Here is a 56,834-nt window from a genome sequence, read left to right on the forward strand (position 1 = left end):
CACCTCGCCGGTGACGGCGTCCGCCCGCAGCTCCGTGCCCGGCAGGTACAGGGTGTCGGCCTGCGGGGTGGAGTGGACGAGCCGCTTGCCGTCGGCGCTGTAGACGAACGAGGTGTCCCCGCCCGCGGTGGAGACCGAGTCCAGCTTGCCCTCGGCGTTCCAGGTCAGCTCCTGGAGCTCGCCGNCCAGATCGCGCTCGGTGGTGTTGCCGGCCGCGTCGTAGGCGAAGGTCGAGAGCGTGTCGCCCTGGGCGGTGCTCTGCACCACGCTCTGGACGGTGTTGGGCTGGTCCTCCCCCTCGGCGGGGTAGGTGTAGTCGCGCACCACGTCGCTGCCGGTACCGGTGGTGTCGTGGTGGGTCTCGGTGAGGCGGTTGCCGGCCGCGTCGTAGGTGTAGGAGTGCCAGTAGGGCTCCGGTCCGCCCACGTCCTGGCTGGTGGGCGCACTCTCGCAGTCGGCCGGGTCACTGCCCGACAGCGTCCACGCCTGGGTGGACGGAACCCTGGCAGGAAGCGATCCTGTCGGGGGTTAGAGAGCAGACCGATGCGGCCGACCTCTCCGTCGGGTGGAGTGGGGGCCACTGGCGAGAAAGCAGGTGCCAAACCCCGCCTCGGGGAGCCTCGTCCACCGGGAACGGCTCACGCGCCGTCGGGTCGCCGCTCCGCGTTCGGGGGAGCGGCTGCACCGGGTTTCGGACGTCGGTCCCTGGACAGCAGGACGGACAGCCCCGCCCACGCCAGGTCGGCCACGGTCATCGCCAGCCGGGAGGCCGCCGCCACCACCAGGGCCGCCCCCGTGTCCACGACCGGGGCGAGCGCCACCACCAGCACCGCCTCCCGTACCCCCAGGCCGGCGGGCGCGAACACCACCAGCAGTCCCAGCGTCCAGGCCAGCGCGTAGGCGCCGACCGCCGGGCCGAGTGAGGGCAGGGCGTCACCGCCCACCGCCCGCACCAGCACCCACACGTGCGTGCCCAGCAGCAGCCAGGCCGCCACGGTCCAGGCGACGGCCGCCGCCATCGAGCGCCCCGGCAGGTCGAGCGGCCCCGCCCCGGCCACCTCGCGGAACCGGGCGAAGGGGCGCGCGGCCAACCGGAGGCCCCACCCCGCCACGCGCGGGTGCAGCACGCCCAGCGCCACCGGCGCCAGGGCCAGCGCCCACCACCAACGGCGGGCCGCCTCCGCCGACGCCAGCGGCAGGGCGAGGGCCGCCACACACAGGCCGACGGCCACCGTCACCGCCACGGCGAGCACGGTCGCGGTCGCCCCGCGCACCCGGGGCACGTTCCAGTCCCGCGCGAGCTCCACCTGGGCGAGGAACGCCCACACCGAACCGGGCAGGTACTTGCCGAGCTGGCCGACGAACATCACCCGCGCCGCCGCGCCGCGCGGCAGCGGCGAACCCAGCCCGGCCAGCAGCGTGCGCCAGGCCAGCATCTGGCAGACCAGGCCGGCCATCCCGGCGGCCACCGACACCGGCAGTGTCCACAGGGGCAGATCGGCGACCGCCTCCCGCGTCTGCTCCCAGTGCGCGTGCACGGCCAGGACCGCACAGGCCAGGAGCAGCAGGAACAGCCCCAGCCGCACCCACGGGTTGCGGCGCAGTCGGCTCAGCACCCGTCCCCTCCTCTTGCCGGTGTCACCCGATGATCCCAGACCGGGCCCGGCCCGCCGCGTCCGGGAACCCGACACCTGTCGCGATGCCCGGGACAGCGCGGCGACCGCGTCGTAGGGTTCGCCCATGAGTGGTGCGAAGCAAGGCCCCCGCCCGTCACCGACCGTCCCCGCCCCCTCCGCGATGCGCCGCGCCCTGGCCCGCGCACGCGACGGCAAGACCCTCGACCCCGACGAGGCCGAGGTCCTCCTCCACGCCCGCGGTGAGGACCTGGACACCCTCCTCGACCACGCGGGGCGTGTCCGCGACGCCGGTCTGGAGGCCGCCGGGCGGCCGGGCACCGTCACCTACAGCCGCAAGGTCTTCGTGCCGCTGACCCGGCTGTGCCGGGACCGGTGCCACTACTGCACGTTCGCGACGGTACCCGGCCGCCTGGAGTCGCCCTTCCTCTCGCCCGACGAGGTCCTGGAGACCGCCCGTCAGGGAGCCGCCCTGGGCTGCAAGGAGGCCCTGTTCACGCTCGGCGACCGCCCCGAGGACCGGTGGACGGCCGCCGCCGAGTGGCTGCACGCCCACGGCTACGACGACACTCTCTCCTACGTGCGCGCCATGGCGGTCCTGGTCCTGGAGGAGACCGGCCTGCTCCCGCACCTCAACCCGGGCGTGCTCACCTGGTCCGACCTCCAACGGCTCAAACCCGTCGCGCCGTCGATGGGCATGATGCTGGAGACCACCTCCACCCGCCTGTTCACCGAACCGGGGCAGGCCCACTACGGCAGCCCGGACAAGGACCCGGTCGTGCGGCTGCGCGTGCTGGAGGACGCGGGCCGCTCCAGCGTGCCGTTCACCACCGGAATGCTTCTGGGGATCGGGGAGAGCCACCGCGAGCGCGCCGAGACGGTCTTCGCGATCCGTGCCGCCGCCCGGCGCCACGGCGGCGTCCAGGAGGTCATCGTCCAGAACTTCCGCGCCAAGCCCGGCACGGCGATGATGCACCGCCCCGACGCCGAACGCGAGGAGATGGCCGCCGCCGTGGCCGTCACCCGGCTGGTCATGGGGCCGAAGGCGCACGTCCAGGCGCCGCCCAACCTCATCGGCGCCGAGCACGGGGGCGTGGACGAGTACGCGCTCATGCTCCGCGCGGGCATCGACGACTGGGGCGGGGTCTCCCCGCTCACCCCCGACCACGTCAACCCGGAGCGGCCCTGGCCGCAGATCGACGACCTCGCCGCGCGCACCGCCGAGTCCGGGTTCACGCTCCGGGAGCGGCTCACCGTCTACCCGGAGTACGTGCGCGCGGGCGAGCCGTGGCTGGACCCGCGGATCGCCGGGCACGTGGCCGCGCTCGCCGACCCGGAGACCGGGCTGGCGGCCGAGGGCGCGTCCGTGGCGGGCCGCCCCTGGCAGGAGCCGGAGGCCGTGCTGGTCGCCTCGGGCCGCACCGACCTGCACACCGGGATCGACGGGCGGGGGCGCACCGGCGACCGCCGCGGCGACTTCGACTCGGTGTACGGGGACTGGGACGCGCTGGCGGAGGGCGTGGACCGCGAGGGCGCCGTCCCCCGCAGGTTCGACCCCGACATAGCCGCCGCGCTGCGCGCCGCCGAGGCCGACCCGGCCGGGATCTCCGACACCGAGGCGCTCGCCCTGCTGCACGCCGACGGCCCCGAACTGGAGGCGCTGGCCGGCCTGGCCGACCGGGTGCGCCGCGACACGGTCGGCGACGAGGTCACCTACGTGGTGACCAGGAACATCAACTTCACCAACGTCTGCTACACCGGCTGCCGGTTCTGCGCCTTCGCCCAGCGCCGCACGGACGCCGACGCCTACACGCTCTCCCTGGAGCAGGTCGCCGACCGCGCGGAGGAGGCGTGGGGGGCCGGGGCCACCGAGGTGTGCATGCAGGGCGGCATCCACCCGGACCTGCCCGGCGACGCCTACTTCGATCTGGCCGCGGCCGTGCGCGAGCGGGTCCCGGAGATGCACGTCCACGCCTTCAGCCCGATGGAGGTGGTCAACGGGGCCTCCCGCAGCGGCCTGCCGGTGCGGGAGTGGCTGGTGCGGGCGCGTGAGGCGGGGCTCGGCTCGGTCCCGGGGACGGCCGCGGAGATCCTCGACGACGAGGTCCGCTGGATCCTCACCAAGGGGAAGCTGCCCGCGGACGCGTGGGTGGAGGTGATCACGGCCGCGCACGACCTGGGGATCCCCACCACGTCCACGATGATGTACGGCCACGTGGACGCGCCCCGCCACTGGGTGGCCCACATCAGGCTGCTGCGCTCGCTCCAGGAGCGGTCGGTGGAGCGGGGCGGCGGGCCCGGGTTCACGGAGTTCGTGCCGCTGCCGTTCGTGCACACCAACGCGCCGCTGTACCTGGCGGGGCTGGCGCGGACGGGGCCCACGGTGCGGGAGAACCGGGCGGTGCACGCGCTGGCCCGGCTGCTGCTGCACGGGGCGGTCGACAACATCCAGTGCTCGTGGGTCAAGCTCGCCGAGGACACCTGCCGGACCCTGCTGCGGGGCGGCGTCAACGACGTGGGCGGCACCCTGATGGAGGAGACGATCAGCCGCATGGCGGGGTCGGGGCAGGGGTCCTACAAGACGATCGGCGACATCCGCGCCCTCGTGGAACCGACGGGGCGTCCGCTGCGCCAGCGCACCACGCTCTACGGGGAGGTGACCGAGGAGCGGCGCCGGGCGGCCGAGGCCAGCGGCGGTGTCGCCGACAGCGTCCGCCGCCGGGCCCTGCCGCTGGTGTGAGGTGTCGTGCGGTTTCCCTGGACAGGCGGGTATGCGCGGAGTATGACGAATAAGCGCGTCACCATCAGCGTCCCGGAGGAGATCGTGGCCAAGGCCCAGCGCGCCGTCGATTCCGGCCAGGCCGGTTCCGTCTCCGCGTACTTCACCGAACTCGCGGAGACCGCCCCCGACTGGGCGGATGCAGAACAATTGGCCGCTGAGATTCTGGAGGAATCGGGCGGAACGACCGCTGAGGACGAGGAGTGGGTGGAAAGCGTGCTCGGCGGGGCGAGGCGCTCTGTAGAGTCCGCTGGATGAATACGGATGTCGTCGTCTTCGACACGGGAGCATTGACCGCGCTCGAACGTCGACAGGCCAGGATGTGGAGACTGGTCCAGCGCGTGGTCAGAGAGCGCCTCAGGATCATCGTCCCGGCCGGTGTGTTGGCCCAGGCTTGGAGAGGCGACGCGCGCCAACACGCCATCTCCCGTCTGATCAAGGGGCGCACCACCTTGATCGATCCCCTGAACAAGGAGACGGCCAGGCAGGTGGGTGTCCTTTTGGGCAGGTCTGGAGGCAGCGATGTCGTGGACGGTCACGTCGCGCTTCTCGGAGCCAAGTTCCGGGCGCCGGTCCTCCCCTCCGACCCCGACGACATCGGCAAGATCGACCCCGCTCTCACGATCGTGTGCGTCTGAGCGGGCCGCCGCGCGAGTCGGGGAAACGCGGCGGCCCGCCGGGATGAGGCGGGACCCTGCTCGCGGTCCCGCCCCGGGTCAGCAGGTGCCGAGGGTCTCCCAGACGCCCCATTGGCCGGTGGTGCCGGGCTCCTCGCCCCGGGTCCACCACTTGGCGCGGTACTCCGCGCCCTCGTGGGAGACGGTGTCGCCGCCGGTGTAGACGGTGGTGGACGACCAGGCCGGGGAGGCGCAGTCGGCGGGCGGGCCGGTGGGCTCCTGCGTCGGCTCTCCGGTCGGTCCGTCGGTGGGCGGGTCGGTCGGGCCGGAGCCCAGGCGGGCGGAGAGGGCGTCCGCGAACGCGTAGCCGTTGGTCGCGTCCCAGTTCACCGACCACGTCATGACCCCGCCGATCGGGCCGTAGGGGGTTTCGGGGGTGAAACTCCCGCAGTTGGTGCCGGCCTCCAGGCAGTCGAGGGCGGCGACGATCTCGCTCGGCGGCATGTACCCGCCGCCCGCGGCCGAGGGGACGGCGGGCAGGCCTAGGCCGACCTGGCCCGGGGACAGGCCCATCTCTAGCTGGATGCAGGCCAGCGCGGCGACGAAGTCGGGCGTGCCCTGAGCGTAGACCTGGTCGTCGCACCCCAGCATGGTGCCGGAGTTGTAGTACTGCATGTTGACGATGGTGAGGATGTCGCCGATGTTGGACGCCAGTTCGTAGTACGGCGCGGTCTCGTACTGGAAGTCGATGGTCTGCGGCGCCATCGTGATGATCAGGTCCGGTCCGGCGTCGGCGCTGAGGTCGCGCAGGGCCGCTTCCATGTACTGGGCGTCGATGCCGTGTTCGAGGTCGATGTCGATCCCGTCGAACCCGTACTCCAGCATGAGCGCGTGGGCGGTGTCGGCGAAGTTCCGGGCCTGGGCGGCGTTGGCGACGCTCACGTGCCCGAGTTCGCCGCCCACGGAGAGGACCACCTTGCGGCCCTCGGCCTGGATCGCGGCGACGTCGGAGCGGAAGCCCTCCTCGGTGTAGCCGTCCAGTTCGCCGACGGCGAGGTCGAACGTGATGCCGCCGTCGAGCGTGGGGTGGTTGTCGGCGAAGGCGACGGCGACGAGGTTGTACTCCGAGGGGACGTCGGCGAGCGTCAGGACGGTCGATCCGTTGTCGAAGTTGTGCCAGTAGCCGGTGAGCCACTGTTCGCTGTGCTCCTCGGCGGCCAAGGCGAGCGGCGCCGTGGCCGTGACCAGGGCGGTGGCGAGGGCGGCGGCTCCGGCGGCCAGGGCGGTCCTGGCGCGGGAGGCCCCTGTCCCGTGGCGGTTTCTCTTGCGGACGAGGCCGAGCATGGGGGTGCTCCTTTCCGTCGAGCGTGGGCAGGGGTTGTGGGACCCCTAATAGTTAAGAAACCTTAAAATTTCCGGCCCCCCGCGTCAACGGAAACAGTAAAGAAAGTTTGCTGTTCTATCGGGTACCTGGTTCCACGCGAAGGGCCGACGCGCCCCAGCGCGTCGGCCCTTCGCGTGGAGAGCGCGGGGTCAGCGCACCGCGATGAAGTCCTCCGGGTCCCGGGGCAGCCGGTCCCGGGGCGGCTCCGCCGCGTGCCCCACGGCCACCGCGCCCATCGGCTCCCAGTTCCCGGGGACCTCCAGCACCTCGCGCACCACGTCCGGGCAGAACAGGGTCGAGGAGATCCACGCCGAACCCAGGCCCTCCACGGCCAGGCCCACCAGCAGGCTCTGCACCCCGGCACCCATCGCCACCAGGAACATCGATCGCTCGGCGTCGGCCCGGCGCGCGTCGGGGTAGGGGTGCGCCCCGTCGGCCACCAGGAACGGCACCACCAGGCAGGGGGCGCCGCGCAGCACGTCGCCGCGCCTGGTCCGCCTCGCGACCTGCTCCTCGGAGAAGCCGTCGCCGCGAAGGTCGGCCACCCACGCCTGGAGCATGGCGTCCAGCAGCCTCTTGCGGGTGTGGGCCGACTCCACCAGCACGTACCGCCACGGCGTGGTGTGGTGGGGCGCGGGCGCCGTCACCGCGGTGCCCACCGCCCGCCGGACGGCGGCCGGGTCCACCGGGTCGCCGGTGAAGGAGCGCACCGTGCGCCGGGCCGGGACCACGTCGCGCGAGCCGTACCGGAACAGGTCGTCGTCGGCGGGGCGCACCAGGGCGGCCGCGCCGGGGCCGTCCTCGGCGGTGACCAGGCGGCCCAGACCGCTGACCACCGCCACCGGGACGCCGTCGGTCTTGCCCTTGACCAGTTCGCCCGCGCCCGCCACCTCGTCGGCCAGCGCGTTCACGGTCGCCGCCATGGGCGTGCCGTGGCTGTCGGGGGTGCCGCGCAGGTCCTGGAGGGGCGGCAGCCCGGCCAGGCCGAGGGCGACATCGGTCTGGCCCACCCGCCAGGGGCGGCCGAAGGTGTCGGAGACAACCACGGCCACGTTCACCCCCAGCCGTGCCCGCAGCGCCGCCCTCAGACAGCGGGCGGAGGCGTCGGGGTCCTCCGGCAGCAGGAGCACCGTCCCGGGCTCGACGTTGGAGGCGTCCACCCCGGCCGCCGCCATCACCATGCCGCGGCGGTCCTGCACGATCCGGGTCCGGCCCGCCCGCGCCACCGTCCGCACGGCCTCGGCGTCGACCGCCTCCTCCCGGTCCATCCGGCGGTCGCGCCCCTCGGCCTTGCTGACGACCTTGGAGGTGACGACCAGCACGTCGCCGTCGGCCAGCGGGGTACCGGAGGCCTCCGCGGCGTCGGCGATCAGGGCGGCCAGGTCGTCGCCGGGGCGCACCTCGGGGATCCCGGCCAGCCCGCGGATCCCGATCCCGGGGGTCATCCCTTCGCCTCCGACAGTTCGACGGCCAGGTCCACGGCGGCGCGGGCGAGCGCCTCGGTCGCGGCGGGGCCGTTCATGTACAGCGGGCGTGAGCGCACCTCGATCCCCGCAGCCCTCGTCCCCGCGTCGGCCTCGTCGACCAGCCAGCCGTCCAGCAGGTCCGCCCCCAGGTGCTCGGCGACGGCGCCAGCGTCGGTCTCCACACCGAGGGCGGCCAGGCAGGCGTCGGCCATCCCGCGGACGGGCGCGCCGCCGATGATCGGGGAGACGCCCACCACGGTCTTGGCGGCCATGGCGTCGCGGATGCCGGGCACGCCCAGGACGGAGCCGACGCTGACCACCGGGTTGGAGGGCGGCAGGATCACGGCGTCCGCCTCGGCGATGGCCTTCAGCACACCGGGTGCGGGGGCGGACGACTCCGCGCCCACGGAGACGATCTGTTGCGCGGGCAGGGCGGCCCGGTGCCGGATCCACCACTCCTGGAAGTGGAGGGCGCGGGGCCCCTCGCCCTCGTCGACCACCACGTGCGTCTCGACCTGGTCGTCGGTCATGGGGATCAGGCGCACGCCCGGCTTCCAGCGGTCGCACAGCGCCTCGGTGACGGCGGAGAGGGGATACCCCGTGGCGAGCATCTGCGCTCGGACGATATGGGTGGCTGTGTCCCGGTCGCCCAGACCGAACCAGGTCGGCCGCATCCCGTAGGCGGCGAGCTCCTCCTTGACGGTGAAGGACTCGTCGGCTCTGCCCCAGCCCCGTTCCTCGTCGATGCCCCCGCCCAGGGTGTACATCACCGTGTCCAGGTCCGGACAGATCCTGAGTCCGAACAGGGTGATGTCGTCGCCGGTGTTGCCGATGACGGTGATGGCGCTGTCCGTGCTGTGCTCTCCGGTGGTGGGGGAGCCGGTTCCGAGGGCGGCCTTGAGGCCGCGCAGGAAGCGTGCTCCGCCGATACCGCCGGCCGGTACGACTATCCGCATGCGTCCAAGTCTGGCAGGCTGGAGGCATGTATGCGTCGTGTGCCCCGCTGATGGGCGGTCCCGGTACCACGTGACCGGACCCGCGTCTGAGAGTCTGAGAACTCCAGGGCCGTGACCACCGTCCCACCAGTGGGCCGCCCTCCGACACCTCCCTGTTCGTCCGGGGCGCAACCGATGCACCAGACAGCCTGACCATATGCCAAGCTTCCCCCGACGCGACGGCGAGGAAGCAGCGGAGGGGAACCTCTCTTGAACAACGAAACACTCGAACGCCTGCGCCCGCTGGGGGTCTGGGTTCTGCTCGGTGCCGCGGGCGCGTCCCAACTCGCAGGGCTGATCCGCCTGATCATCGGGATGAGCGAGGGCAGCTTCTCCGGCGGGGTGGGCGGCGCGAGCGGCCACTTCTTCGGCCTGTGGACGACGGCCCTGATCGCGGGCGCGGTCGCGCTGGCGCTGAGCAGTGAGCGCACCCGGCCCGCGGCCCGGCCCGTGGTGATCACCGCCATGGTCATGGCGGGCATCGGCCTCGTCTTCGCCGCGATCCACCTGATCACTGGGTTCGTCGGCGTCTACAACCCCGCGTACGGGTTCGCGAACCTCTTCTCGACCCTGGCGAGCGGTGCTGTGCTGGGCGTGGTCGGGTTCGGGCTGCTCAAGGTCTTCAAGGACCCGGCTCTGGTGCCGCAGGCGCCGGCGCAGCCCCAGTACAGCCAGGGCTTCCCGCAGGCGGCCGGCCAGCAGCAGGCCCATGCCTATGACCCTCAGCAGGCCTACCAGCAGCAGGTCTACGGTCAGCAGCAGGCGTACCAGGACCCGGCACAGGCCGCCTCCGGCCAGCAGCAGGCCTACGACCCCTCCGCGCAGCAGGCGTACGGCCAGCAGCAGGCCTACCAGGACCCGGCACAGGCCGCCTCCGGCCAGCAGCAGGCCTATGCCTATGACCCTCAGCAGGCCTACCAGCAGCAGGTCTACGGTCAGCAGCAGGCGTACCAGGACCCGGCACAGGCCGCCTCCGGCCAGCAGCAGGCCTACGACCCCTCCGCGCAGCAGGCGTACGGCCAGCAGCAGGCGTACTCGTACGGGACCGGGGCCCAGCAGGGGTACGGCCAGCAGTACGGCCAGGGCGCGGCACAGCAGGGCGGTTACGGGCAGGGCTACGACGCCTCGCAGTACGCACCGCAGGGCTACGACCCGCAGCAGTCGTCCGCGGAGCAGGCCCAGCAGCCGACCACCGGGGAGCAGGCGGCGCAGGAGGCCATCCAGTACGGCTGGTACCAGGGCTCCGGCTCCGGGGAGAACGCGGGCACCGATGCCTCCGGGCAGGGCGGCACCACCTACGGGGACCAGTACGACCCGAATACGGGTTACGGTACGGACCAGCACAACCAGGGTGGTTCCGGCGGCCAGCAGGGCTGGTACGGCGGGGAGGAGCGGCGCTGAAGCGCGTTGCACACCACCGTTACCCCGCCGCCCTCGTGGGCCGCGCGAATTGCGCGGAATTCACAGAACGGACACAGCAGGGCTGCCACCAGCGGTTCCGTGCATGATATTCAGTGGATTGCCACGTGGGGTGCTTGACTCTTAGCGAGGTGCCCTCGTGTAATTCGAGGGTGGGATTCCACCCGGCTCGGGGGACGAAAAGGGCCGGGACATCTATGGGGGGCAACAGGAGGTGCGCATGAGCGAGGTCATCCCGCTGGCGCACGGCTCGGACGAGGAGCTGGGCTGGCAGGAACGCGCCCTGTGTGCGCAGACCGACCCGGAGGCGTTCTTCCCGGAGAAGGGCGGTTCGACCCGGGAGGCGAAGAAGGTCTGCCAGTCGTGTGAGGTGCGCGCGGAGTGCCTGGAGTACGCGCTGGAACACGACGAGCGCTTCGGCATCTGGGGAGGACTCTCCGAGCGCGAGCGCCGGAGGCTGAAGAAAGCCGCCGGAGGGGATTTCGATTTCCTCTCGGAGGTGCTCTAGGGCGCACGTGTGAGGCGCGCTCGGACCACAGGTCCGGGTGCGCCTTTTCTGTGCTTCGTGTTACCCGGAGGCGCACATATGAATCATCCTGTATATGAATACTGTCTCTAATAGGGGGATATGAGTGGGTCCACGGATCCCGGCGAGGAGCTCCGCAACGACCCACGGTGGCGTATCGTGATGTCCCGCGCCATGCCCTGAGGCGCGCCGTGGACGCCGGGCGCACCGGTGCCCTCCGCGCCGCGGCCCGGGGCCTGCCCCCGCTCTCCCGGAAGAGAACCCCCACAGCCGTGCTTGCCCAGGAATCCGCCCGACACATCGTCACCGCGGTCATCGTCAGCCATGACGGAGCCCGCTGGCTGCCGGAGACGCTGGCGGCCCTCAAAGGCCAGTCACGGCCCGTCCAGAGGGTCGTGGCCGCCGACACCGGCAGCACCGACGAGAGCACCGAACTCCTCGCCGGGTACCTACCCGCCGACGCCGTCGTCGACCTGCCCGCCGGCACCGGCTACGGCGACGCCGTCCGCGGCGCGCTGGAACTGCGGCGCTCCACCTCGGCCGTCCACGGCTTCGACGACGCCGCCACCGAGTGGATCTGGCTCCTCCACGACGACCTCACCCCGGAGCGCGACACCCTCGAACGCCTCCTGAAGGCAGCCGAGCGGGACCCGCGTGCCGCCGTGCTCGGCCCCAAGCTCCGCGACTGGTTCGACCGCCGCCGCCTGATCGAGGTCGGCGTCACCATCGACGGTGCGGGCCGCCGTGAGACCGGACTCGAACAGCGCGAGTTCGACCACGGGCAGCACGACGGCGACCGCCGCGTGCTCGCCGTGTCCAGCGCGGGCATGCTCGTCCGGCGCGACGTGTGGGACCGGCTCGGCGGGTTCGACCCGGCGCTCCCCCTCTTCCGCGACGACATCGACTTCTGCTGGCGCGTGGGCGGCGTCGGCCTGCACACCCGCGTCGTCACGGACGCGGTGGCCTACCACGCCGAGGCATCGGCCCGCCGGCGGCGCACCATCACCGCCACCCGCAACCACCCGCGCAGGATCGACCGCAGGCACGCCGTGTTCGTCCTCCTGGCCAACCTGCCCACCGGGGGCATGGTGGCGGCCCTGGCGCGCAACTCGGCCGCGTCCCTGCTGCGCGTGGTGGTGTCCCTGTTCATGAAGCAGCCCGCGGACGCCCTGGACGAGGCCGCGGCCATCACCCTCGTGTACCTGCGCCCCTTCCGGCTGATCCGCGCGCGGTTCCGGCGCCGCCGCGACCGCAAGCGCACCTACAGCGCGATCCGGCCCTACCTCGCTCGCGGGATCTTCCTCCGCAAGGCCACGGACGCCATCGGCGGCTTCCTCGCCGGGGAACCGGTCATGGACACCCCCGCGCGCCACCAGGCGGCCTCCGGCACCGATGAGGAGGACGAGGCGCTCACCGACTGGACCGGCCTCGTGCGCCGCACCCTGCGCAGGCCCGGCGTGCTGCTGGTGCTCTCCCTGACCGCCCTCGCCCTGGTCGCCGAGCGCTCCCTGCTCTTCGGCGACCTCCTCGCGGGCGGGGCCCTTCCGCCCGTCTCGGGCACCGCGTGGGACCTGTGGGACCTGTACCTGTCGACAGCCCCGGACAGCGGACTCGGCTCGGACGGGCCCGCGCCCCCCTACACCGGGTTCCTCGCCCTGCTGTCCACCCTCACCCTGGGCCAGCCCTGGATCGCGGTCGGCCTGGTCCTGCTGGGCTGCGTGCCACTGTCCGGCCTCACCTCCTACCTGCTCGCCTGCCAGGTCCTGGGCTTTCGGCCCGCACGGGTGTGGGTGGCGGCCACCTACGCACTGCTGCCCGTGGCCACCGGGGCCGTCTCCCAGGGCCGGGTGGGTACGGCCCTGGTCCACGTGCTGCTGCCGGTGGCGGCGCTGCTGCTCATGCGCGTGGTGTCCATGCCGCCACGACCGGCGCGCCGGTCCGCGTGGGGGCTCGGCCTGGTCCTGACTGCGGCCACCGCCTTCGTCCCGATCGCCTGGCTGCTGGCCCTGACCGCCGCCGCCCTGGTCGGGGCCGCCTTCGGGCACATGGGGCGCCGCCTGTACACCGACCTCGCGATCGGGCTCGCCGTCCCCCTGGTGCTGCTCCTGCCGTGGACGCTGCGCCTGCTGGCCCACCCCACGCTCTGGCTGCTGGAGGCCGGGCTGCACCGTCCCGGACTCTCCGACCCCGCCGCCACCGCACGGCAGCTGGTCCTGTTCTCCCCGGGCGGGCCGGGCAGCCCCCCGTACTGGGTCACGGCCGGTCTCCTCGCCGCCGCCCTGTGCGCCCTGCTGCTCCTGCGCAACCGGCTGCTCGTCGCCGCGGGCTGGGCGCTGGCCCTGTTCGGCCTGGTCCTGGCCGTCCTCACCAGCCGCCTGGTCGTCGAACCGTACTTCGGCGGGCCCCCGGCACCCGTCTGGCCCGGGACGGCGCTGTCCTTCGCCGCACTGATGGTGCTCCTGTGCGCGGCGACCGCCGTGCGCTCGTTCGTGCGCATGGCGGCCAAGGGATGGCTCCGGCGGATCTGCGCGGTGGCGGTGGCCCTGCTCGCCGTCACCACCCCGCTCTCCGCCGCCGCCCTCTGGGCCTGGGAGGGGGCGGACGGTCCCCTCACCACTCGCGACTCCTCCGTGATCCCCGGTGCCCTGGCCGCCGTCCGCAGCGACGGCACCCGGCCGAGCACCCTTGTCATCACCCCCGGCCCGGACGGGGGTGTCGACTACGTCGTGGCCCGCGGGCGCGAGCCGCGGCTGGGAGAGGAACGCCTCGTCCCCGCCGAGGCGACGCGGCAGGCCATGGACCGGGTCGTCGCCGAGATGGCGGGCGGCCGCGGCGACGCCAACCCGCAGGTCTTGGCCGACTTCGGCATCCGGTACGTGCTCTACCCCCGTCCGGAGACGGGTGGCCCGCACGACGCCTCCCTGGCCACCACACTGGACGGCACCCCCGGGCTGATGCGCGAGGCCCTGTCGGACCGCTACGGGCTCTGGCGCGTGGACGGCTCCAGCGGGCGCCTGCGCGTGGTCGAGGAGGGGGGCGGGGCCGAGGCACTGGCCCTCTCCGGCGACGGGGAGCTCGCCGCCCGGCTGCCCGAGGGCGGCACCGGCCGGGTGCTCGCCCTCGCCGAGTCGGCCGACGGGGGCTGGCGGGCCGCCCTCGACGGCGTGGAACTGGCCCCGGCCGCTACGGAGCACGGCACGCAGGCATGGGATCTGCCCCCCGGCGGCGGCACGCTGCGCGTGTGGCACGCCGACCGCGTCCACACCGTGTGGACGGTCGCCCAGGGCGTCCTGCTGCTCGTGGTCGCGGTGCTCGCCGCCCCCGCGGTGCGGACCGAGGAGGAGACCCGGCTGATCGAGTCCGCCGAGGTACCCAGCCCGCGCGTGCCGCAGTGGAAGTTCCTCCCGCGCGCACCGGGGCGCCGGGCCAGGCGGGGACCCAGGAAGCGAGGCCGCCGCAGGGCGGGGCGCGCCGCCGCGGGGGAGGGGCCGGCCGACCCCCCCGACCCTGGCGCGGGCGAAGAGGGAGAACAGCCGTGAGACTGATCATGGAGAGTCGGTTCGCGCTGCTCGGGGCGGTCTCACTGGCCCTGGCCCTGCTGTGGGGCCTGGCGTTCGCGAGCCGCTCGGTGGGTATCGGGGTCGGCGTCTCCGAACCCGGGACCTTCCGTCCCGAACGCGCGACCCGGGTGTGCCCCGCCCCGCACGAGACGGCCGGGCACGGTGCCGAGAGCACCGTCGCGGCGTTCACCCCCAGGGTGGGCCGCGACGACACCGGCCGGCTGTGGGCCGTGCCGGTCCCGGACGGCGGCGACGCCTCCGCTCTCGGGGAGGAGCGGACCGAACCGGGCGGCGTCTGGCGCGCCGACACCGGGCAGGCCCTCCGGCCCACCGCGCTGCGGGCCGAGGGCGCCCTGGCCGCCGGACTGGACTCCGCGCAGACCACCGTGTCCGACACGGGTCTGACGGAGGTCCGCTGCGAGGAGCCCTCGACCGATCTGTGGTTCGCCCTGCCGGGCGGCACCGACCCCGAGGCCGTGGAGGTCGCGTCCCTGACCGCCCACCTGGCCAACCCCACGGAGACACGGACCACCGTGAGCGTGGACCTCTACACCCAGAACGGCCCGGCCTACTCCGCCGAGAGCCGCGGGGTCCCCCTCCCCGCCGGTGCGTCGACCGAACTGGACCTGACCGGACTGGTCCAGGAGACGGCCGCCCTCGGGGTGCACGTGCGCACCAGCACCGGCCGTGTGGCCGCGTCCCTGCTCGCCGAGCACTCCTCCGGTGCCACCGGCTGGGTCCCGCCCACCCGTGCGCCCGCGGACGAGCACGTGATCCCCGGGGTGCCGGGGGGCGACGGCTCGCGCCGCCTGCTCGTGGCCGCGCCCGGGGACGAACCCGTCGAGGCCAGGGTCCGCCTGATCCCGGAGGGGGCGGACGGCGAGGGCGAACCGCTGGTCGTGCACGTGCCCCCGGCCGCGTCCGCCTGGCTCACCCTGGAGTCGGGGCTGCGCGGCCGGGCCGGGACGGTCGTGGTGGAGGCCGACGCCCCCGTGGTCGCCGGAGTCCACACCGAGTACACCGAGTACGCCGAGGACGGGTCGGCGACGGTCCTGGACACCGCCTACGCGGCCGCCGTGGAGCCGCTGAGCGCCCCGCTGGACACCACCGCGGTCCTCCCCGAGGTCCCCGACGGCGTGGCGGCAGAGGTGGCCATGGCGGCTCTGGACGGTGAGGCACACGTGGTGGTGACCCCGATCGGAGCCGACGGGACACAGGGCGACGCGGTGCGAGTGGACCTGGCCCCGGGCACCACACGGGTGTTCGGCAGCGGGGCCGGGGGCTGGACGGCTCCCGCGGCGGCCGGAGGCTACGCGCTGCGGCTGGAACTCCTGGAGGGCTCCGGTCCGGTGTACGCCGCACGGCGGCTCAGTACGCCGGAGGGCTGGAGCGTGCTGCCGGTCCACCCGGCGCCCGTGGAGGTGGAGCTGCCGGTCGTCCGCGACACCATGGTGGGCGTGGTGCCCTGAGGCGGCCTACTCCGGGTCGACGGACTCCGGTTCCACGCCCAGCAGGTTGGCCACTTCCTCCACGACCGCCTCGTGCACCAGGAGCGCCATCTCCTCGGGGTCCTTCGTCCGGATCTCCACCGGTCGGCGGTACACCACGATGCGGGGCTTGCCCGCGGGGTCGGTCTCCAGGCGGGAGAAGGGGATCGTCTCGGTCATGGGGACGCCTGCAGGGATCGGGGGGACGTCCTCGACGAGGAAGTCCACGTTCGCCAGCTCGCGCGCCCACAGCCGCTCCAGGCGTTCGACGGCGTCCAGTACAAGGTCGTCGAACGCCTGTGCTCGGCTGCGGAACACCGGCAGGTCGGAGGGCACCAGAGGACCGCGGACACCTCGGCCGCGGCGGTCCCGGCGCCGCACTCGGTCTGGTTGGCCACTGGAAAGGCGCACTCGTCGCACACTTCGAGACTAAGCCATCGGAGGCCTCCGGCGTAGTCCGGATGCGGGGGGAAACAGGAGTTCGCACGGAACCGGTAGGCCCCGCCTCCTTTCGGGACGAATCCCACCGTTCCTACGGCGCGTGCTGGCGTGTCCCTCCCCGAGGGCATACAGTCGAACGCTGTGAGCCATGTTCGCCGCTGCTCCCGTACCGCGTGCAGGCAGCCCGCCGTCTTCACGCTCACGTACGTGTACGCCGATTCCACCGCCGTCCTGGGACCTCTCGCCGCCTACGTGGAGCCGCACTGCTACGACCTGTGCGCCGTCCACGCCGACCGCCTGACCGCTCCCCGGGGCTGGGAGGTCGTACGGCTGCCCGTGGAGACCGCCGGGGGCGGTCCCGGCAGCGACGACCTGGAGGCCCTGGCCGACGCCGTGCGCGAGGCGGCCCGTCCGCCCTCGGGCGCCCGTCCCTCCGACGCCGTCGGCGAGGGCACCGAGACCCTGCGCCGCGGCCACCTGCGCGTGGTCCGCTCCGACCCCGGCACGGGCGACCGGGGCCCGCGCCGCCGGAACTGAGCCCGCCGTCCACAGCCGCGGCGGCGCCTCTGGGGCCGTCCGCCGCGCCTTGCTAGTTTTGTACCGCGCGGAAAGCCCCGCGTCACCGAACCAGGTGCAGGACCCGACGGGCCGGAGAAGACGTGGCTGATCTCGGAAGCATCTTCAAGGCATACGATGTACGCGGTGTGATACCGGACACCCTCAACGCGGACGTCGCCCGCGCGATCGGGGCGGCCTTCGCCCGGGTGGTCGGCGGAGCGGCCGTCGTGGTCGCACACGACATGCGCCCCTCCTCACCGGAACTCACCGCGGCCTTCGCCGAGGGGGTCACCTCGCAGGGAGTCGACGTGGTGCACGCGGGTCTGGGCTCCACCGACCTGCTGTACTACGGTTCGGGCCACCTGGACCTGCCCGGTGCCATGTTCACCGCCAGCCACAACCCGGCCCAGTACAACGGCATCAAGATGTGCCGGGCCGGCGCTGCGCCCATCAGCGGCGAGACCGGGCTGGACGAGATCCGCCGCCTGGCCGAGGAGGGTGTTCCCGCCTTCGACGGACCCGCGGGCACCGTCACCGAGCGCGACCTGCTGCCGGGCTACGCCGAGCACCTGCGCGGCCTCGTCGACCTGTCGGGCATCCGCCCCCTGAAGGTCGCCGTGGACGCGGGCAACGGCATGGGCGGCCACACCGTCCCCGCCGTCCTGGGGCAGGGGCTGCCGCTGGACCTCCTCCCCCTCTACTTCGAACTGGACGGGACCTTCCCCAATCACCCCGCCAACCCGCTCGACCCGGACAATCTGGTCGACCTCCAGGCGAAGGTGCGCGAGTCCGGAGCCGACCTCGGTCTGGCCTTCGACGGCGACGCCGACCGCTGCTTCGTCGTCGACGAGCACGGCGAGGCCGTCCCCCCGTCGGCCGTCACCGCGCTGGTCGCCGCCCAGGAGTTGAAGCGTGAGCCCGGGGCCACGGTCATCCACAACCTCATCACCTCCGCGGCCGTCCCCGAGATCGTGCGCGAGAGGGGCGGGGTCCCCGTGCGCACCCGGGTCGGCCACTCCTTCGTCAAGGCCACCATGGCCGAGACCGGAGCGATCTTCGGCGGTGAGCACTCCGCCCACTACTACTTCCGCGACTTCTGGCGGGCCGACACCGGCATGCTCGCGGCCATGCACGTCCTGCGTGTCCTGGGTGCCCAGGAGCGGCCCCTCTCGGAGATCACCGCGGAGTACTCGCGCTACGCGGCCTCGGGCGAGATCAACTCCACCGTCACCGACACCGGAGCGCGGATGGCACAGGTGCGCGAGGCCTTCGCCGGCGGGGACGGCGTCACCGTCGACGAACTCGACGGGCTGAGCGTCACCCTGCCCGACGGGTCCTGGTTCAACCTGCGCGCCTCCAACACCGAGCCGCTGCTGCGGCTCAACGTGGAGGCGCCCGACGACGTCACCGTCGCCACACTGCGCGACAAGGTCCTGGGCATCGTCCGCGCCTGACCCGTGGTGCGGGCCCGGGACGCGTGCTCCGGGCCCGCACCTCCGGTAGCTTCGACAGCACCACCGGCCGCGGAACGGTCCACGGCATCGGCGACACCCGCGTCCGCTCCGGAGCGGACGGCCGCGGCCACACCATACAGAAGGAGGAGGGCGTGCCCTCCCGGTCCTGCGGGACCGGGCCCGCACGTCCGGCACACCGATGAGCACGACGATCGACGGATGGCTGCTGGACATCCTGGTCTGCCCGCAGAGCCAGGCCCCGCTGCGCCACGACCCCGAGACCGACGAACTGGTCTGCGACGAGAGCGGTCTGGCCTACCCCATCAGAGACGGCATCCCGGTGCTGCTCGTCGACGAGGCCCGCAGGATCGACTGAGGCCGGAAGGGAACGCTTGGGCCGTCGCGGCGGTCACAACAGTGACGGCGCAGCGGACCCGGTGCCGCCGGGTGTGCATCCACGGTCACGTGTGCCCGCTAACCCGTACCCTGTTGCTGCGCGCACCGCTCATCACGAATGCCCTGGAGGACACCGATGTCCGGTCCTGAACCGCTACAGGCGAGCGACCCCGCGGAGTTCGGCGGGTACCGAGTGACCGGACGCCTGGGCAGGGGAGGCCAGGGCATCGTCTACCTCGCCGAGGACACCGCAGGCGACCCTGTGGCCGTCAAGGTCCTCAACGACCAGTGGTCCGCCGACAGCGACCTGCGCAAGCGTTTCGCCAAGGAGGTCCGCGCCGCTCAGAAGGTCGCCTCGTTCTGCACGGCGGCGATCCTCGACGCCCAGCTCGACGACGACCCGCCCTACGTGGTCAGTGAGTTCGTGCCCGGCAAGGACCTCCAGGACACGGTGGCCAAGGGCGCGCCGCTCAAGGGGTCCAAGCTCCAGCGGCTGGCGGTGTCCACGGCCACCGCCCTGGTGGCCATCCACAAGGCGGGGATCGTCCACCGCGACTTCAAGCCCGGCAACGTCCTGCTCGGTCCGGACGGACCGCGGGTCATCGACTTCGGTATCGCCCGCATGGACGACGGCACCGCCACCATGACCAACTCGATCGTCGGAACGCCCTCGTACATGGCACCCGAACAGATCGAGGGCCGCGGGGTCACCGACAAGTGCGACATCTTCGCTTGGGGCTGCGTCATCGCCTTCGCCGCCACCGGCAACGCCCCGTTCGGCTCCGACACCGTGCCCGCGGTGGTGCACCGCGTGGTCAGTGCACCGCCCGCCCTGGACGGTATGGACGAGACCCTGCGCCCCGTCGTCGAGGCCTGTCTGGACAAGAACCCCGACCGCCGCCCCAACGCGCAGAGCCTGCTCATGCGCCTGCTCGGCCACGAGAGCGCCGACGACGCGGCCGCCTCCACCGACGAGGCCTTCCGCCGGGGCGAGCAGATCGCCCAGACGGGCCTCCTGCCCGCCGGCGCGCAGGTTCCGCCCGCGGTGCAGCGGTCGCCGCGTACCGGCCCCCAGCAGGGTTTCGGAGGCTATCCGCCGCACGTGTCCGATCCCGGACACGGCCCCACGTCCTCCGAGCCGCGGCCGGGCACCGCGGGCCACCCCGTGAACTCCAACCCGCGTCCCGCGTTCGGCGGCCACCCCGGCACCTCCAACCCCCGGCACGGGATGCCGGGGATGTACCCGAACCCCGGGCCGCCCCACCCCCAGCGGCGGCCCGTGCCGCCCGGCACACCGATGGCCGGAGGCGCCAGCCCCAACCAGGCCTATGCGTCTCCCGGCCGCCCCGGCCCGATGCCGCGCCCGGCGCAGCCGCCCTCGCCGCTCCAGCAGAGCTGGGTGATCCCGGCCGTCCTGATCACCATCGTCATCCTGGTCCTGCTGCTGGTGCTGATCGCGGTCAGCCAATAGCCCGCCACGGACGCCTGAGGGCGCAGCCCCCTGCCCGGCCGTGTGCGGGGAACCGGTCTTCACACCCGGGTCAGGGCGTTCATGGAACGGGAGACCGCCTCGTCCACGAGGTCGCGGATCTCCGGCCAGCGCTCGTCGACGGAGTCGGTGGGGATCACCGTCACGCTGTCGGCCCGGGACATGTCCAGGGTGTCCCTGACACCCTCGGGCGTGGTGAGCCTGCCGTCGGCGGTGACCGCCAGCACCCCGGTCTCGGGGCGTCCGACCTCCTGGACCACCACGAACAGGGTCAGGGAGGCGTCGCCCGCCACCAGCTCCAGTGAGGTCCACCAGTGCGCGGCGCCCGGGGTGAGGACCGTGCGCGAGGCGGGCGCGCTGCCCGGGTCCTGCCTCGGGGCGTCGCCGGAGCCCCCAGAACGCACCGTCGTGCCCGCCCGCGGGTCCATGGCCCGCAGCATGAGGTCCAACGCCTCCCCCCGCGAACGAACGTAGGCCTCGATCCGTCGACACGTCACCGAGGCCAGCGGCGGTCGGCTCCCACGGGGCTCGGGGACCTCCGCGGGCACCCAGCACAGCTCGTCGCGCAGCGTGCCGGTGGCCAGGCGGGCGACGTGGTGGACCAGCCCGGCGAGCCGTTCGCCGGGCTCCCGGACGGTGACCGGGGGCCGCAGGGCCAGCGGGTCGGGCAGGAGCGGCGGGTAGCAGGCGCGTTGGAGCACGGCCGAGGCGAGCATCCAGGGCAGCACCCACGGAAGGCCGTCGTCGGGGCTTGTGCCTGTGGCGCCGAGGAGGTCGGCGCACCCGGCGAGGACGTGGGCGGCGCGCACCACGGGGTGGGCGGGCAGTTCCGCGGCCTCCGCCAGGTTCCGCGACTCGTTCCAGTCCAGTCGGCGCTCCGGAACCCGGCAGGCCCGGTCGGTCGGCAAGGCGGCAGCGAGGGCCGACAGCTGCATGACGTAGTCCGCGCAGACGGGCTGTCCCGCCATCCCCTCCCTGGAGACGGAGAGCACCGCCTCCACCAGGCCGGGGCCGCCGCCCAGCTCACGGACGCGCCGGTGCACCAGCTCCTGCCGTGCGGCCGCGCGGGCCTCCCGGGGCCGCCCGTCGCGTTGGCCCGCCCAGATGGTCCGGAGCCGGTCGACGTCCGTGAGTTCGTCACGGACGCGGGCGGGAAGAGGATGTGAGGCAGCGTCGCTGCGCAGGGTGTCCACGTTGTGATGCGTAGCCGGTGGACCGAACGGTGAAACCTCTCGGGACGGCCGTTACCGGACGCGTGCGCGGGACAACCCCCGGTGGATGTGCGCGTCACTCACGAGCCGTTCCTGCGGAGCAGGCGCATCGCCTTCTGCTTGTCGAAGTCCATCGCGCGGGCCGGAGCCTGGGCGAGGCGGCCGAGGCGTTCCCCGTGCGCGCGCACCCGCGCCAGGACCTCGGGTTCGGCCAGGACGCGCAGCGCGAACGCCAGGGCGGCGGGAGGGATGTCGAACTCGCGCTCCATCCGCAGCCCCACCGCTATGGTGTGCAGGTCCTCCTCGGTGAAGCGACGGTGTCGGTGGCCGCGTCCCGTGGGCTGTTCCTGGGTGCGGGGCAGCAGGCCCAGCGCCTCCCGGTAGCGGAGCATGCGCGCCGTGGTGCCGACCCGCTCGGCCGCCGCGGAGATCGGGACGGCGCCAGTTGTCCGGGAGGGTGCGGGCGGGGTGTCGTCGAGGGCGGCCATGGAGCGAGCCTAACGAACTTCTTCGGAGGCCAGGGAAAATCTGCCGATGCAATGTCAATTTTTCCTCTCCGCTGGTGGAACAGCTCTACAATCAGGGTCGCCACCACGATCAGAGTTGAGGAATCCATGGCTTTCGACTTCAAGGTCGCCGATCTTTCTTCGGCCGCGTTCGGCCGCGATGAGATCCGGCTCGCTGAGCACGAGATGCCCGGTCTCATGGCCACGCGGGCCGAGTACGGTGACAGCAAGCCCCTGCGCGGTGCCCGCATCATGGGCTCCCTGCACATGACCGTGCAGACCGCCGTGCTCATCGAGACCCTGGTCGCCCTGGGCGCCGAGGTGCGCTGGGTGAGCTGCAACATCTTCTCCACCCAGGACCACGCCGCGGCGGCCGTCGTGGTGGGCCCCGACGGCACCCCCGAGGATCCCCGGGGCGTCCCGGTGTTCGCCTGGAAGGGCGAGACACTGGAGGAGTACTGGTGGTGCACCGAGCAGGCGCTCACCTGGCCGGGAGCCGAGGGCCCCAACATGATCCTCGACGACGGCGGCGACGCCACCATGCTCGTCCACAAGGGCGCCGAGTACGAGAAGGCCGGGGCGGTCCCCGACCCCTCCACCGCCGACAGCGAGGAGTTCGCGGTCGTCCTCACCCTGCTCCAGCGGAGCCTGGCCGAGGACCCGCAGAAGTGGACGAGGATCGCCGAGGGCATCCAGGGCGTCACCGAGGAGACCACCACCGGCGTGCTCCGCCTGTACGAGATGCAGCGTGAGGGTGTCCTCGCCTTCCCGGCGATCAACGTCAACGACTCCGTCACCAAGAGCAAGTTCGACAACAAGTACGGCATCCGCCACTCGCTGCCCGACGGCATCATGCGCGCCACCGACGTCCTCATCGGCGGCAAGGTCGCCGTGGTGTGCGGCTACGGCGACGTCGGCAAGGGCTCCGCCGAGGCGCTGCGCGGCCAGGGCGCGCGGGTCGTCGTCACCGAGATCGACCCGATCAACGCCCTCCAGGCGGCGATGGACGGTTTCCAGGTCACCACCCTGGAGGACGTCCTGGAGACCGGTGACATCTTCATCACCACCACCGGCAACTTCAACGTGATCATGGCCGACCAGATCATGCGGATGAAGCACCAGGCGATCGTCGGCAACGTCGGCCACTTCGACAACGAGATCGACATGGCCGGGCTCGCGAAGGTCCCCGGCATCGCCAAGAAGGAGATCAAGCCGCAGGTCCACGAGTGGACCCGCCCCGACGGCCGGTCCGTCCTCGTGCTCTCCGAGGGCCGTCTGCTCAACCTGGGCAACGCCACCGGCCACCCCAGCTTCGTGATGTCCAACAGCTTCACCAACCAGGTCATCGCGCAGATCGAGCTGTTCACCAAGCCCGACGAGTACCCGACGGACGTGTACACGCTGCCGAAGATTCTCGACGAGAAGGTGGCCCGACTGCACCTGGACGCGCTCGGTGTCAAGCTGACCCGGCTCACCAAGGAGCAGGCCGCCTACATCGGCGTGGACGTCGAGGGCCCCTACAAGTCCGGCCACTATCGGTACTAGGCCATGTCCGCACCCTCACACGAGGTCGCGGACCTCGGCCTCTCCGGGGCCGGGGTCCGCCGGATCGCCTGGGCCGAGCGGTCGATGCCCGTGCTGGGCAAGGTACGCGAGCGCTTCGAGCGCGAGCGGCCCCTGGCGGGCCTGCGCGTCGCCGCGTGCCTGCACGTGACGGCGGAGACCGCCAACCTGCTGCGGGCCCTCAGGGCGGGCGGAGCCGATGTCTGGCTGGCCGCCTCCAACCCGGTCTCCACCCAGGACGACACGGCCGCCGCGCTGGTGAGCGAGTACGGCGTGGCGGTGCACGCCTGGGCGGGCATGGATCCGGCCGCCTACGACCGCAACCTCGTCGCCGTCCTGGAGTCCCGGCCGCACCTGCTGCTCGATGACGGCTGCGACCTGGTCAACACGGTGCACGCCGACCGGCCCGACCTCATGGAGGGTGTGCTGGGCGGTTGCGAGCAGACCACCACCGGGGTGATCCGGCTCCGCCGGATGAGCGCCGAGGGGCAGTTGCGGCTGCCGATGGTGGCGGTCAACGACACCGCCACCAAGCGCATGTTCGACAACCGCTACGGCACCGGGCAGTCCACGATCGACGGGATCCTGCGGGCCACCAACGCGATGCTGGCGGGGCGGACCGTGGTCGTGGCCGGGTTCGGCTACTGCGGGCGCGGCCTGGCCGAGCGGGCGCGCGGCATGGGTGCCCGGGTCGTGGTCACCGAGGTCGACCCGGTCAAGGCGCTGGACGCGGTCATGCAGGGGTACACGGTCACCACCATGGCCGAGGCGGCCCGGCTCGGCGACGTGTTCGTGACAGTGACCGGCAACCGGGACGTGGTCCGCGGCGAGCACCTGGACCGGATGCGCGACGGCGCGATCCTCGCCAACTCGGGCCACTTCGACCTGGAGATCGACCTGGTGGCGCTGGAGAGCAGGGCGGTCGAGGTCAACCGGGGCGTGCGTGAGCAGGCCGACGAGTACGTGTTCGCCGACGGTCGGCGCGTGCTGCTGCTCTCGGAGGGGCGCCTGGTGAACCTGGGGGCCGCGGAGGGCCACCCGGCGGCGGTGATGGACATGTCGTTCGCGGTGCAGGCGCTGACCACCGCCTGGCTCGCCCGCCACCACACCGAACTGGGGCCCGGGGTGGTGGAGGTGCCGGAGGAGACCGATATCGAGGTGGCCCGGCTCGAACTCGCGGAGCTCGGCGTGGCCATCGACGCGCTCACCGAGGAGCAGGCGGGCTACCTGAGCTCCTGGCGTCCCTGAGGCCCCGGCCGGGGGTCAGCGGGGGAAGGGGCCGCCGGGGCGCATCTGTGCCTCGTGTCGGCGGCGGCGCTCGGCCAGCACGGCGGCCAGGTACTCCGGTGGGGCCGTGCCGGGCGGCGGGGGCGGACTGGTCTGCGCGGCCACTTCGGAGGCGAGCCGGACGCCCATGTCGTGCCGTGCCCGTTCGGTCAGCTCCCAGAACCGCAGGACGTACTGGCGCGCGGCCGCGGCGGTCTCGGGGGAGAGCCCGGACAGCTCGGTGGCGGCCGCCCAGTCGGCGAGGTGGCGCGGCATCGGTACGAACTCGTCCCGGCGGCCCCCCGCGCGTTCGGAGACCACCAGGGTGCCGCCCACGAAGTCGCCCACGCGGCGGCCGTCGCGGTTGATCATCGAGGTGAACAGCGCGACCACACCGCCGGTCACCCAGATCTCCAGTGAGGCGGCGAGCGCACGGGCCAGGGCCTGGCGGAAGCGGACCGGCGACCCGTCCGTGCCCACCACACGCAGCCCCAGCGCCATTTTGCCCAGGGACCGCCCGCGCGAGAGCGACTCGAAGGCGGTCGGGTACCCGATGATGATGAGGACCGTCCCCGCGAGGGCGATCGCGGCGGTGGCGGCCGGATCCACGCCGTCGGCGATCCACGCCGTGAGTATGCCGAGCAGGAGCAGCATGACCACTTGGAGTGGGATGTCGATGAGGGCGGCCGCCGCCCGGGAGGCGAAACCGGCCGGACGCAGGTCGAGGACCACCGCGTCCCCCGTCACCAGGGGCGACGCCTCGTAGAAGCCCCCAGGGGCCTGTGTACCGGGATGGGACACCTGCACACGCTCCCTCGTGGAAGGTACGAACCGTACGTGTTGCACACTACCGCTGACCGTCGGGAACACTCCCGGCGGCCGTGGCGTCGACGACCGGACGCAGTAGGGTCTCATGCGTGGATATCGACGTGTTCGCACAGGCACACGCCCAGGAGTGGGACCGGCTGGACCGTCTGGTGCGCGGACGCCGGCACCTGGAGGGCGAGGAGATCGACGAGCTGGTCGAGCTGTACCAGCGGGTCTCCACCCACCTGTCGGTGGTGCGCTCCTCCGGCCAGGACCCCGCCCTGGTGGGGCGCCTGTCGGCGCTGGTCGCACGTGCGCGGTCGGCCGTGACCGGTGCGCACACCTCGGCCTGGCGGGACTTGGCGGGGTTCTTCACCCGGGTGTTCCCCGCGGTGCTGTACCGGATGCGCTGGTGGTGGATCGGGGTGACCGCCGGGATGCTCCTGCTGGCCTCGGCGACGGCGGCGTGGATCGTCGGCGACCCGCAGGTCCTGCACTCGCTGGGCACCCCGGAGTCGATGTCGCGGTACGTCGAGCACGACTTCGGCAACTACTACGTGGAGAATCCGTCGGGGTCGTTCGCCGCCCAGGTGTGGACCAACAACGCGTGGATCGCGGCGCAGGCGATCGTGGGCGGTGCCTTCTTCGGCCTGTACACACTGTGGGTGCTGGTGAGCAACGCGGTCGCGATCGGTCAGGTGGCGGGGCTGATGCTCGCGCACGGCCGGGGGCCGGAGTTCTTCGGGCTGATCCTGCCGCACGGCCTGCTGGAGCTCACGGCGGTGTTCGTTGCCGGAGGCGTGGGGCTCAAGCTCGGGTGGACGATCATCTCCCCCGGGGACCGGACACGGCTGCGGGCGCTCGGAGAGGAGGGCCGCGCGGCGGTCGCGGTGGTGCTGGGGCTGGTGGTGGTGCTGTTCCTGTCCGGGCTCATCGAGGGGTTCGTGACGGGGTACGTGCACACCACGTGGCTGCGCATCGGGATCGGCGCGGTCGCCGAGATCCTGTTCCTGGCGTATGTGTTCACCCTCGGCCGCAGGGCGCACCGTGAGGGCGAGACAGGCGACCTGAAGGACGCCCCGCAGGCCGTCCCCGTGGCGTAGGGCGGGTGGGGCGCGGAGGCTTGTGGCGCCATCGACCATATGGACGAGGACACCCTCCACTGGTTCAAGAGCAGCTACAGCGGTATCAGCACCGGCTGCGTGGAGGTCGCTCTTCTCGGCAGTGCAGGTCGAACGGCAGCACGCTCAAGCACGGGAGGACGCCGAACGCCTGAGGCACGACGAGGCGAACCGGGCCGAACCCGCCCGCATCGCGGAAGAGATGGGCCCCTCGGATGCGTGGTGGCCTCTACCGGATGCGAGCGGGCAAACGCGCGCTGGGCCGCGGGCAGCGGGGCCGCGTTGCTGGGTGGAGCTTCAGGGGCCCTTCAACCTTTCCACTGCGGTCGGCGCGCCCACTTCGACGACCGCCGCGCCGGCACTCTTTCGTCCCGAGGCCGACCGGGTCGATGGCACCGCCGCCCGGGTGCTCGTCGACCAGATGCGGGCTGTTGACCGGCAGATACGGCTAGGAGAGTTCGCTGGCCGGTTGGAGCCGCATGAATTGGACGATGCGGATCACGCCTGTCGTCTCATTCTGGGACTCCTGTAGGGCTCACAGGCGGCCCTGGGCCTTGAGGTTGATGTAGGCGTCCGCCAGCGCCGGGGCGATGTGCTCGGGGTCGGCGTCCACGACCTCCACGCCCAACCGGCGCAGCTCGGCCCGCACTCGGCGGCGCTCGCCCAGGGTGCGCTCCGCCGCCGCAGCCCGGTACAGCGCCTCCGCGCCTCCGCGCTCGGCCGCCATCTCCGTCACGGCCGGGTCCGATACCGAGGCCACCATCAGCAGGTGCCGCGAGGTCAGGGCCGGAAGGCGCGGCAGGAGGCCCTCCTCCAGGGCCGCCGCGTTCAGGTCGGTCAGCAGCACCACCAGGCGGCGCGCCCGGCCCTGCGTTCCCAGGACCGCGCCGACCATGCCCGCCGGGTCGGACTCCACCAGCTCCGCCTCCAGCGGCGCCATCGCCTCGACCAGCCGGCCGATCTGTGTGCCCTTGCCCGAGGAGCGCACTTGCGCGCGGATCCGGCGGTCGTAGGCCAGGAAGTCCACCCGGTCGCCCGCCCTGCCCGCCAGGGCCGCCAGGAGCAGCGCGGCGTCCATGGCGTGGTCCAGACGCGGGGTGTCGCCCACCCGCCCGGCGGCGGTGCGGCCCGTGTCCAGCACGATCAGGATCCGCCGGTCCCGCTCGGGCCGCCAGGTGCGCACCACCACGCCGTCGCCCCGGGCGGTGGCGCGCCAGTCGATGGAGCGCACGTCGTCGCCGGGCACGTAGTCCCGCAGTGAGTCGAACTCGCTGCCCTGGCCGCGCACCATCGCGGTGTGCTGGCCCTCCAGCTCCCGCAGCCGCGACAGCTTGCCCGGCAGGTGGCGGCGGCTGTGGAAGGGCGGCAGCACCCGTACCGTCCACGGTGCCGACAGCGTCCGCTGCCGCCCCGCGATCCCCAGCGGGCCGATGCTGCGCACGGTGACACCCGCCGCGCGCGCGTCGCCGCGCCGGGCCGGTGCCAGGGTCGTGGTGAGGCGGCGGCGCTCCCCGGCGTCCACCCGCACCGGTGCCGTACGCGGGCCCGCGTGGGCACTGGGCGGCCAGGCGTCCCGGACCGTTGCGCGCAGCCCGCGCCCGGTCGGGTTGGACAGCGTCAGGTGTACCGTCGCCTCCTCGCCCAGACGCAGGGTCGTGTCCCCCTCGCGGGACAGCGCCATCCTCTTCGGGCTCGCGGCCAGCACGAGGTCCACCACGATCAGGACGCCGATCAGGCCCAGCGCGACGGCGGTGACCAGGGGGGCCAGGGAGCCCGAGATCGCCACCGCCGCCACCGCGAGGAAGCCGAGGAGGGCCGCCCGCCCGGTGACCGCCATCAGCGCGGCACCGGGACGGAGGCGAGTACGCCGTCCAGGATTCCGTCGGTGGTCGCCCCCTCCAGCTCCGCCTCGGGGCGCAGCGAGATCCGGTGCCGCAGGGTGCTCTTGGCCAGCGCCTTCACGTCGTCGGGGGTGACGTAGTCGCGGCCGGTCAGCCACGACCACGCGCGGCTGGTGCGCAGCAGCGCGGTGGCACCGCGGGGCGAGGCCCCCAGCTGGAGGGAGGGGGAGAGCCGGGTGGCCCGGCACAGGTCGACGATGTAGCCGAGCACCTCGGGCGCCACCCTGACCCTCTCCACGGCCAGCCGCGCGGCCCTGAGCTCGGCGGCCCCGGCCACGGGCACGACCCCGGCGGCGGCCAGGTCGCCCGGGTCGAACCCGGCGGCGTGGCGGCCCAGCATGTCCACCTCGGCCGCGCGCTCGGGCAGCGGGACGGTGACCTTGAGCAGGAACCGGTCCAGTTGGGCCTCGGGCAGCGGGTAGGTGCCCTCGTACTCCACCGGGTTCTGGGTGGCGGCGACCATGAACGGGTCGGGCAGCGGCGTGGGCACGCCCTCCACCGTGACCTGCCGCTCCTCCATCGCCTCCAGGAGGGAGGCCTGGGTCTTGGGCGGCGTCCGGTTGATCTCGTCCGCCAGCAGCAGGTTGGTGAAGACCGGGCCCTTGAGGAACTCGAACTTGGCGGTGTGCTGGTCGTAGACGAGCGAGCCCGTCACGTCGCCCGGCATCAGGTCCGGGGTGAACTGCACCCGCTTGTGGTCCAGCGACAGGGCCGCCGAGACGGTGCGCACCAGGAGGGTCTTGGCCACACCCGGCACGCCTTCCATGAGTACGTGGCCACGGCACAGCAGTGCCACGACCAGCGCGGTCACCGTCTCGTCCTGGCCCACGACCGCCTTGCCGACCTCACGGCGCAGGGCTGTCAGGGCCGCCCGCGCCTCGTCGGCGGAGGGCAGTACCTCGGATGTCACGTGCTACCTCTCTCTACCGGAGTTTCTCGGAGCGTTCGTCCAGTGCGTCCGCCAGGGCGACCAGGGCCGCGTCGTCGGCCGCGTGCGGGTCCGGCGCGGCCCCGTAGAGCAGGGTCCGCAGCCGTTCGGGCCGGTCACCGGTGCGTGCGGCCACGGCCGCCACCACGGCCTCGGGGGAGGAGTCCGGGGCGAGTCCGAGCCCCGGCACGCTCCGTTCGAGGAAGCCGGTGCGCAGGGCCGCGGCCGCGCGGTCCCGGGCGCGCCGGGACCGGTACAGCCTGGCCCGCCCCTCGGGGGTCTCCGAGGCGCGCACCACCACGGGCAGCGACTCGGGGACGAGCGGGCCCATGCGGCGGCCCCGCCACAGTGCCAGGAGGGCGAGCGCGGCGAGCAGCGCGAGCGGACTCCAGCGGACCCCTTCCGGGATCAGCTCCCACAGGGAGGTCTGGCCCGCCTCCCGGGGCGGGTCCGGGCGCAGCCACACGACCTGGTCCGCGGCCAGCAGGTTGAGTGCCAGCGCGGCGTTGCCGCGGGCGCCGAGCGCGGCGTTGGTCAGGGGGTGGCCGGTGCCCAGCACCGTGGTGGCGGCCTCTCCGCGTTCCACCCGGACCAGGGCGTCGCCGGTGTCCGAGGGGTAGCAGGACACCGAGCCCGCGGGCGCGGTGTAGAGCTCGCCGCCCAGGGAGGCGTCCTCCGCGGCGGCGGCGTCGGGCAGGCCGCACGAGGGTGAGAGGGGGGTGCCGTCCTCGGTCCGGCCGGTGACGTCGGTTCCGGGGGCGAACACCTCCAGGGAGGCCAGGGTGGGCCGGACGAGTACCGTGTCGACGCCGAGTCCGGCCAGCTCGTCCAGCTCTTCGGGCAGGAGGCGGTGGTCGAGGGAGAGGAACAGGACCGCGTCACCGGCTCCGGACACGGCCTCCGTCGCCGCCTCGGAGGAGCGGACGACCGCCACGTCACCCTCCTCGCGCAGCAGGGTGACCAGCGCGCGCGTGCCCTCCGGGGCGGGGCTCTCCGGCTCCAGGTGGCCTTCGGGGAAGGTCTCCGAGCCGAGGGAGAGCAGAACCCCCACCGTCACGAGGCTGACCACCAGGACGAGCGGTCCGCGGAGCGCCCGCCACACGCGGGCGGCGTCGCTTGCGGGTGCGTTCACGCGACCCCCTCACCGGTGGGCACGGGCCGGGTGGCCTCCAGTGCCGCGTCCAGTTCGCGCAGGGTTCGGGCGGCGTCGGCTGTGGCGGGGCGGTCGCCGTAGGCCACGTCGTTGAACAGCCGTGCGGCCTCCGCCAGGCCCCCGCGCTGGTCCGGCAGCAAGGCGGAGGCCTCGTCGGCCAGTTCGGTGGCCGTGCGGCCCGCGCGGGGGGTGATGACCGCCCGTTCCTCCAGGGAGACGCTGATGGCGCGCATCCGCTCGGTGACGGCACCCGCGAAGTCCCCGGCGCGCTCGCACGCCTCGGCGGCGGCGCGGTGGTCGGCCACGGAGCGGGCGTCCTCCTCGTGCACGACCGCGCCCCGCCGACGGCTCGCCGACGGCCGCAGGTAGACGAGCAGCCAGACGAGCAGCACGGCGAGGACCACGAGGACGGGACCCAGGACGGCCCAGCCGCCGAAGACGCCGGAGCCGACTTCGACGACCCCGTTCAGGAGTTCGCGCAGCCACTCCATGAACCGCTCCAGCAGTGTGGGCACCCGTTCCCCGTACAGCGGGTCGGACAGCTCCTCCAGCGCACGCCGCTGGCCCTCCTCCCGCGTCACCTCCGCGGCTGCGTGGATCACGTCCGCGGCTCCGGTAGGTAGATCTCCGGGCCCGCGTCGTGTCCGGCCTGCGCGGCGGTGTGCAGTTTCAGGTCCAGGCCCTCGCGGCGCATGCGCAGGTCGATGTAGAGCAGGGTCGTCACCCCGGCGGTGAAGGGCGTGGCGACGGCGTTGGCGAGCACCGATCCGACGTACATGGCCGCACCGGAGGCGACGGGCGCCCAGGGCGCGGCGGGCCAGACGGCCACGATGATCCCGGCGGCGAAGCCGAAGGGTGTGGAGAGGATGCTGGCGACGAGCTGGATGAGGACCATGGTCAGCAGGATGATCCCGAAGACGCGCCACCAACTGCCCTGAGTCAGCTGCCAGGAACGGGCCAGGGAGGCGAACACGCCGACGCGTTCGAGGATGACGGCCGGCATGGCGAAGAAGATGCGGATACCGATCCACGCGGCCACGCAGACACCGGCGAGCGCCCCGACCACGCCGCCGACCATCACCAGGGCACCGGCTCCGGAGGCGCCCCCCTCGGTGATGAGCACGAGGCCGAGGGCGAACCCGCCGACCAGCAGCAGCATGATGGCGAGGCTCAGCGCGAAATAGATGACCAGTTGGACGGCGGCCAGGCCGATGACGGCCCCCATCCGGTCGCGCACCGCCGCCCACGCCTGCCCGGGGCTGAGCTTGTGCCCCAGGACCGCCATCCCGATCACAGCGGTGAGCAGGCCGGTCGCCACCACGACACCGGCCTGGGTGAGGAGGGCACCCCCGTAGGTGGCCAGCAGGGACCAGGCGGAGAACGGGAAGGGGTCGTCGGGGTCGGCCGAGTACGGGTCGTTCGCGATCTGGTCCATGAACACGCCGTAGTCGGACATGTAGCCGCCGAAGCCGATCGCGGTGACGATGCTCGCGACGGCCATGATGATCGCGGAGAGGCCGACGGTGGTCTTCGGGTTGTGCCGGATGAGCGTGAACGCGCCGTTGAGCAGGTCACCGAGGTTCATCGGCCGCAGGGCGACGACGCCCGGTTTGAGGGCCCGGTGCGGCCCGTAGCCGGGGCGGCCGTGGGCCTGGTGGCCGGGCGGGGGCCCGTACCCGGGGGGCGGCCCGTATCCGGGAGGAGGCCCGTACCCGGGCGCTCCCTGGGCCTGCGGCCCGTATCCGGGAGGAGGCCCGTACCCGGGCGCTCCCTGGGCCTGCGGCCCGTATCCGGGGGGCGGCCCATATCCCGGCGGGGGGCCGTACCCCGGTGGGGGGCCGTACCCGGGGGGGCCGTAGGCCCGGGGCCCGGGCCCCGGGGGCACGTGGCCCGGGGGCACGTGGCCGGGCGGGGGACCCGTCGGGGACTGGAGGTTCTGACCGGCCTGCGGGGGTGCGAAGTCCGGTCGGTCCGGGGGGGTGTCCGCCTCCTGCCCGGGGGCCGCCCAGCCGCCCTCCGCCTGCTCCGGGCCGCTGGAACCGGAGGACGGTTGGGCCTCGGGGCCGTCCGGGGTGCCGCCCGGCGTGCCCCGGTGGTCGTCCTCCTGGCTCATCTTCCCCACCTTTCGTGGGATAACGGTCACTTGTGGTGGCCGAAACCCCGTCTGATGCGTGTGCTCGGCCACCAACCTACCGGCCGGTGGTACCGAGGCTCGGTCGGGTAGGGGCAGATCGAAGTACAACCGATGCACTTCATTCCTTTTGTATGCTTTCTGTTACCCGCCGGTCCACAAGGCGAGGCCTTCGGTGCAGCTCAGCACAGGTGGAGCGCCGAGAGGCGCCGCACCCGGAAAGGGACCGAACGGGCAACCGAATACGATCGACCACGCTCCCAACACCGGCCGGAACTGGCAGAGTTGGGGGACGAACGCGGCCTCCCACCGCATGGGGGCCACGGGCACAGCCCGCATCCGACGCTTGACTGTTCCAGGAGAGAGGAGTAGGCGCTGTGTGGTCCGTCCACCGGACGGTCGGCGCCGTACCATCTATGAAGGGACGAGTACTGGTTGTCGACGATGACCTCGCTCTCGCCGAGATGCTGGGCATCGTCCTGCGCGGAGAGGGCTTCGAGCCCTCGTTCGTCCACGACGGGGACAAGGCCCTGGAGATGTTCCGGGAGACCAAGCCCGACCTCGTGCTCCTGGACCTCATGCTCCCGGGAGCAGACGGGATCGACGTGTGCCGCCAGATCCGCGCCGAGTCCGGCGTCCCGATCGTCATGCTCACCGCCAAGAGCGACACGATCGACGTCGTCCTGGGGCTGGAGTCCGGCGCGGACGACTACATCGTCAAGCCCTTCAAGCCCAAGGAACTCGTGGCCCGCATCCGTGTGCGGCTGCGCCGCACCGAGGAGCCCGCGCCCGAGGTCCTCCAGATCGGGGACATCACCATCGACGTCGCCGGGCACGCCGTGCGCCGCGACGGCGCGCAGATCAGCCTCACCCCGCTGGAGTTCGACCTCCTGGTCGCCCTGGCCCGCAAACCGCGCCAGGTGTTCACCCGCGAGGTGCTGCTGGAACAGGTCTGGGGCTACCGCCACGCGGCCGACACCCGCCTGGTCAACGTCCACGTGCAGCGCCTGCGCGCCAAGATCGAGAAGGACCCCGAGCACCCCGAGGTCGTCGTGACCGTCCGCGGTGTCGGGTACAAGGCCGGCACCGCCTGATCGGGGCCCGCCGCACATGACGCCAGCCGCCTCCGAGGACGACCGGGCCCGGCCCGTCCGCACGCCGTCGGCGCCCGCCGACGGCAGGACGGACCAGAGCAGTGGCCTGACCCGGGTCTACCTGCTCTCCCAGCGGGCCGCGCGCGCCCTGGTGCGCGTGGTCCAGGCCAACTGGCGCCGGTCGCTGCACCTGCGGGTGATCTCGACGACGCTGGTGCTGTCGCTGGCGGTCATGCTGGGGCTGGGCTACGTCCTGGTCTCCCAGGTGCGCGGCGGCCTCCTGGAGGCCAAGATCGCCACGGCGGTCAACGACCACAGGGCCGGGCTCGACTACGCGATCGCCGAACTCCAGGGCAACGAGGCGGGCGACCGCGACCGGCTCCTGTACAACATCACCAGTGAGCTGACCAGCCGCAGCGGCGACACCGGCCTGTACGGCGTCGTCATCCTGCCGTCGGTGGGCGACGAGAGCGGATACGCGACCGGGGACCGCGAGAGCATCCCCGAGCGCCTGACCGAACAGGTCGGCCGCTCCGAGCGCACCGAGCAGCAGTACCACACCTACACCAGCATCGACCAGGACGGATCCGCCGAACCGGCGCTCGTGGTCGGCGCCCAGATGACCTACGCCTACGAGCTGTACTACATCTTCCCTCTCCAGCACGAGCAGGAGATCCTCGGCCTCGTCCAGGGCACCGTCGGCCTCGTCGGTGTCCTCCTCGTGGTACTCCTCGGCCTGATCGCCTACGTCGTCACCCGGCAGGTGGTCAGTCCGGTCCGCTCCGCCGCGCATTCGGCCGAGCGGCTGGCCGCCGGAGACCTCGCCGAGCGCATGGCCGTACGCGGCGAGGACGAACTCGCGCGACTGGCCGTGTCCTTCAACGACATGGCGGGCAACCTCCAGGAGAAGATCCAGGAGCTGGAGGAGCTGTCCAAACTCCAGCGCCAGTTCGTCTCCGACGTCTCCCACGAACTGCGCACCCCTCTGACCACCATCAAGATGGCCAGCGACGTGCTCTTCGACGACCGGGAGTCGTTCGACGCCACACAGGGGCGGTCCGTCGAACTGCTCCAGAGCCAGGTGATGCGGTTCGAGGAGCTCCTGGGCGACCTGCTGGAGATCAGCCGCCACGACGCCGGTGCCGCCACGCTCGGCGCCGAGTCGGTGGACATCCGCGACACCGTGATGAAGGCGGTGGGCGACGCCGAGCAGATCGCCGAGCGGAGGGGGATCAAGGTCCTCCTGCGCCTGCCCGCCGAACCCTGCGTCGCCGAGTTCGACGCGCGCCGGATCAACCGCATCCTGCGCAACCTGGTCGTCAACGCCATCGAGCACAGCGAGGGCAAGGACGTGGTGGTCACCGCGGCGGGCGACCGCGACGCCGTGGCCGTGGCCGTCCGCGACTTCGGGGTGGGGCTCAAGGAGGGGGAGGAGCACCTGTGCTTCGACCGCTTCTGGCGGGCCGACTCCTCGCGCGTGCGCACCACCGGCGGCACCGGGCTGGGCCTGTCCATCGCCAAGGAGGACGCCCAGTTGCACGGCGGCTGGCTCCAGGCCTGGGGCCGTCCCGGGGAGGGGTCCCAGTTCCGCCTGTCGCTGCCGCGCACCTCCGGCGCCGAGCTGCGCGGATCCCCGCTCCCGCTGGTGCCCCCGGAGATCGGGCTCGGCAGGGTCGTCCCGGCCGCCAAGGGACCCGACCGCACCTCCCCGGCCGACCGGGGCTCCGACCGAGGCGAGGAGAGCACGCTGTGAACGGTCCGCACCGGTTTCCCCTCGTGCGCGCCGCCGCCGCGGCCCTTGTGTCCTGCGTGCTCCTGGCCTCCTGCGCGACCGTGCCCGTCACCGGCCCGGTCGTCCCCGGCGACGGCGGCGGGTCGTCCGCTGACCCCTACGACGGATACGTGCGGCTCCTCCCCGCGGGCCCGCAGCCCGGGGTGGGCCCCGAGGCCCTGGTCGACGGCTTCCTCCGCGACATGGGCAGCTTCGAGGAGAACTACGAAGCGGCCCGCAGCTACATGCTGGAGGACACCGGCGAGGAGTGGACCCCCGACGGAACGGTCCAGGTGTTCGGGGACCCGGGAACGGTGAGCCTCGAACCCGAGGTCGCGGCCGACGGGCTCACCGCCACCGTGCGGATGCGCACCCGGCTGGTGGCCACCATCGACGAGAGCGGCAAGTACCTGCCGAGCGACCAGGGCACCCTCCTGGACGTCTCCTTCGGCCTTGCCCGGCAGGGCGGCGACCCGGAGGGGGAGTGGCGCGTGCGGAGCCTGCCCGAGCAGCTCATCCTCAGCCGGCTCGACGTGGAGCGCACCCACCGGTCGTTCAACCTCTACTACTACAACCGCGAGCTGACCACGCTCGTCCCCGACCCCGTCTACCTGCCGGTCAGCAACGACAACCTCGCCGAACGCCTCCTGCGGCAGCTCTTCGAGGGCCCCAGTGCCTGGTCGGAGCCAGCGGTGACCACGACCCTGCCCAGGGACGCCTCCCTCGACCTGAACGTGGACGAGGAGAGCGCGCGCGTCCGTATCGGCGGGGTGCCCGAGATCGAGGAGTTCGGGGTGGGGGCCCAGATCGCCTGGACCCTGCGCCAACTGCCCGAGATCCAGGAGTTCACCGTCGTGCTCAACGGCGAGGAGATCGCCTATCCCCGCGCCGAGGGGGAGAGCGCCTACCGGCCCCGCCCCGGCAGCGACCACTGGTCCGGGGTCGCCCCCGGCGGGACGGCCTCCGAGGTCGGCGCCTACTACATGCAGGAGGGGCAGATCTGGTCGACGCCCCAGCCGACCGCCGACACCTTCGACACCGCCGAACCGGTCCCCGGACCGCTGGGCGCGGGTGACATCCGTCTGGAGCGCTTCGCCGTGTCCCTGGCCGAGGACACCGTCGCGGGCGTCACCGCGGGCGGGGACTCAGTCGTGACCAGTGAGGTCGAGGCCGGGGCCGACGCGGTGGAGGTGCTCTCCGACGGGGTCTTCACCAGTCTGTCCTGGGACGTGGACGACAACCTGTGGGTGGTCGAGGAGCTGGAGGAGGGGACGGAAGCGGCGGAGCCCGGCGAGGACGGGGGCACCGACGTGGTCGAGGGTGCCGATGAGGACGTGCCCGCCCCCGGCGGGACGGCCCTGTGGATGCTGCGCGGCGGCGACGAGGTGGTCGGGGTCGACCTCTCCGAACTGGAGGACCGCTCGGTGATCGACGCCGCCGTCTCCAGGGACGGGACGCGGATCGCCGCCCTGACCGAACTGGACGGCCGCCGCTCGCTGGAGGTGGGGCGGGTGGTCGTGGACGGCGACGGCCAGGTGACGGTGGACGCTTTCCTCGCCCTGGCCCAGGAACTGGCCGACGTCACCGACTTCGCCTGGCGCTCCTCGGACCAGTTGGTCGCCCTCGGCAGCCGGGAGGGCGGTACCAGCCAGGCCTTCCTGGTCTCCGTGGACGGGGGCACACCGCCCACGGGCGCGGGTGCGCCGGTGGGCGGTATGGAGACTGTCGCCGCCGCTCCGGGACAGCCGCTGATCGCCGGGGCCGAGGACGGCAACGTGTGGATCAGTGACCGGCTGAACTGGCAGATCGTGGCCGAGGGGGTTCTGCCCACCTACCCGGGCTGAGGGGCCCGCGGTTGTCCACAGCCCGGAGCCGGGGGCTGGCGCGCCGCGGACCCGGAGCCGATCCTGAGGTCATGGACGGCCCCCTCCGCCGGGGCGCGGACACGGCCGCACGTGTCCTCGCCCCGCTCCTCGAACCCCTGCTGGACTTGCTCCTACCGCGGTGCTGCGCCGCCTGCGGCGCCTCCCCCGGACCGCTCTGCGGTTCCTGTCTGGCCCTGTTGGACCGGCGGCCGCACCCGTGCGTGCCGCGGCTGGGCTGCCCCGCCGTGTGGGCGGCGGGCCCCTACGCGGGTTACCACCGCCGCGTCCTGCTCGCCCACAAGAGCGGCCGGGACGACGCACTGGCCGACCCCCTCGGCCGCCGTCTGGCGTCCGCCTACGCCGCCTCGGGCTGGGCCGCCCCGGACACCCTGCTGGTCCCGGTTCCCGGACGGGGCCCTCCGCAGTCCTCGCGGGGCACCGTGGCGCGCCTGGCGCGGTCCTGCCTGGTCCACGTCGGCGGCGCGGGCACGGTGGCCCCCCTCCTGCGGTACCGGCGCGCGGCGCCTCCCCAGGTGGGCCTGGGGCGCGCCGACCGCCTGGCCAACCGTGCGGGCGTCTTCGCGGCGGACCCGTGGCCGGGCCCCGGGCCGGCACGCCGTGCCGTGGTGGTGGACGACGTACTGACCACGGGTGCCACGGTCGCTGAGGCGGCCCGTGCGCTGCGGTGCGCGGGCCTGCCCGTGGCCGGTGCCCTGGTCCTCGCGGAGCGGCTTCCGGACCGGCTGTGAGAGGGCACGGCGGAGGAGCCGTGTGCGGTCCGTCGGGGGCACCGTGGCGGTCGGCGGTCGCGCAGGGAACCCCGACGCCCACGGCGGAGGTTCGCGGGCGGATGGGGCGCGCCGGGGGTCGGGGAGGCCCGGCAGCGGGCCGCGCACCGTTCCCGGTGAAGGTTTTACGAACATCCGCGAACGGTTGAGAAACCCCTGTGCGCAAGGGGTCACGGGGGCCGCGGCCGGAGCGGCCGGGGCGGGGGCACCTGACATACGCGCCCGGACAGGTTACGGTCACAGGTATGGCACCCGTCCGGGTCCGTGGTTGCGTCGGAGCGGTTGAACTCCCGGGGAGACCGGGGAGTCGCTTCGGCAAGCCGATGCCAGGCGCAGGCGAAACGGCCCACGTAAGGCGACTTTTCGTCGACCGATCACGGTGCGCCTTAGAGGTAAGCCCTGCCCCGCGGAGGGTCCGGATGTCCCTCATGACAGGGAGAAGAGCAGTAGTCGCGGATAAGAGCGGCGACACTCTCAGCAGGCGGATGTGGGGACGAAGACCAGGTCGGCCGGGCGGGTGGCATGCCCTCCGAGGGCTCTTCCCCTGCGGTGGGCCCCCGGAGGGCACCGGCCCCGGGGGTCGCTGCCCTCCTGCGCACCTCCGAGACGGGGCCGCACCGTCCCAGCACCCCAACGCACTCTCCCCGCCCGTGGTCCGGGCGCTCCGGGCGTGGCGGTCCTCCGCCCGCCCTGCGTATCAGGTGACCCATTCGCACCCCTGGTGTACGTGAGGACCGTGCTTTCCATGGGTATACGCACATCCAACCGAACCGTGGTCCTCGCGGGACCGGGAGAGCAGCGGAAGGGGGGTACGCGTGCGACACCCTTCCGCCCCGAGGCGGGAGGGGGCAGAACCAGCCTGGCCGTCGCCTTCGGGCGGTCACGCGATGAAGGGGGTCCTATGGACATCATCGTCAAGGGTCGACGCACCGGTGTGAACGACAGGTTCCGGGAGCACGTCGAGGACAAGCTCGAACGGCTCTCGAAGTGGGAACGCAAAGGCATGAGCGTCGATGTGGAGGTGTCCACCGAACGCAACCCCAAGCTCGCCGACGTCCGCGAGCGGGTTGAACTGACCATCCACTCCAACGGCCCGGTCATCCGAAGCGAGGCTGCGGCCGCAGACCGGTTCGGTGCCCTCGATCTGGCCCTCGACAAGATCGAGGCCCGCCTCCGCAAGGCCGCGGACCGCCGCAAGGTCCACCGCGGCAACCACACGCCGGTCTCCGTCGCAGCCGCGACGGCGAACCTGCCCACGGAACCCGTGGGGACCGCTCTCGCCGAGAAGGCGCCCCCCGCCCGGCGCAGCGGAGCGGAGGAGACCGGGACGGCCGCGGCGTCGGCCGAACGGTTCTCCGACGAGTTCGTCGAACTCGACACCCAGGGGGACCACCCCGTCATCGTGCGGGAGAAGTTCCACCGGGCCAAGCCGATGAGCATCGACCAGGCGCTGATGGAGATGGAGCTGGTGGGACACGACTTCTACCTGTTCCACGACGAGGTGAAGGACGCCCCGAGCGTCGTCTACCGCCGCAAGGGGTTCAACTACGGCGTCCTCCGCCTCATGGACTGATCCCGCCGAAGGCGTCCCGCCTCCCGTCCGTGTGGGGATCCCCGTTCCGGACCGCCGCTCCGGAACGGGGATCCGAAGAGGGGCCCGCTCCCTCGTGCGGGCCCCTCGCGCGGTGCGGCGCTCCTCAGGCCGGGACGTCCCCCCCGGTCCGCTCCCCCCGTTCCTCAGGGGTCTTGGACTTCCCGCCCTTCCCACCGCGCGCGGCCAGGTTGTCCTTGATCCTGTGCAGCGGGGTGTCGTGGCGCTCCTCCGTCTCGGTCCGGGGCGGGTCGAGCACCACGTCGGCGAGGATGTCCCACACCACGGCCACCACGAAGGCGGCCGTGATGAGGACCGCCGCGAGGACCAAGGGCCACAGAGACCACCCCAGCACCACAGACAGCCCCCCGAGGGCGAACCCGGCGAAGGCCAGCGCCACCGAGACCCACGACATCGGCCTCCCCCGGTGGTGCATGGTGGGTGCGATGCCGCCCCCCTGTCGCTGGAAGCCGCGGATGTCGCCGAACTCCTCCTTCGCCGGTACGTGCCGCTCCCAGCCGGCCCCCGGGTCGCTGTCCATGGCTGCGGGGTCGGGCTCCGCGCACTCCTGCCGGAGCATGCGCTCGATGACCTCGAACGGGGTGCGCGGGGTCGGGGCGTGACGGCCCGTTTCCGATGCCGCGCCCTTCCTCTCCTGGCTCTCTTCCATGGCGATCCCCCCGGCCGCGCGTGACGTTCGGTGGCACCAAGGATGCGGGGCCACAGGCACGGCCTCTAGGGTTCCAGTACCCGTTGCCGCACCACGGGTTTCACAAACGCATGCGAAATGCTGGGGAACATCCGAACCCTGGTCACACGTTCGTAGGAGAGAAAGAAAAGGGGCGGTCCAGCAGGATTTCCCTCGGTGGGGGAGCCGATGCGGAACGTGGTCGATTCCTGTGATCGGCCGCGGGCCCTCGGTCCTCTAGGATGGTGCCCCGAGGGTCCAGGAACCCCCGATGTCCACACCCGGTCACGGGAGAGCGGTCCGAGGGCCCGGGTGTGACTCTCCACGTGTGTGGAGCCGACCGCGATCTGCGAGGAGCGCATAGGAAGTGCCAGGGATACTCAACAAGCTCCTGCGCGCGGGTGAGGGAAAGCTCCTGCGCCGGCTCACGAAGCTCAAGGACCAGGTCAACTCCCTGGAGGAGGACTTCACCGAGCTGACCGACGAGGAGCTGCGCGAACTCACCCAGGAGTACAAGGAGCGCCACGAGGACGGGGAGTCGCTCGACGACCTCCTCCCGGAGGCCTTCGCCACCGTGCGGGAGGCGGCCAAGCGCACCCTCGGCCAGCGCCACTTCGACGTCCAGGTCATGGGCGGCGCAGCGCTGCACTTCGGCAACATCGCAGAGATGAAGACCGGTGAGGGCAAGACCCTGACCGGTACCCTCGCGGTCTACCTCAACGCGCTCACCGGCAAGGGCGTCCACGTCGTCACCACCAACGACTACCTGGCCCGCCGCGACGCCCAGAACATGGGCCGCATCTACCACTTCCTGGGCCTGGAGGTCGACGTCGTCGGCCCCAACATGCCCGCCGAGGCGCGCCGCAAGGCCTACCAGGCCGACATCACCTACGGCACGAACAACGAGTTCGGCTTCGACTACCTGCGCGACAACATGGCGCTGTCCCTGAAGGACACCGTCCAGCGCGGCCACTACTTCGCCCTGGTCGACGAGGTCGACTCCATCCTCATCGACGAGGCGCGCACGCCGCTCATCATCAGCGGACCCTCCGAGCAGAACTCCCGCTGGTACGCCGAGTTCGCCAAGATCGCCCCCCGCCTGCGCCGGGACGAGGACTACGAGGTCGACGAGAAGAAGCGTACCGTCGGCATCACCGAGTCCGGTGTGGGCAAGGTCGAGGACTGGCTGGGCATCGACAACCTCTACGAGGCCGTCAACACCCCGTTGATCAGCTTCCTCAACAACTCCCTCAAGGCCAAGGAGCTGTACAAGCGGGACAAGGAGTACATCGTCAAGGACGGTGAGGTCCTCATCGTCGACGAGTTCACCGGCCGCGTACTGGCGGGGCGCCGCTACGGCGAGGGGATGCACCAGGCCGTCGAGGCCAAGGAGCGCGTCAGGATCAAGGACGAGAACCAGACGCTCGCCAAGGTCACGCTCCAGAACTACTTCCGCCTCTACGAGAAGCTCTCCGGCATGACCGGTACCGCCCAGACCGAGGCGGCGGAGTTCAACCAGACCTACGACGTCGGTGTGGTGCAGGTGCCCACCAACAAGCCGATGATCCGTCAGGACGTCAAGGACGTCGTCTACAAGCACGAGGACGCCAAGTTCCAGGCCCTGGCCGAGGACATCGCCGAGCGCCACGAGGCCGGACAGCCCGTCCTTGTGGGTACGACCAGCGTCGAGAAGTCCGAGCGGCTGTCGCGGATGCTCAAGCGCGAGGGCGTCCCGCACGAGGTCCTCAACGCCAAGAACCACGCCCGTGAGGCCTCGATCATCGCCCGCGCGGGCAAGCTCGGCGCGGTCACCGTCGCCACCAACATGGCCGGTCGCGGTACCGACATCATGCTCGGCGGCAACCCCGACTTCCTCGCGGACGAGGAACTCCAGGCCCGCGGCCTGAGCCCGCTGGAGACCCCCGAGGAGTACGAGGCGGCCTGGCCGGAGGCCCTGGAGAAGGCCACGGCCGAGTTCGAGTCCGAGCACGAGAAGGTCGTCGAGGCCGGCGGCCTGTACGTGCTGGGCACCGAGCGGCACGAGTCCCGGCGCATCGACAACCAGTTGCGCGGCCGCTCCGGCCGTCAGGGCGACCCGGGCCTGTCCCGCTTCTACCTCTCGCTCCAGGACGACCTCCTGCGGCTGTTCAACAGCAGCCGGCTGGAGGCGTTCATGAACCAGCTCAACATCCCCGACGACCAGCCGATCGAGTCGGGCATGGTCAGCAAGGCGATCGCTTCCGCCCAGGGGCAGGTCGAGACACAGAACTTCGAGATCCGCAAGAACGTCCTCAAGTACGACGAGGTCCTCAACCGCCAGCGCAAGGTCATCTACGCCGAGCGCCGCAAGGTCCTGGAGGGCCAGGACCTGCGCGACCAGGTGCTGGACATGCTGGAGGAGGTGCTCCGCGGCTACGTCGTGGAGGAGACCGCCTCCGGCGACTCAGGCGACTGGGACCTGGACAAGCTCTGGCGGGCGTTCCGGCAGATCTACCCGGTCAGCTTCACCGCGGACGAGTTCATCGAGGAGAACGGCGACCTCGCCTCGGTCACCGGCCAGCTCATCGCCGACCGGGTCGTGGAGGACGCCAAGGCGGCCTACGAGGACCGCGAGTCCGAGCTGGGCGAGGAGGCCATGCGCGAGGTCGAGCGCCGGGTCATCCTCCAGGTGATGGACCGCAAGTGGCGCGAGCACCTCTACGAGATGGACTACCTCCAGGAGGGCATCGGTCTGCGCGCGATGGCGCAGCGCAACCCGGTGATCGAGTTCCAGCGCGAGGGCTTCGACATGTTCCAGCAGATGCTGGAGGCCATCAAGGAGGAGTCGGTCGGCTACCTCTTCAACGTCGAGGTCCAGGTCCGCAAGAAGGAGGAGCCCGTCCTCACCGCCTCCGCCGCAGCCACGACCGCCGCGGCCGTCGGAGGGAGCGGGGGCGCCACCGCGGTGGCCACCTCGGTGGACACCGACGAGGAGGCCGCTGCGGCCGAGGCGCCCGACGAGGAGGCCCCGGCCGAGGAGGACGTGGTCATCCCGGGCATCTCCGACGACCGCCCCGCCGAACTCCAGTACAGCGCCCCGGGCGAGGACGGCTCGGTGGAGCGCCGCAGCGAGTCCGCCGACGAGTACGCCGGTACGCCGCGCAACGCGCCGTGCCCCTGCGACTCGGGCAAGAAGTACAAGAAGTGCCACGGAGCCCCGGCCGCAACCTGAGCCGCAGCCGTGCGACGCCTGGGGGTGCCCCGTGGGGGCGCCCCCAGGCGTCAGTGCGTCCTACAGAGCCACCGGGGCCGACCCGAAGGCCACCGAGAAGCGGTCGCACCAGATGACCACGCTGGTCATGCCGGAGAGGTCGGCGTCGGCGGGGATCTCGTAGTTGGCCGATCCGTGGGTGCCCTTCAACCCGCCCAGGGCCACGTAGCGGCCGTCGCGGTACTTGAACCAGTCGCCGCCGGCCTCCTGGTCGGTGATCCACACGTGCAGGTCGGGGCCGTCGGAGGTGGCCAGGTCCTCGAAGCGGACGTGGCGCGACCCGTCGGCCAGTTCCAGGACCAGGACGGTGCCGGAGGTGCCGTGCTCCTGGGTGATGAAGTCGCCCTCGGCCAGGACCACGGGCCCGATGTCGGCAGGCTCCTCCTCGGGGGCCTCCTCGGGGGCCTCCTCGCTCGGCTCCCCGCCCGGGACGCCCTCGGCGCCCTCCTCCGAGGCGTCCGTGCCGGGGACGGCGGGTTCGGACGCCGTCGGCAGCGCCTCGTCCGTGGTGCGGGTGGTCAGCACCCGCCAGGGCTGGAAGGCCCACAGGCCCGCCGCGACGACGGCCAGGGCGATCAGGGCCGCGGGGACCGCGATCAGGGGGCGCCGCCACCACGGGCGCCGGGGGGTCTGGTAATCCATCGCTCTGCCTCCAGGGCTGGGAACTGTCACCACCGGTGATTCGGAGCCGGTGGCCGCGGGGCGACCCCCGCGCGTTTCCCGCACCGGCGCTCAGTCGCCGTGCCGCCGCGGGTCCAGGCGCGAGTGCAACTGGTAGCGGTCGGCGCGGTAGGTGGACAGCGCCAGTTCCACGCACCGACCCTTGGCGAAGCTGCGGCGCTGCATCACCAGCACCGGGCTCCCGGCGGGCAGGCCGAGCAGTCGCGAGTCGGAGGAGTCGCACAGGCCCGCCTCGATCGTCTGCTCGCCCGAGTCCAACAGGATGTCGTACTCGTGCTCCAGCACCTCGTACAGGGAGCGGGCGGAGAGGTCGAAGCCCTCCAGTCCGGGCACCTCGGCGGCGGGGATGTTGGAGCGCTCCACGGCCATCGGCTCGCCGTCGGCGGTGCGCATCCGCTCGATGTGGTGGACCGGGGTGCCGGGGGCGATGTCGAGCATCCGCGCGGTGTGCCCGCTGGCCGGGATGATCCGCCGGATGAGCTCGCGGGCGCCGGGCTCGTAGCCGCGGGCGCGCATGTCCTCACTGAAGGAGGCCAGGACCAGCGACATCTCGATCTTGGGCCGGGCGACGAACGTCCCCTTGCCCGGGACCCGGTAGAGGCGGCCCTCGGTGACGAGGAGGTCGACGCTCTGGCGCACGGTCATGCGCGAGAGCCCGTAGAGAGCGCTGAGCTCGCGCTCGGAGGGGACCATGTCGTCCACGCCCAGCCCCGACTCGGTGATCCAGTCCAGGATCGCGTCGCGGAGCTGCACGTATTTGGGCAGGGGGTTGGCGGGGTCGATCGGCATGCGCGGACCGCCTTCTCGGTTCGGTGGACGAGATCGCTAGAGGGACCCTAGTACGAGTCCCGTCGGGGCCCGGAGGGCGAGAGCGTTCAACGGCGGCCGGACTCCGGAACGGTGTGGTCCATACTGGTATAGTCCGGACTAGACCAAAGCCCCGACCGCGTGTCAATCCACCCGGACTCCGAGGGAAGGCCCCCATGACCACCACGACGACCAGCGTCATGCGCTCCGAGATCGCCGAACAGCCCAGAGCCCTGCGCCGCACCTTCGCTGAGCTGCTGCCCCTGCGCCCGGAGATCGCGGCACTGGCACGCGAGACCAGGCAGGTCCTGTTCATCGCGCGCGGCTCCTCCGACAACGCCGCGGTCTACGGCAACTACCTGCTCCAGACACACGCCGGCCGCCTGGCCACCCTGGCCTCGCCCTCCGTCGCCACCACCTACGGCGCCCGCGTGGACCTCTCCGGGGTCCTGGCCGTGGCCGTCTCCCAGTCCGGAAAGACCGAGGAGATCGTCCAGACCATGCGCTGGGCCGCCGACTGCGGTGCCCGCACGGTGGCGGTGACCAACGGCGCGGACTCGCCCATGGCGGCCGAGGCAGACCTCGCCCTGGTCACCCGCGCCGGCCACGAGAAGGCCGTGCCCGCCACCAAGACCTACAGCACCCAGCTCGCCGCCATCGCCGTTCTCGCCCTGGGCCTGGGCGCCGGCCTGGACGAGGGCGACCTGGCGCGCGTCCCGGACGGGATCGAGGAGAGCCTCGCCCTGCCCACAGACCCCCTGGAGGAGATCGTCGAGCGGATGGTCGCGGTTCAGGGCACGGTCGTCTCCGGCCGCGGTATGGCCTACTCCACCGCGCTGGAGGCCGCCCTCAAGCTCAAGGAGGCGTGCTACCTGCACGCCATGGGCCTGTCCTACGCCGACCTGCTGCACGGCCCCATCGCCGTCGTCGACCCGCGCACCCCCGCGCTGCTCGTCGCCGCGCCCACGGGGCCGACCCTGGAGGGCACGGTCGCCTTGGCCGAGCGCGTGCGCTCCGCAGGAGCCCCCGTGTTCGGGTTCGGCGGCGGAGCGGCCCTCGCCGCCGCCAGCGACCTGTCCGTTCCGGTGCCCGACGTGCCCGAGTGGGTCGCACCGATGAACCTCATCGTCCCGGCGCAACTGCTCACCGAGCAGCTGGCCCGCCGTCTGGGCTACAACCCCGACCTGCCGCGCGGCCTCGACAAGGTCACCCAGACCGCCTGACCGGCGTGTTCCCGGGAGCCGGGGCCGGAGGGGGCCGTGAGACGGTACCCTCCGGCCACACCCGTCCACACTCCCCGGAGACGCCGACCGCCATGAGACCCTCCCTGCGCGCCGCACTGGCTCCGCTCTGTGCCCTGCTCGCCCTGACCGTCGCCTCGTGCACCTCCCAGGAACCGGGCGGCACCCCGTCCGGGGAGGGCGGGCAGGAGGACGCGCGGCAGCCGGTGCTCGCCCCCGAACTGCTGGCGGAAATGGACCTGGACGACAAGATCGGCCAGCTCATGGTCCTGTCCGCCCAGGGGACCAGCCCGGAGGAGAACGCCGCGCAGATCGAGGCCTACCGCCCCGGCGGGCTCATCTACTTCACCGCCAACCTGGCCGGCACCGGCGAGATCGTGCGCATGTCCAACGGACTCCAGGAGCTGGCCGCGCAGCAGGGCGCCGGGGTGCCCCTGTTCCTGGGGATCGACCAGGAGCAGGGGCTCGTCTCGCGCCTGACCGCGGGCACCCGCTTCCCCGACGCGATGGCCGTGGGCGCCACGCGCGACCCCGCCATGGCGGAGCTGCTCGCCGCCACCACCGCCGAGGAGCTCGCGGCCCTGGGCATCAACCTCGACTACGCGCCCGTCGCCGACGTCAACACCGACCCCGACAACCCGGTGATCGGTATCCGCTCCTTCGGCTCCGACCCCGCCCTGGTGGCGGAGATGGCCGTGGCCGAGGCCGGAGCGTTCGCCGAGGGCGGCGTCGCCTCCGTCGTCAAGCACTTCCCCGGGCACGGCGACACCGACGTGGACAGCCACACCGGCCTGCCCGTCATCGACCTGCCGCGTGAGGAGTGGGAGGCCGGGCACCTGCCGCCGTTCCGGGCCGCGGTCGACGCCGGGGTGGACGCCATCATGACCGCCCACGTGGTCATGCCGCAGCTCGACGCGGACACCCCGGCCACCCTGTCCCCGGAGATCATCGGCGGCGTGCTCCGCGAGGAACTCGGCTACGACGGGGTCGTCACCACCGACGCCCTCAACATGGAGGGCGTGCGCCAGGGCCACACCGACGGGGAGATCGCGGTCCGCGCCATCGAGGCGGGTGTGGACCAGCTCCTCATGCCGCCGGACCCGGCCGCCGCCCTGGAGGCGCTGCGGACCGCTGTGCGGGAGGGGCGGCTGACCGAGGAACGCATCGACGAGTCCGTGCTGCGCATCCTGGCGCTCAAGGAGGAGCGGGGCGTCCTGGACGCCGAGCCGGCTGACGCCGAGGCCGCACAGGCCGTTCTGGAGGACCCCGAACACGCCGAGGCCGCCCAGAGCGTGGCCGACGCCTCCGTGACGGTGCTGCGCGACGGCGACGGCCTGCTGCCGCTCGCCGAGGGCGCGAGCGTGAGCGTCCGGGGCCAGGGCGGTACCGAGATCACCGACGCGCTGCGCGAGGCCGGGGTGGACGTCGTGGGGCTGGGACCCGACGCCGACGCCGTGGTGGTGGGTACCGACGGAGCCCGGGGGTCGGCCGAGCAGCGGGCCGTGGTGGACGCCGCCCGGGCGCAGGGCCAACCCGTCATCGTGGTCGCCCAGGGCGGCCCCTACGACCTGGAGGTGTTCCCGGAGGTCGAGGCGTTCCTGGCGGTCTACTCCTCGGTGGAGGTGTCACGCTACGCCGCCGCGCGGGTGATCGCCGGTGTGCTGGAGCCCTCCGGAACGCTGCCGGTGGACATCCCCGGCGCGGGTGTGGACGCCGGGACGGGGCTCACCTTCTGAGCGGCGGCGCGGGTCGGGGACGGTACAAGAACGTCCGAGATGGTTGAAATCTGTGCGTAACGGGAAGAACGTTTCCCCACGTGAACGGAGGGATTGGATGGACCGCGTTCGTAAGGCAGTCATCTCGGACTGGGCCGGTGTGCTCACCACACCGCTCCCCGACTCCATCGCCGCCTGGCTCGAATCCGAGGGCATCGACGGCGACCACTACCAGCAGGCCATGCGGCCCTACTTCGACGGCAGCCTGGAGGACAACCCCGTCCACGCGCTGGAGCGCGGCGAGATCGACACCGCCGGGTTCGAGCGCGAGATCGCCGCCCTGCTCCGGCTCGCCGACGGCGGCACCGTCGACGCCGAGGGCCTCATCCATCGCATGTTCTCCCGCTTCGACCCGGTCCACGAGATGTACGACACGCTGCGCTCGGTGCGCCGCACCGGCCTGAACACCGCGCTGCTGTCCAACTCCTGGGGCAACGGCTACCCACGCGAGCACTTCGCGGGGACCTTCGACGAGGTGGTCATCTCCGGTGAGGTGGGGATGCGCAAGCCCGAACCCCGGATCTACCTGCACACATGTGAACGCCTGGGCCTGTCCCCACGGGACTGTGTGTTCATCGACGACCTCGAGCACAACGTGCGCACCGCCGAGGAACTCGGCATGGTCGGCCTGCTGCACACCGACACCCACGCCACCCGCCGGGAGCTGAGCCGCCTGCTGACCATCGACGCCTCCGTCTTCGAGGGCACGCCCGCGGCCTGACACGCCCCAGGTGCGGGCACCCGGGATTCCTTGGGACACTCGTGGTGTCCGTCGAGTTCCCGGAGAGCCCATGTACGTCTTCCTGCCCAGCACCGTCCCCGCCCTCGCCCGGGCCCTGGAGGAGGGGAGTGTGCCGGTCGGCCCCGCCTTCACCGCCGCCCCCGGAGCCGGGGCCGACGAGGAGGAGGCCGACTACGGCGCCATGTACGCGGCCGCCGAGGAGTCCCTGGCGCTGCTGGCAGCCGACCCCGGCGCGCCCCGGCGCCGGGTGGTACTCGCCGCGAACCTGCCCGATCGCGCCGTCGAGCCCGCGGGCGGCGCCGGCCCCGGCGTGCTCCGGGTGCGGCTCAAGGGCCCGGTGCCCTACAAGCGCCTGGCCTCGGCCCACGTGGACGACGAGCGCGCCGCCGACGACATCGCCACGGCGGCGGCCGACCCCGCCTCCGGTGCCGCCGAGGACCGCGAACTCATGTGGTTCGCCGTCCAGGAGCTGCGCTACCTCGTCGGGGACGGGCGGACCTGACGTTTGCACCGCGGCGACCGCGTCCGGTGCACGGAGCGGCGCCTCTGCCCGTGGCACCGGTGTTCACTGCGGTGTCGTCCGCACCGGAGCGGGTCCAGGCCCAAACGGGGACGGATCGGCCTGGCCCCGCTCCGGTACGGACGACACCGCCACGGATCAGAGCCCCGTGCGCGCGAGGTCCGCGGGTGCGTAGCGCGCACCCGCGGCCGGGGCGAGAGCGTCCAGTCGGCGCATGGCCTCCGGCGGCAGCTCCACCGTGTCGGCCCCCGCGTTCTCCTCCACCCGGGCCACCCGCCGCGTCCCCGGGATCGGCGCGATGTCACCGCCCTGTGCCACGATCCAGGCCAGCGCCACCTGGCCGGGGGTGGCACCCGCCTGTTCGGCCACAGCGGCGACCTCGTCCACCAGAGCCAGGTTCCGCTCGAAGTTGTCCTTGGTGAACCGGGGCGTCGTCCTGCGGAAGTCGCCCTCGTCCAACTGGTCGGGGGAGCGCAGGGCACCGGTCAGGAAGCCCCGCCCGAGCGGCGAGTAGGGCACGAACCCGATGCCCAGCTCCCGCAGGACGGGCAGCAGCTCCTCCTCGGGCTCGCGCGACCACAGCGAGTACTCCGTCTGCACCGCTGCGACGGGATGCACGGCGTGCGCGCGCCGGACCGTCTGCACCCCCGCCTCCGACAGCCCCACATGGCCGATCTTGCCCTCGGCGACCAACTCCGACAGCGCGCCCATCGTGTCCTCGATCGGCGTGCCCGGGTCGACCCGGTGCTGGTAGTACAGGTCGATGCGGTCGGTGCCCAGACGGCGCAGCGACCCCTCGACGGCCGCACGTACGTTGTCGGGACGGCTGTCGAGGACGTTGGGTCCTCCGCCCGAGTGCGACACCAGGCCGAACTTGGTCGCGACCACCACGTGTCCGTGCCGACCGCGCAGAGCACGGCCGAGAAGCTCCTCGTTGGCGTAGGGGCCGTAGATCTCCGCCGTGTCGATCATGGTCACGCCCAGGTCCAGCGCGCGGTGGACCGTCCGGATCGCCTCGTCCTCGTCGCTGCCGGCCCCGGTGTAGTAGTCCGACATCGACATGGCACCCAGGCCGATACGGCCGACCTTCAGGTCTCCCAGTGTGGCTGTGCGCACGACAGGATCCTCTCTCTCGGTGTACGGGTCAACGGTTCTCGTCTGCTGCGGCGGGCTCGCCCGCGGACGAGCCCGCCGGGGAGTGGCGGCGCAGGACCAGCCACAGGAGCGCGCCGGCGGCGACGAGGAGGACCCCGTCCACGGCGACCGCGGTGTGGATGCCGGGCATCTGCTCGCTCCCCGTCGCCTCCGCGCCCACCACCGCCGTGAAGACGGCGCTGAACACGGGGATGCCGATCGCGATGCCGACCTGCTGGCTCTGCGTGGCCATGCCGGTGGCCATCCCCTGCATGTCGGTACCCACAGCCGACGTCGCGATCACCATGAACGCGAGCATCGCCGTCATCGAGAAGACGGCGTTGACGAACTGGGTGGCGACCAGGGGGAGGACCCACTCCGGTGTGGCGGGCATCACGAGCATCGGCAGCATGAACGCGCCCTGGCCGACCAGGGAGAGGCCGAGGAGGGTGTGGGGCGGTATCCGCTCGATCAGGCGCGGTCCGATCATCCCGCCGAGGATCTGCCCGATACCGATGCCCAGCAGGACCAGGCCCGCCACCAGGGGGGAGAACCCCAGGACGTTCTGTACGTACAGGCCGGTGAAGAAGATCAGGGCGGTCTCCCCGCCGAAGATGAACAGGGCGGACATGTTGCTGAAGGCGACCTCGGGGCGGCGCAGGATGCGGACCGGTACCAGTGCCTCCTCCGTACGCGATTCCACGACCCAGAAGGCGGCCAGGAGCACCACGGCCAGGCCCATCGCCAGGACCGGGAGCGCGCCGAGCCCGTTCTCGGCCGCCTGCGTGATGCCGTAGACCCCGCTGAACAGGCCGGTGGTGATGAGTACGGCCCCGGGGACGTCCAGGGTGCCGCGCCGCTCGGCGCGGCTCTCGGCGACCACGGCGGAGACGACCACGACCGCGAGGAGGGCTACGGGGATGTTGATGAAGAACGCCCAGCGCCAGGACAGCGTGTCGGTGAGGACGCCGCCCAGGACCGCGCCGACGCTGAAACCCGAGCTCATCATCACGCCGTTGAGCCCCAGCGCCCTTGCGCGCAGGCCCGGCTCGGTGAAGGTGGTGGTCAGCAGCGCCAGGGCCGCCGGGGTGACCGCCGCGGTCGCCAGCCCTTGCAGGGTCCGCGCCACGAGCAGCAGCTCCGGCGACGTCGCAAGGCCGCCGACCACCGATGCCACGGCCAGGATCAGCATCCCGGTGACGAAGATGCGCCGACGCCCCAGGTAGTCGCCGACGCGGCCGAAGACCAGGGTGCACCCGGCGGCGCACAGGGCGAAGGCCGTGGTGATCCATTGCAGGTTGCCCGCGCTGAAACCGAGGTCCACGCCGACCCGTGGAAGTGCGACGTTGAGGATGGAGAAGTCGGCCGCCATCAGGAACTGCGAGGCGAGCAGCACGATGAGGACGACGACTTGACGGCTGGTCATCTTGGTTGGCGACGCCGATTCCGTCGCCCTTTCGGTGGTCATGCCACCACAGTCGTACGGCACGTCGGACTCAGCCAGCCCCCGGCCGTGGGTAGCCCCGCCATGGCTGACCACGACAGGGTCAGGTTCGGCTGTTGACCACCGTGCGCCGGACGCGTTGTGTTCGGTGTGACGGCCTCTCCGCCGAACCCGGGGCGACGCTCCGGGGCACCGGGGAAACCGTCCGCTTTCCCTCCGCCGTGCGGGTGGCGGAAACAGGCGTGTGTGAGCATGGAGGGGTGGACGATCACATGAACGTGGATCTCGGGAACTACCTTCGCCGTATGCGCGAGCGGATCCAGCCGGAGGAGATCGGCCTGGCGACCCGTGGGCAGCGCCGGGTCCCGGGGCTGCGGCGGGAGGAGGTGGCCGCGTTGGCCGGCGTCAGCCAGCCCTACTACACCCGCCTGGAGCAGTCCCAGGTACCGCACGCCTCCCCCTCGGTCCTGCTGTCGATCGCCCGTGTCCTGGAACTGAGCCAGGACGAGCAGGACTACCTGCTCAGGATCGGTACACCAGCCCCGTCGAGGCAGTCGAGGGAGCCGGTGCCCGACGAGGTCAGCCCGCACACCCGTGTCCTGGTCGAGTCGTTGAACGACGTCGCCGCCGCCGTGCTCAACCACAGGTGCGACATCCTGGCGTGGAACCCGCTCTACCACCGGCTCATCGCGCCGCACCTGGACGTGGCGGCACCCGGGTCCCCGGAGACCCGTCCCAACGTCATCAAGCTCAACTTCCTGGACGAGAACGTGCGGGGCCTGTACGCCGACTGGTCCCTGGAGTCGCTGTACAACGTCTCCTACCTGCGCTACATCGCGGCGGGGTACCGGGGCGACCCGCGGTTCGCGGAGCTGGTCGGCGACCTCGCCATCCAGAGCCCGGAATTCGTCCGTCTGTGGACGAGCCAGCACGTGGCCAACTGCACCGACGGGGAGAAAGCCCTCGACCACCCGGTCGTGGGGCGGATCACGCTGAAGTACCAGACCGCGGCCCTCCAGGACGGCCACCTGCTCAAGCTGTACTTCACCGACCCCGGCTCCCCCGACGAGGCCGCTCTGCGCCTGCTCGGCATGGACATGGAGGCGGAGCGGCCCGGCCCCCCGTGAAGGGGAGGCCGGAGACCGCGGGTCCCCGTGTGCGCCCGCCGAGGGGCGCACACGGGGACCCGGTGGCCCTCAGACCACCCGGACGGCCATGACCCCCCAGCTGAACCCGGACCCGGCGGTCGCGATGACGACCGTGTCTCCGCGGGAGAGCCGGTCGCCGCGCTCCAGGTCCGCCAGGGCGAGGAAGGGGTCCACCCCGCCGAGGTGGCCGTTTTCTTCGTAGGTGAACACGCTTCGGTCCGCGTCCGCCCCCATCGCCCTGAGGTAGTCGCGGTGCAGGTCCTGGTTCCCGTGGGTGACCAGGTAGTAGGCGACCTCGTCCGCCGGAGTCCCGGTCTCGGCCAGGACCGACTCGGTCAGCTCCGTGAAGTTCGCGGTGAAGGCGTCGCCCAGCCCGTCGCGTTTGGCGGTGCGCTCGACCCGGACACCCCCCGTGGTGGTCTCGCCGTAGTAGTAGTCCACCCACACCGGATCGGTGCGCAGGGCGGAGCCGCGGATCTCGTACCGCGCCTCCTGGGAGAGCAGGACCGCCGCCGCGCCGTCGGCGAAGTTGAACAGCTCCACGTAGCCGGTGCTGTAGTCGACCAACTGGCTGAGCCGGTCGGAGACGATCACCAGTGCCGCCCGGTGCTTGCCCGCTTTGACCTGTTCGTCGGCGATGGCCAGGGCGGCGGTGCCCGCGTTGCAGAAATTGGACAGCTCGTAGCAGTGCGCCCGGTGGATGCCCAGTTCCAGGGCGATCTTGGCGGCGGGGGACCAGAACGGCGTCCCCCACTCGCTGGACCCGGCGTAGACGACGAGCCCGATGTCCTCCGGCGGCACCGGGTTCTGCGCCAGGAGTTTGGCGGCCGCGTCGCGTCCGATGCTCCACGCGCTCTGCTCCGGGGAGAGGACGGAGACGCTCCCGCTGGGGACGATCTCGCGGATCTTGTCGACGCCGACGCCGGACCTCCGGCTCATCTCCTCGACGCCGAGGGTCTCGTGAGGTATCTCGATGGTGAAATCGGTGATGCCCATGGTCGCTCCGATGTGTTCTGCGGGGGCTGCTAGACGTACTCCACGACGGAATGGGGGACATAGGGCTTGGTCAGTTCGGCGACCTCGCCCTCGTCCAGGACCACGTCCAGCGCGGCCACGGCGTCGCGGAGGTGGCCGCTCTTGGTGGCGCCGATGACCGGAGCGGTCACGGCGGGCTGCTGGAGCAGCCAGGCCAGGGCGATCTGGGCGGGCGGGACCCCGCGGCGTTCGGCGACGTCGGCCACCGCGCGGGCCACGGCGCGGTCGGCACGCTCGGTGGGGCCGTAGAAGCGCTCCTGGATCGGGTCGCCCTCGGTGCGGGCCGAGCGCGCGTCCCAGTCGCGGGCCAGCTTCCCCCTGGCCAGTGGGCTCCACGGGGTGACCCCGACCCCCTCCTCCGCGCAGTAGGGCAGCATCTCCCTCTCCTCCTCGCGGTTGATGAGGTTGTAGTGGTTCTGCATGCTGACGAAACGTGTCCACCCGTGCAGGTCGGCGACGTACTGCGCTTTGACGAACTGCCAGCAGTGCATGGAGGAGGCACCGATGTAGCGGACCTTTCCCGCCCGGACCACGTCGTGGAGCGCCTGCATCGTCTCCTCGACAGGGGTCTCGTAGTCCCACCGGTGGATGATGTAGAGGTCGACGTAGTCCGTGCCGAGCCTGCGCAGGCTGGCGTCGAGCTCGCGCATGATGGCCTGCCGGGACAGCCCCTTGGCGAGCGGGCCGTCGTGCATCGCCTCGTAGACCTTGGTAGCGATGACGACGTCCTCACGCCTGGCCTCGCGTGCGATCGCTGCGCCGAGGAACCGCTCACTGGTGCCCAGTGAGTAGATGTTGGCGGTGTCGAAGAAGTTGACGCCCAGGTCCAGCGCCTCGGCGATGAACCGGGCCCCCTCCTTCTCCGGCAGCGACCACGGGTGGGTTCCCAGGTTCGGGTCCCCGTAGCTCATGCACCCCAGGGCCAGGCGGGACACCGTGAGCCCGGAGGAGCCCAGTCGTGCGTACTCCACCGCGTCCCCTCAGTCCTGGATCTCGGTGAGGCGTCCCCAGGAGGCGATGTCCTCGTCCAGGGGGATGGCCAGGCTGTCGAGGTACATCGCCGTCATGGCGCAGTGGCCGGTCAGGTGGGTGACCTCGGCGATCTCGTTCTGGGTGTAGTGCCGGTTCAGGGCGCGGAAGGCCGCTTCGCCGGCCCGGTGCCGGAGGATGCACTCGTCCACGTAGTGGACCAGGGCGGCGCGGTCGTCCTCCATGCGGGCGAAGTCGCCCTCCTCGATGACCGCGATCTCCTCCTCGCTGAGCCCGGCCTTCAGGGCCAGGGGGTAGTGCAGCCGCCGCTCGAACTCGCTCTCGCGCAGCTTGGCCACACGCAGCACGATGACCTCGCGCACGAGATCGCTCAGCAGCCCGACGGTGAAGGAGGCGCCCAGTGCCAGGTGCGGAGCCGCCGAACCCCGGGTGAGCAGCAGTGCCCGGGTCAGGTTGGACTGGAACTTCTCATAGACGGCGAGCTCTTCCGGCGACATGTCGGAAACCTCGGTCAGGGTGACGCGAACGGACATCTCCGGTCTCTCTTCCTGTGGTGTCGCGAACGACGGTGGGTGGGTCAGCCGTGGGCCGGGGCCAGGGGCACCGGGACGGAGGCGGTCTCCGGGGACCGCAGGGTGTTCCGTGAGATCAGGCGTCCGAGCCCTTCCACACGGTCGGTCGAGGTGCCGCCCGACAGCGGCAGGAGGGCGTCCAGGTGTCCGTCGGGTCTGACGACCAGGGCAGACGCGTGTCGGCCGAGCCTGGACAGCAGGGCCCCCGGCGGCCGTCCGCCCAGGTCCGTGATCTGGACGCCGTCCACCGTCCGGCGCACCGCGTCGACGAAGGCCGCCCACCGGCCGAACCGGTACTCCAGCCCCGGCCAGAGCAGGACGGTGTACCGGTCCACGGCCAGGACCGGCGCGGTGTCCGAGGGGCGCCATCCCAGGGGCAGGCGCTCGCCCGGCGTGAACCCGCGCCGGACGGTGCGCCGCCCGTAGTGGGTGTCCAGTTGGGCCAACCGGGGCGCCAGGGAGCGCTCCAGCACGCGGGTGGCGGTCCCGAGCCGGTATGCGGTGTCGCGGACCAGTGTCTGGGACCGCCGCGCGTACAGCCCGATCCGGGCCAGGCGGGTCGACAGGCCGGCCACCTGGTCCACGGCGGGGCGGCGCTCGGTGTCGTAGCTGGACAGCAGGTGCGGCCGGTACCGTCCCCCGGCCACCCCCGCCAGCTTCCACCCCAGGTTCACCGCGTCCTGGATACCGGTGTTCAGCCCCTGCGCCCCGGACGGGCTCATCGCGTGGGCGGCGTCGCCCACCAGGAACACCCGGCCCCGGGCGTAGGTGTCGGCGGATCGCACGTGCGCCGTGAAGACCCCGCTGAAGCGCATGCCCCCGAGCCTGCGCTCCCCGGGCACCCGTTCCCGGAGCAGCCGTTCGAAGAAGGCGCGGTCGACCGTCTCCTCCCCGTAGCCGTCCGGA

48 protein-coding genes and 1 pseudogene (1 of these 49 running past the window's edge) are annotated in these 56,834 nt (G+C 72.3%); 27 read left to right on the top strand and 22 right to left on the bottom strand.

Translation table 11 applies throughout. From position 1 onward, the window contains the following. Positions 1-638: 638 nt before the first annotated feature. Positions 639-1,616, bottom strand: a complete 978-nt coding sequence (locus tag B042_RS22920; protein WP_051415641.1) for a lysylphosphatidylglycerol synthase domain-containing protein — start codon at positions 1,614-1,616, stop codon at positions 639-641. A gap of 124 nt (positions 1,617-1,740) precedes the next feature. On the opposite strand from B042_RS22920, the gene B042_RS0111520 reads away from it, so the two are divergent. From B042_RS0111520 to B042_RS0111530, 3 genes are read left to right on the top strand one after another with little or no spacing between them, the layout of a single operon-like run. Beyond that, the gene (locus tag B042_RS0111520; RefSeq protein ID WP_081748741.1) at positions 1,741-4,374 is read left to right on the top strand and encodes a bifunctional FO biosynthesis protein CofGH; all 2,634 of its coding nucleotides are present in this window, start codon (positions 1,741-1,743) and stop codon (positions 4,372-4,374) included. A gap of 42 nt (positions 4,375-4,416) precedes the next feature. Continuing rightward, positions 4,417-4,671: a hypothetical protein gene (locus B042_RS0111525; protein ID WP_028648419.1), complete on the top strand. Its 255-nt coding sequence runs from the start codon at positions 4,417-4,419 to the stop codon at positions 4,669-4,671. Continuing rightward, on the top strand, positions 4,668-5,051 hold the full coding sequence (locus B042_RS0111530) for a hypothetical protein (protein WP_028648420.1): 384 nt from the start codon (positions 4,668-4,670) through the stop codon (positions 5,049-5,051). The genes B042_RS0111525 and B042_RS0111530 overlap by 4 nt, the downstream gene beginning before the upstream one ends. A gap of 78 nt (positions 5,052-5,129) precedes the next feature. On the opposite strand, the gene B042_RS0111535 is transcribed toward B042_RS0111530, so the two are convergent. The 3 genes from B042_RS0111535 to cofD all read right to left on the bottom strand — a co-directional run bounded on the left by B042_RS0111535 (position 5,130) and on the right by cofD (position 8,836). After that, a complete protein-coding gene (locus B042_RS0111535; protein ID WP_028648421.1) occupies positions 5,130-6,374 on the bottom strand; it encodes a glycosyl hydrolase family 18 protein in 1,245 nt (414 codons plus the stop codon). Between the two features lie 189 nt (positions 6,375-6,563). Next, the gene (locus tag B042_RS0111540; RefSeq protein WP_028648422.1) at positions 6,564-7,859 is read right to left on the bottom strand and encodes a coenzyme F420-0:L-glutamate ligase; all 1,296 of its coding nucleotides are present in this window, start codon (positions 7,857-7,859) and stop codon (positions 6,564-6,566) included. Then, positions 7,856-8,836 carry a 2-phospho-L-lactate transferase gene (gene cofD / locus B042_RS0111545; RefSeq protein WP_028648423.1) on the bottom strand — a complete coding sequence of 327 codons (981 nt, stop codon included), beginning with the start codon at positions 8,834-8,836 and terminating at the stop codon, positions 7,856-7,858. Before cofD ends, B042_RS0111540 begins: the two co-directional genes overlap by 4 nt. Positions 8,837-9,085: 249 nt before the next feature. On the opposite strand from cofD, the gene B042_RS0111550 reads away from it, so the two are divergent. The 4 genes from B042_RS0111550 to B042_RS0111565 all read left to right on the top strand — a co-directional run bounded on the left by B042_RS0111550 (position 9,086) and on the right by B042_RS0111565 (position 15,849). Beyond that, positions 9,086-10,276: a hypothetical protein gene (locus B042_RS0111550; RefSeq protein WP_028648424.1), complete on the top strand. Its 1,191-nt coding sequence runs from the start codon at positions 9,086-9,088 to the stop codon at positions 10,274-10,276. A 238-nt stretch (positions 10,277-10,514) separates the two neighbouring features. After that, positions 10,515-10,802 carry a WhiB family transcriptional regulator gene (locus B042_RS0111555; protein ID WP_028648425.1) on the top strand — a complete coding sequence of 96 codons (288 nt, stop codon included), beginning with the start codon at positions 10,515-10,517 and terminating at the stop codon, positions 10,800-10,802. 167 nt (positions 10,803-10,969) lie between these two features. Then, on the top strand, positions 10,970-14,359 hold the full coding sequence (locus B042_RS22925) for a glycosyltransferase family 2 protein (protein ID WP_231493943.1): 3,390 nt from the start codon (positions 10,970-10,972) through the stop codon (positions 14,357-14,359). Further along, complete coding sequence (locus B042_RS0111565; RefSeq protein ID WP_028648426.1) at positions 14,356-15,849, top strand: DUF5719 family protein; 1,494 nt, start codon at positions 14,356-14,358, stop codon at positions 15,847-15,849. Before B042_RS22925 ends, B042_RS0111565 begins: the two co-directional genes overlap by 4 nt. A gap of 6 nt (positions 15,850-15,855) precedes the next feature. Here the strand turns inward: B042_RS0111565 and B042_RS0111570 are convergent, their stop codons facing one another. Continuing rightward, positions 15,856-16,248 (bottom strand): metallopeptidase family protein, encoded by a 393-nt coding sequence (locus B042_RS0111570; protein ID WP_028648427.1) that lies wholly within the window; start codon positions 16,246-16,248, stop codon positions 15,856-15,858. Between the two features lie 201 nt (positions 16,249-16,449). On the opposite strand from B042_RS0111570, the gene B042_RS0111575 reads away from it, so the two are divergent. From B042_RS0111575 to B042_RS0111595, 4 genes are all read left to right on the top strand, one after another. Next, positions 16,450-16,845, top strand: a complete 396-nt coding sequence (locus B042_RS0111575; RefSeq protein ID WP_028648428.1) for a DUF3499 domain-containing protein — start codon at positions 16,450-16,452, stop codon at positions 16,843-16,845. Between the two features lie 122 nt (positions 16,846-16,967). Further along, positions 16,968-18,320 carry a phosphomannomutase/phosphoglucomutase gene (locus B042_RS0111580; RefSeq protein WP_028648429.1) on the top strand — a complete coding sequence of 451 codons (1,353 nt, stop codon included), beginning with the start codon at positions 16,968-16,970 and terminating at the stop codon, positions 18,318-18,320. Between the two features lie 199 nt (positions 18,321-18,519). Beyond that, a complete protein-coding gene (locus B042_RS24970) occupies positions 18,520-18,696 on the top strand; it encodes a Trm112 family protein (RefSeq protein ID WP_081748742.1) in 177 nt (58 codons plus the stop codon). A gap of 156 nt (positions 18,697-18,852) precedes the next feature. Continuing rightward, entirely contained in the window at positions 18,853-20,187 is a 1,335-nt protein-coding gene (locus B042_RS0111595; protein ID WP_028648431.1) for a protein kinase, read from the top strand. A 59-nt stretch (positions 20,188-20,246) separates the two neighbouring features. Here B042_RS0111595 and B042_RS0111600 read toward each other — a convergent pair whose 3' ends face one another. Both B042_RS0111600 and B042_RS0111605 read right to left on the bottom strand, forming a co-directional pair. Further along, positions 20,247-21,398 (bottom strand): hypothetical protein, encoded by a 1,152-nt coding sequence (locus B042_RS0111600; RefSeq protein WP_028648432.1) that lies wholly within the window; start codon positions 21,396-21,398, stop codon positions 20,247-20,249. A 98-nt stretch (positions 21,399-21,496) separates the two neighbouring features. After that, on the bottom strand, positions 21,497-21,904 hold the full coding sequence (locus B042_RS0111605) for a MerR family transcriptional regulator (RefSeq protein WP_028648433.1): 408 nt from the start codon (positions 21,902-21,904) through the stop codon (positions 21,497-21,499). Between the two features lie 126 nt (positions 21,905-22,030). Between B042_RS0111605 and ahcY (B042_RS0111610) the strand changes: the two genes are divergently transcribed. Together ahcY (B042_RS0111610) and ahcY (B042_RS0111615) are read left to right on the top strand one after the other, a co-directional pair. Then, positions 22,031-23,467 (top strand): adenosylhomocysteinase, encoded by a 1,437-nt coding sequence (ahcY, locus tag B042_RS0111610; RefSeq protein ID WP_028648434.1) that lies wholly within the window; start codon positions 22,031-22,033, stop codon positions 23,465-23,467. Positions 23,468-23,470: 3 nt separating this feature from the next. Continuing rightward, the gene (ahcY, locus tag B042_RS0111615) at positions 23,471-24,733 is read left to right on the top strand and encodes an adenosylhomocysteinase (protein ID WP_028648435.1); all 1,263 of its coding nucleotides are present in this window, start codon (positions 23,471-23,473) and stop codon (positions 24,731-24,733) included. 15 nt (positions 24,734-24,748) lie between these two features. Here the strand turns inward: ahcY (B042_RS0111615) and B042_RS0111620 are convergent, their stop codons facing one another. Then, the gene (locus B042_RS0111620; RefSeq protein ID WP_028648436.1) at positions 24,749-25,552 is read right to left on the bottom strand and encodes an RDD family protein; all 804 of its coding nucleotides are present in this window, start codon (positions 25,550-25,552) and stop codon (positions 24,749-24,751) included. A gap of 116 nt (positions 25,553-25,668) precedes the next feature. Here B042_RS0111620 and B042_RS0111625 point away from each other — a divergent pair, with 116 nt between their 5' ends. The 3 genes and pseudogenes from B042_RS0111625 to B042_RS27065 all read left to right on the top strand — a co-directional run bounded on the left by B042_RS0111625 (position 25,669) and on the right by B042_RS27065 (position 27,211). Then, positions 25,669-26,661 (top strand): stage II sporulation protein M, encoded by a 993-nt coding sequence (locus B042_RS0111625; protein ID WP_028648437.1) that lies wholly within the window; start codon positions 25,669-25,671, stop codon positions 26,659-26,661. Positions 26,662-26,700: 39 nt separating this feature from the next. Beyond that, a pseudogene (locus tag B042_RS27060) lies at positions 26,701-26,766 on the top strand (DUF397 domain-containing protein); the annotation flags it as partial. A 115-nt stretch (positions 26,767-26,881) separates the two neighbouring features. Next, complete coding sequence (locus tag B042_RS27065; RefSeq protein ID WP_369797697.1) at positions 26,882-27,211, top strand: type II toxin-antitoxin system PemK/MazF family toxin; 330 nt, start codon at positions 26,882-26,884, stop codon at positions 27,209-27,211. A gap of 3 nt (positions 27,212-27,214) precedes the next feature. Here the strand turns inward: B042_RS27065 and B042_RS0111640 are convergent, their stop codons facing one another. Genes B042_RS0111640 through B042_RS0111660 form a run of 5 tightly spaced genes read right to left on the bottom strand, consistent with a single transcriptional unit; the run spans position 27,215 to position 32,774 of the window. Further along, entirely contained in the window at positions 27,215-28,516 is a 1,302-nt protein-coding gene (locus tag B042_RS0111640) for a DUF58 domain-containing protein (protein ID WP_028648438.1), read from the bottom strand. Then, on the bottom strand, positions 28,516-29,490 hold the full coding sequence (locus B042_RS0111645; RefSeq protein WP_028648439.1) for a MoxR family ATPase: 975 nt from the start codon (positions 29,488-29,490) through the stop codon (positions 28,516-28,518). The genes B042_RS0111640 and B042_RS0111645 overlap by 1 nt, the downstream gene beginning before the upstream one ends. Positions 29,491-29,503: 13 nt before the next feature. Then, entirely contained in the window at positions 29,504-30,640 is a 1,137-nt protein-coding gene (locus B042_RS22935; protein WP_036554750.1) for a DUF4350 domain-containing protein, read from the bottom strand. Further along, positions 30,637-31,263, bottom strand: coding sequence for a DUF4129 domain-containing protein (locus B042_RS0111655; RefSeq protein ID WP_231493944.1), 627 nt, complete (start codon positions 31,261-31,263; stop codon positions 30,637-30,639). Before B042_RS0111655 ends, B042_RS22935 begins: the two co-directional genes overlap by 4 nt. Beyond that, complete coding sequence (locus tag B042_RS0111660; protein WP_028648441.1) at positions 31,260-32,774, bottom strand: glycerophosphoryl diester phosphodiesterase membrane domain-containing protein; 1,515 nt, start codon at positions 32,772-32,774, stop codon at positions 31,260-31,262. Before B042_RS0111660 ends, B042_RS0111655 begins: the two co-directional genes overlap by 4 nt. A 434-nt stretch (positions 32,775-33,208) precedes the next feature. On the opposite strand from B042_RS0111660, the gene mtrA reads away from it, so the two are divergent. From mtrA to hpf, 5 genes are all read left to right on the top strand, one after another. Continuing rightward, complete coding sequence (gene mtrA, locus B042_RS0111665) at positions 33,209-33,886, top strand: MtrAB system response regulator MtrA (RefSeq protein ID WP_028648442.1); 678 nt, start codon at positions 33,209-33,211, stop codon at positions 33,884-33,886. A 16-nt stretch (positions 33,887-33,902) separates the two neighbouring features. Further along, positions 33,903-35,639 carry an MtrAB system histidine kinase MtrB gene (gene mtrB, locus B042_RS0111670; RefSeq protein WP_028648443.1) on the top strand — a complete coding sequence of 579 codons (1,737 nt, stop codon included), beginning with the start codon at positions 33,903-33,905 and terminating at the stop codon, positions 35,637-35,639. Continuing rightward, the gene (locus B042_RS0111675) at positions 35,636-37,501 is read left to right on the top strand and encodes an LpqB family beta-propeller domain-containing protein (RefSeq protein ID WP_028648444.1); all 1,866 of its coding nucleotides are present in this window, start codon (positions 35,636-35,638) and stop codon (positions 37,499-37,501) included. The genes mtrB and B042_RS0111675 overlap by 4 nt, the downstream gene beginning before the upstream one ends. A gap of 71 nt (positions 37,502-37,572) precedes the next feature. Then, positions 37,573-38,271 (top strand): ComF family protein, encoded by a 699-nt coding sequence (locus B042_RS22940; protein ID WP_231493945.1) that lies wholly within the window; start codon positions 37,573-37,575, stop codon positions 38,269-38,271. A gap of 940 nt (positions 38,272-39,211) precedes the next feature. Beyond that, on the top strand, positions 39,212-39,883 hold the full coding sequence (gene hpf / locus B042_RS0111685) for a ribosome hibernation-promoting factor, HPF/YfiA family (protein WP_028648445.1): 672 nt from the start codon (positions 39,212-39,214) through the stop codon (positions 39,881-39,883). Between the two features lie 124 nt (positions 39,884-40,007). Here the strand turns inward: hpf and B042_RS22945 are convergent, their stop codons facing one another. Further along, positions 40,008-40,571 carry a hypothetical protein gene (locus B042_RS22945; protein WP_197024274.1) on the bottom strand — a complete coding sequence of 188 codons (564 nt, stop codon included), beginning with the start codon at positions 40,569-40,571 and terminating at the stop codon, positions 40,008-40,010. 385 nt (positions 40,572-40,956) lie between these two features. Here B042_RS22945 and secA point away from each other — a divergent pair, with 385 nt between their 5' ends. Beyond that, the gene (secA, locus tag B042_RS0111695; protein WP_028648446.1) at positions 40,957-43,800 is read left to right on the top strand and encodes a preprotein translocase subunit SecA; all 2,844 of its coding nucleotides are present in this window, start codon (positions 40,957-40,959) and stop codon (positions 43,798-43,800) included. 60 nt (positions 43,801-43,860) lie between these two features. On the opposite strand, the gene B042_RS0111700 is transcribed toward secA, so the two are convergent. Further along, positions 43,861-44,481 (bottom strand): DM13 domain-containing protein, encoded by a 621-nt coding sequence (locus B042_RS0111700; RefSeq protein ID WP_051415643.1) that lies wholly within the window; start codon positions 44,479-44,481, stop codon positions 43,861-43,863. Positions 44,482-44,571: 90 nt separating this feature from the next. Then, complete coding sequence (locus B042_RS0111705) at positions 44,572-45,309, bottom strand: GntR family transcriptional regulator (protein WP_028648448.1); 738 nt, start codon at positions 45,307-45,309, stop codon at positions 44,572-44,574. 218 nt (positions 45,310-45,527) lie between these two features. Between B042_RS0111705 and B042_RS0111710 the strand changes: the two genes are divergently transcribed. The 4 genes from B042_RS0111710 to B042_RS0111725 all read left to right on the top strand — a co-directional run bounded on the left by B042_RS0111710 (position 45,528) and on the right by B042_RS0111725 (position 49,587). Next, positions 45,528-46,550, top strand: a complete 1,023-nt coding sequence (locus tag B042_RS0111710) for an SIS domain-containing protein (protein ID WP_028648449.1) — start codon at positions 45,528-45,530, stop codon at positions 46,548-46,550. A gap of 92 nt (positions 46,551-46,642) precedes the next feature. Further along, on the top strand, positions 46,643-48,304 hold the full coding sequence (locus B042_RS0111715) for a glycoside hydrolase family 3 protein (protein WP_028648450.1): 1,662 nt from the start codon (positions 46,643-46,645) through the stop codon (positions 48,302-48,304). 97 nt (positions 48,305-48,401) lie between these two features. Next, the gene (locus B042_RS22950; RefSeq protein ID WP_036554753.1) at positions 48,402-49,064 is read left to right on the top strand and encodes an HAD family phosphatase; all 663 of its coding nucleotides are present in this window, start codon (positions 48,402-48,404) and stop codon (positions 49,062-49,064) included. Positions 49,065-49,134: 70 nt separating this feature from the next. Further along, positions 49,135-49,587, top strand: a complete 453-nt coding sequence (locus B042_RS0111725) for a DUF6912 family protein (protein WP_028648451.1) — start codon at positions 49,135-49,137, stop codon at positions 49,585-49,587. Between the two features lie 156 nt (positions 49,588-49,743). Here the strand turns inward: B042_RS0111725 and B042_RS0111730 are convergent, their stop codons facing one another. Both B042_RS0111730 and B042_RS0111735 read right to left on the bottom strand, forming a co-directional pair. Then, the gene (locus tag B042_RS0111730) at positions 49,744-50,721 is read right to left on the bottom strand and encodes an aldo/keto reductase (RefSeq protein WP_036554756.1); all 978 of its coding nucleotides are present in this window, start codon (positions 50,719-50,721) and stop codon (positions 49,744-49,746) included. 28 nt (positions 50,722-50,749) lie between these two features. Beyond that, positions 50,750-52,165, bottom strand: coding sequence for an MFS transporter (locus B042_RS0111735; RefSeq protein ID WP_155989037.1), 1,416 nt, complete (start codon positions 52,163-52,165; stop codon positions 50,750-50,752). Between the two features lie 290 nt (positions 52,166-52,455). Here B042_RS0111735 and B042_RS0111740 point away from each other — a divergent pair, with 290 nt between their 5' ends. After that, the gene (locus B042_RS0111740) at positions 52,456-53,310 is read left to right on the top strand and encodes a helix-turn-helix transcriptional regulator (protein WP_036554757.1); all 855 of its coding nucleotides are present in this window, start codon (positions 52,456-52,458) and stop codon (positions 53,308-53,310) included. 69 nt (positions 53,311-53,379) lie between these two features. Here B042_RS0111740 and B042_RS0111745 read toward each other — a convergent pair whose 3' ends face one another. The 4 genes in view from B042_RS0111745 to B042_RS22955 are tightly spaced (at most 44 nt apart) and all read right to left on the bottom strand, a layout consistent with a single transcriptional unit that may run on beyond the window. Further along, a complete protein-coding gene (locus B042_RS0111745) occupies positions 53,380-54,327 on the bottom strand; it encodes a 3-oxoacyl-ACP synthase III family protein (RefSeq protein WP_036554760.1) in 948 nt (315 codons plus the stop codon). Between the two features lie 29 nt (positions 54,328-54,356). Continuing rightward, positions 54,357-55,337, bottom strand: a complete 981-nt coding sequence (locus B042_RS0111750; RefSeq protein WP_028648456.1) for an aldo/keto reductase — start codon at positions 55,335-55,337, stop codon at positions 54,357-54,359. 9 nt (positions 55,338-55,346) lie between these two features. Continuing rightward, positions 55,347-55,889: a carboxymuconolactone decarboxylase family protein gene (locus tag B042_RS26095; protein ID WP_028648457.1), complete on the bottom strand. Its 543-nt coding sequence runs from the start codon at positions 55,887-55,889 to the stop codon at positions 55,347-55,349. A gap of 44 nt (positions 55,890-55,933) precedes the next feature. After that, positions 55,934-56,834 carry the 3' portion of an FAD-dependent monooxygenase gene (locus B042_RS22955; RefSeq protein ID WP_051415645.1) on the bottom strand. 689 nt of this gene lie beyond the right edge of the window, so the window shows 901 of its 1,590 coding nt (coding positions 690-1,590); its start codon lies beyond the right edge, outside the window — the gene reads right to left on this strand; its stop codon occupies positions 55,934-55,936.

Source organism: Nocardiopsis sp. CNT312 (assembly GCF_000515115.1).
GTDB lineage: Bacteria > Actinomycetota > Actinomycetes > Streptosporangiales > Streptosporangiaceae > Nocardiopsis.

What these genes read in the sequence shown, in the direction of transcription:
- B042_RS22945 (WP_197024274.1), bottom strand. Translation starts at nt 40,571, where the DNA reads ATGGAAGAGAGCCAGGAGAGGAAGGGCGCGGCATCGGAAACGGGCCGT.
- B042_RS0111660 (WP_028648441.1), bottom strand. Translation starts at nt 32,774, where the DNA reads ATGAGCCAGGAGGACGACCACCGGGGCACGCCGGGCGGCACCCCGGAC.
- B042_RS26095 (WP_028648457.1), bottom strand. Translation starts at nt 55,889, where the DNA reads ATGTCCGTTCGCGTCACCCTGACCGAGGTTTCCGACATGTCGCCGGAA.
- B042_RS0111740 (WP_036554757.1), top strand. Translation starts at nt 52,456, where the DNA reads ATGAACGTGGATCTCGGGAACTACCTTCGCCGTATGCGCGAGCGGATC.
- B042_RS0111700 (WP_051415643.1), bottom strand. Translation starts at nt 44,481, where the DNA reads ATGGATTACCAGACCCCCCGGCGCCCGTGGTGGCGGCGCCCCCTGATC.
- B042_RS0111525 (WP_028648419.1), top strand. Translation starts at nt 4,417, where the DNA reads ATGACGAATAAGCGCGTCACCATCAGCGTCCCGGAGGAGATCGTGGCC.
- B042_RS27065 (WP_369797697.1), top strand. Translation starts at nt 26,882, where the DNA reads ATGGGCCCCTCGGATGCGTGGTGGCCTCTACCGGATGCGAGCGGGCAA.
- B042_RS0111605 (WP_028648433.1), bottom strand. Translation starts at nt 21,904, where the DNA reads ATGGCCGCCCTCGACGACACCCCGCCCGCACCCTCCCGGACAACTGGC.
- ahcY (WP_028648435.1), top strand. Translation starts at nt 23,471, where the DNA reads ATGTCCGCACCCTCACACGAGGTCGCGGACCTCGGCCTCTCCGGGGCC.
- hpf (WP_028648445.1), top strand. Translation starts at nt 39,212, where the DNA reads ATGGACATCATCGTCAAGGGTCGACGCACCGGTGTGAACGACAGGTTC.
- B042_RS0111735 (WP_155989037.1), bottom strand. Translation starts at nt 52,165, where the DNA reads ATGACCAGCCGTCAAGTCGTCGTCCTCATCGTGCTGCTCGCCTCGCAG.
- B042_RS0111705 (WP_028648448.1), bottom strand. Translation starts at nt 45,309, where the DNA reads ATGCCGATCGACCCCGCCAACCCCCTGCCCAAATACGTGCAGCTCCGC.
- B042_RS22950 (WP_036554753.1), top strand. Translation starts at nt 48,402, where the DNA reads ATGGACCGCGTTCGTAAGGCAGTCATCTCGGACTGGGCCGGTGTGCTC.
- B042_RS0111715 (WP_028648450.1), top strand. Translation starts at nt 46,643, where the DNA reads ATGAGACCCTCCCTGCGCGCCGCACTGGCTCCGCTCTGTGCCCTGCTC.
- B042_RS0111540 (WP_028648422.1), bottom strand. Translation starts at nt 7,859, where the DNA reads ATGACCCCCGGGATCGGGATCCGCGGGCTGGCCGGGATCCCCGAGGTG.
- B042_RS0111555 (WP_028648425.1), top strand. Translation starts at nt 10,515, where the DNA reads ATGAGCGAGGTCATCCCGCTGGCGCACGGCTCGGACGAGGAGCTGGGC.
- B042_RS0111710 (WP_028648449.1), top strand. Translation starts at nt 45,528, where the DNA reads ATGCGCTCCGAGATCGCCGAACAGCCCAGAGCCCTGCGCCGCACCTTC.
- B042_RS0111640 (WP_028648438.1), bottom strand. Translation starts at nt 28,516, where the DNA reads ATGGCGGTCACCGGGCGGGCGGCCCTCCTCGGCTTCCTCGCGGTGGCG.
- ahcY (WP_028648434.1), top strand. Translation starts at nt 22,031, where the DNA reads ATGGCTTTCGACTTCAAGGTCGCCGATCTTTCTTCGGCCGCGTTCGGC.
- B042_RS0111725 (WP_028648451.1), top strand. Translation starts at nt 49,135, where the DNA reads ATGTACGTCTTCCTGCCCAGCACCGTCCCCGCCCTCGCCCGGGCCCTG.
- mtrB (WP_028648443.1), top strand. Translation starts at nt 33,903, where the DNA reads ATGACGCCAGCCGCCTCCGAGGACGACCGGGCCCGGCCCGTCCGCACG.
- B042_RS0111595 (WP_028648431.1), top strand. Translation starts at nt 18,853, where the DNA reads ATGTCCGGTCCTGAACCGCTACAGGCGAGCGACCCCGCGGAGTTCGGC.
- B042_RS0111745 (WP_036554760.1), bottom strand. Translation starts at nt 54,327, where the DNA reads ATGGGCATCACCGATTTCACCATCGAGATACCTCACGAGACCCTCGGC.
- cofD (WP_028648423.1), bottom strand. Translation starts at nt 8,836, where the DNA reads ATGCGGATAGTCGTACCGGCCGGCGGTATCGGCGGAGCACGCTTCCTG.
- B042_RS0111535 (WP_028648421.1), bottom strand. Translation starts at nt 6,374, where the DNA reads ATGCTCGGCCTCGTCCGCAAGAGAAACCGCCACGGGACAGGGGCCTCC.
- B042_RS24970 (WP_081748742.1), top strand. Translation starts at nt 18,520, where the DNA reads ATGAGCACGACGATCGACGGATGGCTGCTGGACATCCTGGTCTGCCCG.
- B042_RS0111520 (WP_081748741.1), top strand. Translation starts at nt 1,741, where the DNA reads ATGAGTGGTGCGAAGCAAGGCCCCCGCCCGTCACCGACCGTCCCCGCC.
- B042_RS22940 (WP_231493945.1), top strand. Translation starts at nt 37,573, where the DNA reads ATGGACGGCCCCCTCCGCCGGGGCGCGGACACGGCCGCACGTGTCCTC.
- mtrA (WP_028648442.1), top strand. Translation starts at nt 33,209, where the DNA reads ATGAAGGGACGAGTACTGGTTGTCGACGATGACCTCGCTCTCGCCGAG.
- B042_RS0111530 (WP_028648420.1), top strand. Translation starts at nt 4,668, where the DNA reads ATGAATACGGATGTCGTCGTCTTCGACACGGGAGCATTGACCGCGCTC.